Below are 56851 nucleotides of genomic sequence, written 5' to 3'. Positions count from 1 at the left end.
CGCATGCTGATCCTGGGCGGCGGCATCATCGGCCTGGAAATGGGCACGGTCTACAGCACCCTGGGCGCTCGCCTGGACGTGGTGGAGATGCTCGACGGCCTGATGCAGGGCGCCGACCGCGACCTGGTGAAGATCTGGCAGAAGATGAATGCGCCGCGCTTCGACAACATCATGCTCAAGACCAAGACGGTGTCGGCCAAGGCCACGCCGGCCGGCATCGAGGTGACGTTCGAGAGCGCTGAGCCGGGTGGCACGGCGCCCGCGCCGCAGACCTACGACCTGGTGCTGCAGGCCGTGGGCCGCACGCCCAACGGCAAGAAGATTGGCGCCGAGAAGGCCGGTGTGGCGGTGACGGATCGCGGCTTCATCAACGTCGACATCCAGATGCGCACCAACGTGCCCAACATCTTCGCCATTGGCGACATCGTGGGCCAGCCCATGCTGGCGCACAAGGCGGTGCATGAGGCGCACGTGGCGGCCGAGGTGATCGCGGGTGAACTGCAGGGCAACAAGGAACTGGCCAGCGCGGCGTTCAACGCGCGCGTCATTCCGAGCGTGGCCTACACCGACCCCGAGGTGGCCTGGGTGGGCCTGACCGAGGACCAGGCCAAGGCGCAGGGCATCAAGGTCAAGAAGGGCCTGTTCCCCTGGACGGCCTCGGGCCGCGCCATCGCCAATGGCCGCGACGAAGGCGTGACCAAGCTGTTGTTCGACGACTCGCCCGAGGCCCATGGCCACGGCAAGATCCTGGGCGGCGGCATGGTGGGCACGCATGCAGGCGACATGATCGGCGAGATCGCCCTCGCCATCGAGATGGGCGCGGACGCGGTGGACATCGGCAAGACCATCCACCCCCACCCCACGCTGGGTGAGAGCATCGGCATGGCGGCCGAGATCGCCCACGGCTCCTGCACGGACGTGCCGCCGCAGCGCAAGTAAGCGCCGGGACGCCGGCCAAAGAAGAAGCCGCCAGCCCTCACGGGTCGGCGGCTTTTTTCATGGGCCGCGTTCAGCGAGCCGGGACGCGGCTGGCCAGCGGCGCGCTCCGGTAGTCGGGCAGCAGCTTGCAGGTGTCGCCATACGCGGCCTCGTAGCCCTTGCAGAGTGCTGCGCACCGTCTGGGGCGTGGGCTTCTCGTTCTTGTCGATCCAGTTGAGCAGCGCGGTGAACAGCGCGGGGTACTGCGGATCGCTCAGGTAGCTGTGCTCGGACTCGTCGCTGAAGGTCTGCACCAGCAGGTTGCCCTTGCCCGCGCGATCCAGTGTCTCGCGGTAGGCGGAAGAGAGTTCGACGAACGCGGTCGGGTCGTTGACGGCGTGCAGCGAGAGCACGGGCATGTTGATCCGGCCTTCGGGGTCGCTGTCCTTCGCCAGCTCGGCCACGGCCGCCGGGTCGGCGGTGTAGCGCAGCACGCCCGCGTTCAGGGCCGCGTCGTCCGTGGAGCCGGTGTACCGCACGTTGGCGTTGTTGAACGGGTTGCGGTTGCCCAGGCGCAGCTGCGTCAGATCGCGGAACAGCCAGGTCGCCCAGTTGAGGTGGGCGATCAGCGAGCGCTCGGGGATCTTGATGACGTTGACGATGTTGGCGAGGTTGGTCTTCTGCTGTTCGGTGCGTTGCGCGGCGGGCTTGCGCACGCCGGTGCATTCGTCCACGCGGTTGGCCAGTTCGGCGCGCGTGAGCTTGGCGTCCATGGGCAGGCCCTGCCACAGCGCGTACTGGGGCTCGTCTGCCTTCGGGTGGTTCTTGCACACGTACTGGTAGACCACGCGCAAGTCGATCCGGAAGTCGTAAGCGCGGGTGCCGCCGCCCAGCATGCCGCTGGTGAGCAGCATGCCGTCGTAAGGGCCTTTGACGGGTCCGTTGGGGCCGTCCACCATGGCGTACAGCTCGGCGCCCTTGGCGGCGACCGAGCCGCCGTAGCTTTGCCCGTGCAGGATGGTGCGGCGGGGCGGGCCGAAATGCTTCACGAAGACGCGGCGCACGCGCTCGGTGTCCTCGGCCGCCATGCTCACGCCAAAGCCGCCCCGGCGGTAGGTGGCGCCCGCCCAGGCGTGGCCGGCCTTGACGGTCACGGCCCAGCGTTTGAGGTCTTCCTCGCCGCGCGCCAGCGTGGCCGGGCCGGTGTCGGCGGGGCCGCCATGGGCATGCACCACGAGCACGCCGGTCTCAGGTTTCCACCCGGCGGGCAGGGCGATCCAGTAGAAGCCGCCCAGCCCGTCCTCGCCGGTGTGGCAGGTGGCACCGGCCGGCACTTCGGCGGGGCAGGCGCGGGGCTGAGGGTCGGTGGGCACCTGGGCGATGGCGCCGCCGCTGTGGCCGGCGAGGGCCGCCAGCGCCAGCAGCGCGATGGGGCGAAGGGGCATGAAAGGTCTCCTGTGGTTGTTCGAATCCACGCGGACGATAGGTGCGCCGCCACCCCATGTCAAATATACTGAAACCCGAATTTCAATACCTTTCAGATATGGAAATCAGGCACCTGCGCTACTTCCTGGCCGTCGCCGAGGCCGGCCACATGACCCGCGCGGCCGAGCGCCTGGGCATCCAGCAGCCGCCACTGAGCCTGCAGATCAAGGCACTGGAAAAGGAGCTGGGCGTTGCCTTGTTCCACCGCCATCCCAAGGGCGTGGCGTTGTCGGACGCCGGGCGCCTGTTCGAGCGGGAAGCGCGCCAGCTGGTGGACGACATGGCGGCCATGGAGCAGCGCATGGCGCGCGTGGCGCGCGGCGAACTCGGTGTGCTCCATGTCGGCTTCACCAGCTCCGCCGCCGCGCATGCTTTCACCCCCGAGGCCTTGCGCGCCTGCCGGCGGGCCTGGCCCGGCATCGCACTGTCGATCCGCGAAGACCACGCGGCCGGCATCACCGAGGCGGTGGAGGCGGGGCGGCTGCATTGCGGCCTGATCCGCGTGCCGGTGTCGCAGCCCGAGAGCCTGACCTTCGAGGTGCTGCTGCGCGAGCCGGTGCTGGTGGCGCTGCCCGGCGACCACGCCTTGGCGCGACGCCGGTCGGGCGCGCTGGCGTTGGCGGACCTGCGCGAGGAGGGCTTCATCCTGGTGCGGCAACCCGGTGCCCCGGGGCTGTACGCCAACCTGCTGGCGCTGTGCGAAGCCCATGGTTTTCGTCCGCGCATCGCCGCCGAGGTCGAGCGCATGGTGACCAGCCTGAACCTGGTGGCCGCGGGCGCGGGCATCGCGGTCGTGCCGACCTCCATGAGCGGGCTGCATCCCCACGCGGTGGTCTATCTGCCCTTGCGCGAAGGCACGCCGCTGGATGCGCCGTTGACCCTGGTGTACCGCTCGGCCGAAGCCTCCGGCCCGGCCTCGCATTTCCTCAAGATCGCCCGGGACACGGCGCGCAAGGCCCAGGCGCGCGCGCGACGGGGGCGCACCGTGGCATGAGAGAAGGGCTGTCGCGTCGGCAAGCGATCCCGGCGCTGCTGGCGCTGGCGGGCGTCGTCGGTCCACGGGCCAGCCATGCGCAGCCCGCGTGGCCTTCTCAGCCCTTGCGCATCATCGTCGTGTACCCACCGGGCGGGCTCAGCGATGGCGTCGCGCGTGCGCTGGCCGAGCGCCTGTCGTGGCAACTCGGCGTGGCGGTGCGGGTGGAAAACCGGGGTGGTGGGGGCGGCAGCGTGGGGCTGCAGGCGCTGGCGCGCGCGCCGGCCGACGGACACACGCTGGCCTTCTCGGCGGTCAGCCCCTTGACCCTGCGCCCGCACCTCGGTGCGGTGGGCTACGACCCGTTTCGAGACATCGAGCCGGTGGCCAGCGTGATGTACACGCCCGTGCTGCTGGTGGGCACGCCGACCTTCACCGGCCGGGGCTTTGCGGACTTGCTCGCGCAAGCCAAAGCCCATCCAGGCGCGCTGCGCTGGGCCACCTCCGGCCTGGCCACCGCCGGCCATCTGGTGCTGGAACAGGTGCAGCTGGGCAGCAGCGTGGTGGTCACGCACATTCCGTACAAGGGCGGTGGCCAGCAGCTCACCGACGCGCTGGGCGGGCAGTTCGAGTTGCTGTCGACCAACGTGGCTCCGGCGCAGCTGGCCCACATCGAGGCCGGTCGTTTCAAGCCCCTGGCCGTGGGCGCGCCGCAGCGCCTGGGGGTCTTGCCGCAGGTGCCCACGTTTGCCGAGCTGGGGTTGCCCCAGGCCAATGTCACTTCGCTGTTCGGCCTGTTCGCGCCGGGTGGGACGCCGCCGCAGGTGCTGGACCGGCTGAATGCGGAAATCAACGCGGCGGTGCAGACGCCCCCCATTCGCGAGCGGCTGCTGGCGTCGGACAACCTGCCCGCGCTCGGCGACCGGCCTTCCTTCGCGCGCCGCATTGCCGAGGAATGGCGCAGCAATCGCCAGCTCAAGGGCGCGAACATCAAGATGGAGTGAGCGTCGGGGCGGCGACGCGGTGGCCGTGATGGCCAGGATGGCTCAGGGAGCCTTGTCGGCCACCGGCACGCGGCGCGCGCCATTGAAGCGCTTGTTCCAGTAGGCCATGCGCATGTCTTCCATGCGCACCTGGGCACCGCTGCGCGGGGAGTGGATGAACTTGCCGTCGCCCACATAGATGCCGACGTGGCTGAAGGCCCGGCGCATGGTGTTGAAGAACACCAGGTCGCCCGGCTTGAGTTCGCTGCGGTCGATGGTCTGTGTGGCCGCGGCCTGTTCGTCGGAACGGCGGGGCAGGATCTTGCCCAGCGATTGTTCGTACACCGCGCGCACGAAGCCGCTGCAATCGAAGCCCGTTTCGGCGCTGTTGCCGCCGTAGCGGTACGGCACGTCGAGGAAGGCCATGGCGTTGATCACGAGGCTGGAGGCCTGGTCGCTCACCGTCTCGCGGGCATGCTGCACTTGTTGGCCGATGCGGGCCATCAGGCCCTTGTCGTTGAGCAGCGAGTCCATGTCTTCATAGCCGTTGGTGGTGCCCGGCGCGGCGTGGGCCACGGCCGAACCGCACAGCAGAAGAATGGGGAGCCAACGCGACATAGGGCGTGAGGGTATCGGCGCTGCTGCTGGAAGTCAAGCGAGAATCGAGCGCCAACCCCTTGATTTACAACCACTTTCGTATTCACTTCCTGGCCAGCGGGGCGGCTCGCGACGGAAGGCTGCTGGTGACCGACGGAAGATTCACCATCACGGGCTGGCCGGGCGCGGTGCAGCCGGTGTCGCAGCACTTGCCGGGTTGGCGGTTTTTCGTGATGGCGCGTGCCGGGTCGTGAGGCGATGCGGCAGCGCTGCCGTCGGCCGCCACGCCGCGTTCCAGCAGGCGTTCGACCAGCTCGACCTTGTTGCCCACCGGGTAGTTGCGCCAGATTTCCTGCTTCATGGCGGCCGGTGAACCACCGCCGTGCAGGCTGATCACGCTGTACCAGCCGCCCTGGTAGCCGGCGGTCAGGTCTTCCAGGAAACGCGCCGTCTGGATCCGCTGCTCGTAAGGCACGTCGGGGTTGGCGCGCAGCACGTCCGAGAGTTTCGCGCCGGTTTCGGGGTTGTGGTCTTCGTCCGGGCCGGGCAGGGTGACGATCAGGCCGCCGCTCACGTAGTGGGCGATGCGGTGCATGTCGTAGATCTGCGTTGCGCAGCAGCAGCTTGCCGATGTTGGAGAACACGGGGTCGGGCATGAAGGTCTGGCTGTGCGGGTCGGCCTTGCCATAGACGCTGGCCGCCACACCGCAGGCGTAGAAGCCCTCGGTGATGGTGATCAGTTCCACCATTTGTTCGCGCAGGTGGGTTTCCCGGCCCGGGTCGAAGCCGTTGGCTTCGCACATGAGCGCCCCGGCGCCGATGAGCAGATCGCCAAAGCCGGCGCGCGCGCCGATGCAGGTGTGGCGGTGGTGGGTGGCGTAGCTGTAGGTGAGGTGGCTGGAGTGCTCCCACTCGCCGGCGTAGAACACGCTGTCCCAGGGCACGAACACCCGGTCGAAGATGCAGACGCCGGTGCTCTGCCCGTACTTGCGGCTGAACAGGGCCTCGCCATGTTCGACCTTTTCGCCGGGCCGGCCGGCGGGTCGGGCGACGATGGTCAGGCCCGGTGCGTCGATGGGCACGGCGCAGCAGACGGCGAAGTCGGCGTCCTCGCGGCCCATGTGGCGGCACGGCATCACCAGCAGCTCGTGCACATAGGGCGCGCCGGTGACGATGGCCTTGGTGCCGCTGATGACGATGCCGCGTGCGTTTCTCTCCACCACGTGCACGTAGCTGTCCACGTTGGCCTGCTCATGCGGACGGCGGCTGCGGTCGCCCTTGGCATCGGTCATGCGCACGCCCAGGGTCAGGTCCTGATCCTGCACGCGGTGCAGGTAGTTCAGGAAGCGCTGGGTGTGCTCGGTGGTCCCACGGGCATCGTCGATGCGGGCCGAGACCTGGCCGATGGCGTTGAGCGCGTCGTGGGTGAGGTAGCGCTGGGCGCAACCGGTCTCCTGGCACACCAGGCGCACGGCTTCCAGCTTGTTGAGCAGGTCGCCGCTGCTGGTGTTGATGTGGCTGAGGCGGTTCACCCGGCGGCCGCTGGTCTGCTGGACCGCCGTCATCAGCGGCGCGTACCGGGCTTGGAGGGCCAAGTCATAGGTGAGGGCAATGGCGTTGATCCCGGGTTGCAAACCCGGTTCATCGGCCACGCTGTCCACCGCGCGCCCGTCCACGAACACGCGCGGCTTGCGCTCGCGCAGGGATTCGCGGAAATCCTCGCCGCTCATGAGCGTGGGTGGGTGAGCCAGTGAGTTGTTCATGGGATGGATGCCTCGTGGATAGATTGACGGTCGACGTATTTTTTGCCTCTCGAGCATTGATTTAAACAATGTTCAATAATTTGTGCAAATGTTTAATTTCAGCGATCCATGTTCGTCAGGGCGATAAACTGCGCGCATGGACGTCCATTTGCATGAACTGATCCCCGTGCCCTCGGAGGCCGAGGCAGAGGCCGCGCGAGAACAACAACGCCAACGGCAGCTGCGCCAGGCGGCGCAGTCGGATTCCCGCCGCGCCCTGGTGTTGGAAGCGGCGCGCAGTGTCTTCGCCGAAAAGGGCGTGGAAGGCGCCAGCATCCGGGAAATCGCCAAGCGGGCGGCGTACACACCAGGGGCGATCTACAGCTACTTCGAGAGCAAGGAGGCGATCTACGCCGCGTTGCTGGCCGAATCGCTGGAGCGGCTGAACCAGGAGGTGGCTGCCGCCAAGCCGCCCAAACCCCAACCCCAGGCGGTGCTCGCGGCCAAGGCGCAGGCCTGGTTCGGCTTCTACGCCCGCAACCCTCGCGATCTGGATCTGGGCTTCTACCTGGTGCAGGGGCTGGCCCCACGGGGCCTGACCAGCGAACTGAACCAGCAGCTCAACAGCCGCCTGCACGACGCCCTGCATCCTTGCGAACAGGCCTTGCAGGCCATGGGGCTCTCGCCCGAAGCCGCGCTGCGCGAGAACACCGCGCTCTTCGCCCATGGGGTGGGTTTGCTGCTGTTGCAGCACACCGGCCGCATCCGCATGTTCGGGCAGTCCCCTGATGCGCTGTTCCAGGCCTATGTGGACCAGCTCGTGGCCCGGTTGAGCCCGGGCGATGGCGCTTCAGCTGGTGAACCGGGGCAGGCCGATCTGTTCGGGGGTTGAGGGCATTCGCGGCCACCCCGACCGGCCCTGCGAAAATCCCCGCTTCTCCCCGAAGCCTTAGACGTGAAAGACAAACCGATGCTGCTGGACGCCTCCGATTCCCAACTGGTGCTGGTGGACTACCAGGCCCGCCTGATGCCCGCCATCTTCGAAGGCCCTCAAGTGCTGGCCAATGCCCTGCGCCTGGCGCGCATGGCCCAGGCCCTGCGGGTGCCCACCTGGGGCACCGAGCAGAACCCCGAAAAACTGGGACCCAACCCGCCCGAGCTGCGCGAGCTGTGCCAGAAGACCCTGTCCAAGATGCACTTCGGCGCCGTCTCCGATGGCCTGGCCGACTGGTTGCGCCCTCCCGCGCGTCAGCAGGCGTCCGGCAATGCGCGCAGCCTGCCCAAGCACCTGCAGAAGCCGGCGGCGGCACCAGCCTCGGAGCGCCAGACTGTCGTCGTGGCGGGCTGCGAGGCCCATGTGTGCCTGCTGCAGACCGCGCTGGAGCTGATCGAGCAGGAGTTCGACGTCTGGGTGGTGACGGATGCCTGCAGCTCGCGCACCGAGCGCAACCGAGACGCCGCCTTCGACCGCCTGGCCGGCGCGGGCGCCGAGCTGGTGACCACGGAGATGGTGGCCTTCGAGTGGCTGCGCACGGCCGAGCACCCCGCGTTCCGCGAGATCCAGGCCTTGATCAAATAAGAGAAGCGTGCAGCGGCGCAGGGCGGCGGCCTTGCGCCGTGTCAGCCTCGCGCAAGCGGGCTCAGCATAATTATGAATTCACTTTAGTGCGCGACTTTAGGTCCATCAGCTGCAGGAGACATTCATATGAGTCAGGGCTACGCCGAGTTCTACCGCCGCTCCATCGAGGACCGCGATGCCTTCTGGACCGAACAGGCCGCGCTGGTGGACTGGCACAAGCCCTTCGACCGGGTCTGCAACCACGACCACCCGCCGTTCGCGCACTGGTTCGAGGGCGGGCTGACCAACCTGTGCCACAACGCGGTGGACCGCCACCTTCGGGATCGCGCCGATCAGAACGCGCTGATCTACGTGTCGACCGAGACCGACACCGAGCGCACCTACAGCTTTCGCGAATTGCACGCCGAGGTGCAGCGCATGGCGGCGGTGCTGCTGGGGCAGGGCGTGAAGAAGGGCGATCGGGTGTTGATCTACATGCCCATGATTCCCGAAGCCACCTTCGCCATGCTGGCCTGCGCGCGCATCGGCGCCATTCACTCGGTAGTGTTCGGCGGTTTCGCGAGCCATTCGCTGGCGAACCGCATTGACGATGCATCCCCCGTGGCCATCGTGAGCGCCGATGCAGGGTCGCGCGGTGGCAAGGTGGTCGAGTACAAGCCGCTGCTGGACGAAGCCCTTCGCCTGTCCAGCCACAAGCCGGCGTCGGTGGTCCTGGTCAATCGGGGCCTGGCGCCGATGTCCCTGGTGCCCGGGCGCGACCACGACTACACCGCTCTGCGCGAGCAGCACCTGAACGCGCAGGTGTCCTGCGAATGGATGGAGTCGACCGCCATCAGCTACACGATCTACACCAGCGGCACCACCGGCAAGCCCAAGGGCGTGCAGCGCGATACCGGGGGCTACCTGGTGGCGCTGGCGGCGAGCATGAAGCACATCTTCATGGGCGAACCCGGTGAGACCTATTTCTCCACCAGCGACATTGGCTGGGTGGTGGGCCACAGCTACATCGTCTACGGTCCGCTGATCGCCGGCATGGCGACCATCCTGTACGAAGGCCTGCCGATCCGGCCCGATGGCGGCATCTGGTGGCGGCTGGTCGAGAAGTACAAGGTGACGGTGATGTTCAGCGCGCCCACCGCGGTGCGCGTGCTCAAGAAGCAGGACCCGGCCTACCTGAAGCAGTACGACCTCTCCAGCCTCAAGGCGCTGTTCCTCGCCGGCGAACCGCTGGACGAGCCCACGGCGCGCTGGATCAGCGACGGTCTGGGCGTGCCCATCATCGACAACTACTGGCAGACCGAGAGCGGCTGGCCCATTCTCACCATCGCCAACGGGGTCGAGAAGAAGCCCAGCAAGTTCGGCAGCCCGGGGGTGCCGATGTACGGCTACAGCGTCAAGCTCCTGCACGAGTCCACCGGTGAAGAGCTCACCGGTGCCGATGAGAAGGGCGTGGTGGTGATCGAGGGGCCGACGCCGCCCGGCTTCATGCAGACTGTGTGGAAGGACGACGCGCGCTTCGTCAACACCTACTGGAAGAGCATCCCGGGCAAGCTGGTCTACAGCACCTTCGACTGGGGCATCCGCGACCAGGACGGGTACTTCTACATCCTGGGCCGCACCGACGACGTGATCAACGTGGCGGGCCACCGGCTGGGCACGCGGGAGATCGAGGAGAGCATCTCCAGCCACGCCAACGTGGCGGAGGTGGCGGTGGTGGGCGTGGCCGACCAGCTCAAGGGGCAGGTGGCGATGGCCTTCGTGGTCGCCAAGGACACCTCGGCGCTCGGTGACGAGGCCTCGAAGCTCAAGCTGGAGGGCGAGATCATGAAGCGGGTGGACGAGCAGCTCGGTGCCGTGGCCCGCCCGGCCCGGGTGCGTTTCGTGACCGTGCTGCCCAAGACGCGCAGCGGCAAGCTGCTGCGCCGGGCCATCCAGGCGGTCTGCGAAGGGCGCGATCCGGGCGACCTCACGACCATGGACGATCCCGCCGCGCTGCAGCAGATCAAGGATCTGCTGGCCTGAAACGCAGGGGAGGCCCTGCCGGCGTTCCGGTCGCGTTGGCAGGGCATGGTGGTTCGGGGTGTTTGTAAGTACAATTCATGCTTATATTTACACGAGCAACGACCGCCATGGAACAGATGATCGCGTCCGAAGGCCAAGTGGAAAAAGTCCGCGTGTTTGAACTCGCGGCCGAACTCTTCGGCGTGCTCGCCACCCCCATGCGGCTGCGCATCCTCAGTGCGCTTTGCGACAAGGAGAAGTCGGTTTCCCAGCTGTTGCAGGAAATCGACACCACCCAGCCCAATCTGTCGCAGCACCTGAACCTGCTCTACCGCGCAGGCGTGCTGGCCAAGCGCAAGGACGGCACGCAGGTGATCTACCGCGTGCAGAGCGAAAAGGCCGTTACCCTGTGCCGCACGGTGTGCACCCAGATCGCGATCGAGATGGACGAACCGAGCTCGGTGCCGGCCTCCGAGCGTCTCTCGCCCCGCGTCGCGTCCTGACGAACGGCCCCCGCATCGCATCTTTTTACACAGGGCTGTTCCCGCGGTGGCACAATCGCGGGCTGCAGTCAGGTCCTTCCACAGTCACTGTCGCATCCGCCTAACGGTTCAGCCGTGCCGCGGAAGGTTGTCTTAACCAGCTTATGTTTCCCGAAGGGAAACGGAGGTCAGCGGATTTATGAGCGATTCCCAATCGAACGGGGGCAACGTCTATGTTGCCTACAAAGGCAACTCGTACCTCTTCGGCGGCAACGCGCCGTACGTGGAAGAGATGTACGAAAACTACCTGGACAATCCCGGTAGCGTCCCCGACAACTGGCGCGGTTACTTCGACGCGCTGCAGAACGTCCCCGCCGGTGATGGCACCGACGCCCGCGACGTACCCCATCTGCCCGTCATCAACGCCTTCGCCGAGCGCGCCAAGCAGGGTGGCACCAAGGTCGTCGTGGCCGCTGGTGCCGACTCCGAGCTCGCCCGCAAGCGCACCGCCGTCCAGCAGCTGATTGCCGCCTACCGCAACGTCGGTGCCCGCTGGGCCGATCTGGATCCGCTCAAGCGCGCCGAGCGCGACCACATTCCCGAACTCGAACTCTCGTTCTACGGTTTCACCGACGCCGACCTCGAGACCGTGTTCAACACCAGCAACACGTTCTTCGGCAAGGAAACCATGTCCTTGCGCGAGTTGCTCAACGCCTTGCGCGAGACGTACTGCGGCTCCATCGGTGCCGAGTACATGTACATCACCGACCAGAGCCAGAAGCGCTGGTGGCAGGAGCGCCTGGAAGCCACGCGCACCAAGCCCGCCTTCAACGCCGAGAAGAAAAAGCACATCCTCGACCGCCTGACGGCCGCCGAAGGCCTGGAGCGTTTCCTGCACACCAAGTACGTGGGCCAGAAGCGCTTCTCGCTGGAAGGTGGCGAGAGCTTCATCGCTTCGATGGACGAGCTGATCAACCAGGCCGGCCAGATCGGCGTGCAGGAAATCGTGATCGGCATGGCCCACCGCGGTCGCCTGAACGTGCTGGTCAACACCCTGGGCAAGATGCCCAAGGACCTGTTTGCCGAGTTCGACCACACCGCGCCCGAAGAACTGCCCGCCGGTGACGTGAAGTACCACCAGGGCTTCAGCTCCGACGTGACCACCCCCGGGGGCCCGGTGCACCTGTCGCTGGCATTCAACCCCTCGCACCTGGAAATCGTGAACCCGGTCGTGGAAGGTTCGGTGCGCGCCCGCATGGACCGCCGTGGCGACCCGCTGGGCAAGCAGGTGCTGCCGGTGCTGGTGCACGGTGATGCCGCCTTTGCCGGCCAGGGCGTGGTGATGGAAACCCTGGCGCTGGCCGAAACCCGTGGCTATTCCACGGGCGGCACGGTGCACCTGGTGATCAACAACCAGATCGGCTTCACCACCTCCGACCCGCGCGACAGCCGCTCCACGCTGTACTGCTCCGACGTCGTGAAGATGATCGAGGCGCCGGTGCTGCACGTGAACGGCGACGATCCCGAAGCGGTGGTGTTCGCCACCCAGCTGGCGCTCGATTTCCGCATGACCTTCCAGAAGGACGTGGTGGTCGACATTGTTTGCTTCCGCAAGCTGGGCCACAACGAACAGGACACCCCGAGCCTGACGCAGCCGCTCATGTACAAGAAGATCGCGGCCCACCCCGGCACGCGCAAGCTGTACGCCGACAAGCTGGCCGCGCAGGGCCTGGGCGAGACGCTGGGCGACGACATGGTCAAGGCCTACCGTGCCGCGCTGGACGCCGGTCGCCACACGGTGGACCCGGTGCTGACCAACTTCAAGAGCAAGTTCGCGGTCGACTGGAGCCCGTACCTGGGCAAGAAGTGGACCGACAGCGCGGACTCCGCCATCCCCATGGCCGAGTGGAAGCGACTGTCGGATCGCCTGACCACGATTCCGGACAACGTCACCCCGCACCAACTGGTGAAGAAGGTGTACGCCGATCGCGCGGCCATGGGCCGTGGCGACATTCCGGTGGACTGGGGCATGGGCGAGCACATGGCTTTTGCCTCGCTGGTGGCCAGCGGTTTCCCCGTGCGCCTCTCGGGTGAGGATTGCGGCCGCGGCACGTTCACCCACCGCCACGCCGTCATCCACGACCAGAACCGTGAGAAGTACGACGAAGGCATCTACGTGCCGCTGCAGAACGTGGCCGACAACCAGGCCCCGTTCGTGGTGATCGACTCGATCCTGTCCGAAGAGGCCGTGCTCGGTTTCGAATACGGCTATGCCTCGAACGACCCGAACACGCTGGTGATCTGGGAAGCCCAGTTCGGCGACTTCGTCAACGGCGCGCAGGTCGTGATCGACCAGTTCATCGCCTCCGGCGAAGTGAAGTGGGGCCGCGTCAACGGCATCACGATGATGCTGCCGCACGGCTACGAAGGCCAGGGTCCGGAGCACAGCTCGGCGCGCCTGGAGCGCTTCATGCAGCTGGCCGCCGACACCAACATGCAGGTCGTGCAGCCCACCACCGCGAGCCAGATCTTCCACGTGCTGCGCCGCCAGATGATTCGCGGCCTGCGCAAGCCGCTGATCATCTTCACGCCCAAGTCGCTGCTGCGCAACAAGGACGCGACCTCGCCGCTGTCCGAGTTCACCAAGGGCGGTTTCCAGACCGTGATCCCGGAGCAGAACGCCGACGTCGTGAAGAAGGCCGAGAAGGTCAAGCGCGTCATCTGCTGCTCGGGCAAGGTGTACTACGACCTCGTCAAGAAGCGCGAAGAGCGCGGCTCGGACGACGTGGCGATCGTGCGCGTGGAGCAGCTGTACCCGTTCCCGCACAAAGTGTTCGGCGCGGAGCTGCGCAAGTACCCCAACGCGACCGACATCGTGTGGTGCCAGGACGAGCCGCAGAACCAGGGCGCCTGGTTCTTCGTGCAGCACTACATCCACGAGAACATGCTCGAGGGCCAGAAGCTGGGTTACGCCGGGCGTGCGGCCTCCGCATCGCCGGCCGTGGGTTATGCCCACCTCCACCAGGAGCAGCAGAAGACGTTGATCGAAGCCGCTTTCGGCAAGCTCAAAGGCTTCATCCTCACCAAGTGAACTGAACGGACCCGAGCCGGTCACCCGACGTTGACGTCCTGTGACTGGCCCGTCCGGCGCACCCCACAAAACCCCCAGGTAGAACACTCATGGCAATCGTAGAAGTCAAAGTTCCGCAACTGTCCGAATCCGTGGCCGAAGCCACCTTGCTGGCATGGAAGAAGAAGGCCGGCGAAGCCGTCGCGGCCGATGAAATCCTGATCGAGATCGAAACCGACAAGGTCGTGCTCGAAGTGCCCGCGCCCGCCGCCGGCGTGCTGGTGGAGCTGGTCCAGGGCGACGGCGCCACCGTGGCCGCCGACCAGCTGATCGCTCGCATCGACACCGCTGCCGTCGCCGGTGCCGTCGCCGGTGCCGCGGCGCCCGCACCCGCTGCTGCGGTGCCTGCCGCTGCCGCTCCCGCCGCCGCACCGGCTGCTGCCGCTGCTGCTGCAACATCCCAATCCAAGGCCGGTGTCGGCATGCCCGCCGCCGCCAAGCTGATGGCCGACAACAACCTGGCCGCTGGCTCGGTGGCCGGCACCGGCAAGGACGGCCGCGTGACCAAGGGCGACGTGCTGTCGGCCGTGGCCGCGCCCAAGGCCGCCGTGGCCGCCCCCGTGGCGATCCCCACCGGCGCGCCTTCCAAGGTGCTGCCGCAGGTGCCCGTGGTCGCGCCCGACCTGGGCGACCGCCCCGAAGAGCGCGTGGCGATGACCCGCCTGCGCGCGCGCGTGGCCGAGCGTCTGCTGCAATCGCAATCCACCAACGCCATCCTGACCACGTTCAACGAGGTGAACATGGCGCCGGTGATGGAGATGCGCAAGAAGTTCCAGGAAAAGTTCGAGAAGGAACACGGCGTCAAGCTGGGCTTCATGAGCTTCTTCGTGAAGGCCGCGGTGCATGCGCTCAAGAAGTACCCGATCATCAATGCCTCGGTGGACGGCAGCGACATCGTCTACCACGGCTACTTCGACATCGGCATCGCTGTCGGTTCGCCCCGCGGCCTGGTGGTGCCCATCCTGCGCAACGCCGACCAGATGAGCTTTGCCGACATCGAGAAGAAGATCGCCGAGTTCGGCCAGAAAGCCAAGGATGGCAAGCTGGGCCTGGACGACCTCACCGGTGGCACGTTCTCGATCTCCAACGGCGGCACCTTCGGCTCCATGCTGTCCACGCCCATCATCAACCCGCCGCAGTCGGCCATCCTGGGCGTGCACGCTACCAAGGACCGCGCGGTGGTGGAGAACGGCCAGATCGTGATCCGCCCGATCAACTACCTCGCCATGTCGTACGACCACCGCATCATCGACGGCCGCGAAGCCGTGCTGGGGCTGGTGGCGATGAAGGAAGCGCTGGAAGACCCGGCCCGCATCCTGTTCGACATCTGATCGATCCTCCTCTCGCCAACGCCCCGACAGGGGCGTTGGCCCTTTGACTTCAGGAAAACAACATGTCCCAATCCTTTGACGTCGTCGTGATCGGCGGCGGCCCCGGTGGCTACATCGCCGCCATCCGTGCGGCGCAGCTCGGCTTCAAGGTCGCCTGCATCGACGAGTGGAAGAACGCCGCTGGCGGCCCGGCACCGGGTGGCACCTGCACCAACGTCGGCTGCATTCCCAGCAAGGCGCTGCTGCAGTCGTCCGAACACTTCGATCACGCCAACCACCACTTCGCCGACCATGGCATCAGCGCCACCAACGTGAAGATCGACATCGCCAAGATGATCGGCCGCAAGGACACGGTGGTGAAGCAGAACAACGACGGCATCCTGTACCTGTTCAAGAAGAACAAGGTCACCTTCTTCCATGGCCGCGGCTCGTTCGTGAAGGCCGTCGAAGCCGGCTACGAGATCCAGGTGACCGGCGCGAAGGAAGAGCTCATCACGGGCCAGCAGATCATCCTGGCCACGGGCTCCAACGCCCGCGCGCTGCCGGGTGTGCCGTTCGACGAAGAGAGCGTGCTGTCCAACGACGGCGCGCTGCGCCTCGGCGCCGTGCCCAAGAAGCTGGTGCTGATCGGCTCCGGCGTGATCGGCCTGGAAATGGGCTCGGTCTGGCGCCGCCTGGGCTCGGACGTGATCATCCTCGAAGGTCTGCCGACCTTCCTGGGCGCGGTGGACGAGCAGATCGCCAAGGAAGCCAAGAAGGCCTTCGACAAGCAAGGCCTGAAGATCGAACTGGGCGTGAAGGTCGGCGAGGTCAAGACCGGCAAGAAGGGCGTGAGCGTGGCCTACACGAACGCCAAGGGCGAAGCGCAGAGCATTGACGCCGACAAGCTGATCGTCTCCATCGGCCGTGTGCCCAACACCATCGGCCTGAATGCCGAGGCCGTGGGCCTGCAGCTCGACGAGCGCGGCGCCATCGTGGTGGACGGCGAATGCCGCACCAGCCTCAAGGGTGTGTGGGCCGTGGGCGACGTGGTGCGTGGCCCCATGCTGGCGCACAAGGCGGAAGAAGAGGGCGTGGCCGTGGCCGAGCGCATCGCCGGCCAGCACGGACACGTCAACTTCAACACCATCCCCTGGGTGATCTACACCAGCCCCGAGATCGCCTGGGTGGGCCGCACCGAGCAGCAGCTCAAGGCCGACGGCGTGAAGTACAAGGCCGGCACCTTCCCGTTCCTGGCCAACGGCCGTGCGCGGGCGCTGGGCGACACCACCGGCATGGTGAAGTTCCTGGCCGACGCGACCACCGACGAGATCCTCGGCGTGCACATCGTGGGCCCCATGGCCAGCGAACTGATCGCCGAAGCCGTGGTGGCGATGGAGTTCAAGGCCAGTGCCGAGGACATCGCGCGCATCTGCCACGCCCACCCTTCGCTGTCGGAAGCGACGAAGGAAGCCGCGCTGGCGGTGGACAAGCGCACGCTGAACTTCTAAGCGCCGATCTTGAGCGTCCGCAGCACGTACGAGGCCGCGCTCAAGGAGCGCGGCTACACGACGGACCCCGCCCAACAGCGCGCCATCGACGCGCTGGAGCGGTGCGCGGCCGAGTGGGCGGTTTACAAGCAGAAGCGCTCGAACTCGCTGAAGAAGCTCTTCGTCAATCCCGAGATCCCGCGCGGCGTCTACATGTACGGCGGCGTGGGCCGGGGCAAGAGTTTCCTCATGGAGTGCTTTTTCGAGGCGGTGCCGCTGCGTCGCAAGACGCGGCTGCATTTCCACGAGTTCATGCGCGAGGTGCACCGCGAACTGCGCGAGTTGCAGGGCACGGTCAATCCGCTGGACGAGCTCGGCGCGCGCATCGCCAAGCGCTACAAGCTCATCTGCTTCGATGAGTTTCACGTGGCCGACGTGACCGACGCGATGATCCTGCACCGTTTGCTGGACGCGCTGTTCAAGGCGGGCGTGGGGTTCGTCACCACGTCCAACTTCCGCCCGGACGACCTGTACCCCGACGGGCTGCACCGCGATCGCATCCTGCCCGCGATCGAATTGCTCAAGCAGCGGCTGGAGGTGCTGAGCGTGGACAACGGCACCGACTACCGCCAGCGCACGCTCAACCACATCCAGCTCTACCACTGCCCGCTGGGGCCGCAGGCCGATGCCGCGATGGAGGCCACCTTCAATGAGTTGGCCGAGATGGGCGACCACGATGCGGTCATGCACATCGAAGCGCGGCAGATCCAGGCGCTGCGGCGCTCAGGCGGCGTGATCTGGTTCGACTTCCGCACCCTGTGCGGTGGACCCCGTTCGCAGAACGACTACCTCGAGATCGCTTCCCAGTTCCACACGCTCATGCTGTCGAACGTGCCGCAGATGTCGGTGCGCCAGGCGTCGGAAGCGCGGCGCTTCACCTGGCTGGTGGATGTGCTCTACGACCGGCGGGTCAAGCTGGTGATGTCCGCCGCCGTGCCTCCCGAGGATCTGTACGTGGAAGGGCCGATGTCGCACGAATTCCCGCGCACCGTCTCGCGCCTGACCGAGATGCAGTCGCAGGAATTCCTGTCGCTGGAGCACCGGTTGGTGGACACCGGGCTGACTTGAACCCCGCTTCAGCCGAGCGGGTCGAGTTTGACGATCGTCAGCGACAGGTTGTCGCCCATGCCCTTGGCGCGCGAGCGCGCCTTCTGGATCAGGAACTCGCAAGCCTCGCGGGGCGAGAGCATGGCGATCGTGCTGGAGAGTTCTTCCGGGGTGAAGTAGTGCCAGATGCCGTCGCTGCAGGCCATGATCGCGTCACCCGCGCTCAGCTGGGGCACCACATGCAGGTCCACTGGCGGATCGTTCTCCGTGCCCAGGCAGCCCATCAGGATGTTGGCATGCGGGTGGTCCAACGCCTCTTCCTCGCTGATCTCGCCCTGGTTGACCAGGGTCTGCACGTAGGAATGGTCCATCGTGCGAAAGACCATCCGGCCATTGCGGAAGTGGTAGATGCGCGAGTCGCCTGCGTGCACCCAGTGGCTGTCGCCACCCGGGTTGATGAGGAAGGCGGCGATGGTGCTGTGCGGCTCCTGTTCGGCCGAGACAGCCGTGAGCTTGATCACCAGGTGCGACTCTTCGACGATCTGGCGCAGCAGCGCGGCGGCATCGTCCGTCTCGGGGTCGTAGCGCTCGAACAGCTGCCGCGCCGTGAGCATCACCTGGTCGGAGGCTTTGCGTCCGCCGCTGCGACCCCCCATCCCGTCGGCCAGCACCGCGAGCAGGCAGGTGCCGTGGCGCGGATGGTGCAGCAGGCTGACCTGGTCTTGCTGGTAATCGCGGTCGCCCCGGTGGATGCCGGTGGAGGCCTGGATGCGGTAGCCTTTGGACATGAAGGTGCTGATCGGTCTGTGCGGGTGGGGAAATGGGTGCAATGGTATCCACATATGCGCTGCGCGAAGCCCGGCAAAGGCCGAAACCGTGAACCCTTGCGCGCCGGTCCGCCGTCCGGCGGCGTGGGCCTGCTCAACGGTGCCTGGCAGGGCCTGGAGGCGGCTTGAGCGCGCTTGAAAACGGCGTGGCAGCCGCGTTTGCCGCCGACGGACCCTTGGCGCGCGCGCACGGCAGTCTGCGCCCGCGTCAGGGGCAGCTCGACATGGCCGCCGCCGTGTCCCGCGCCATCGAAGACGGCCATGGCCTGGCCGTCGAAGCGGGCACCGGGGTGGGCAAGACCTTCGCCTACCTCGTGCCCTTGCTGCTCAGTGGCCGGCGTGCTCTGCTGTCCACCGCCACCCAGGCCTTGCAGGACCAGCTGTTCACGCGCGACATTCCCGCCGTGGTTCGCGCACTCGGTCTGCCGGTGCGCGTGGCCCTGCTCAAGGGGCGGTCGAGTTACGTCTGCCTGCATCGACTGGAGCAGGCCTTGCATGGGCCGGCGTCGGTCGGCCTGCGCGACCCTGCCATCACGGCCGTGTTGGCCCAGGTGCTGAGCTGGGCGAACCGCTCGCGCAGCGGCGACCTGGCCGAACTGGAGGCCCTGGACGAACGCTCGCCGCTGCGCCCGATGGTCACATCCACCCGGGACAACTGCCTGGGCGCGAGCTGCCCGCGCCACGGCGATTGCCATGTCAACCGCGCGCGCGGCGAGGCCTTGCAGGCCGAGTGGGTGGTGATCAACCACCACCTGTTCTTTTCGGATCAGCTGTTGCTGGAGTCGGGCGTGGCCTCGTTGCTGCCGGCCGCCGAGGTGGTGGTGTTCGACGAAGCGCATCAGCTGAACGACACCGGCATTCCGTTTCTGGGGCACACGCTCGGGACGGGGCAGTTGCGGGAACTGGCGCGCGATCTGCGCACCCAGGGGCCGCAGTGGGCGCGGGGCCAGCGGCCGTGGGCCCACCTGGCACTGGCGATCGAACAGGCCGCGCGCGCGATGGCCGCCTTGCCCCGCCAGGCCGGTGGCAGTGGTGGCCGCTACCGTTGGCAAGGCATGGCGCCCGAAGGTGTTGACGCGGCCGCCTGGCAGCGCTGCGCCATCGAACTGAGCCAGGCGTTGACGGCCAGCCAGGAGGCGCTGACCGCCACCGCGCAAGCCTCGGCGGAACTGGAGCGCCTGCAGGCGCGGGTGCAGGCTTTGCTGTCGGTGTGGCGAGGCATGCGCACCGACATGCCGGCGACCGACATGGTTCGGTGGGTGGAGTGGGGAGAGGCCCGGCATTGGCGCGCCGTGTGCGCGCCGTCCGACAGCGCCCGTCTGTTCCAGCCCTTGCTGGACGAATCGGCGGGCCGGCGCAGCTGGGTGTTCTCGTCGGCGACCTTGGGCAGCGACGACGGGCTGAGCTGGTTCACCCGGGGCCTCGGCCTGGATGCGCTGCCGGGTTTGCGCACCCTGCGCGTGCCCAGCCCGTTCGATCACGCGGCCCAGGCGGCGCTGTATGTGCCCCACGACCTGCCCGAGCCCGCCGACGCCTCTCACACGCCGGCGCTCGCCGACGCGGTGGCGCGCTGGGCATCCCGACTGGGTGGCCGCACCCTGGTGTTGACCACCACCTTGCGCGCCGCATCGCGCATGGCCGACCATCTGCAGGGCCTGGTGGCGCAAGGGCGTTGCGCGCCGCTTCAGGTGTTGGCGCAGGGGCGCTTGTCCAAGCGCGCGCTGTTGGCGCGGTTTCGCCAAGCGAGCGAACCGTCCGTGCTGGTGGCGTCGGCGTCGTTCTGGGAGGGCGTGGATCTGCCCGGCGACGCACTGCAGCTGTTGGTCATCGACAAGCTGCCTTTTCCACCACCGGACGATCCCTTGATGCAGGCGCGCGGCCAGCGCCTCGAGGCGCGGGGCTTGAGCGCTTTCAACGATGCCTTTCTGCCCGAAGCCGCCATGGCGCTCAAGCAGGGGGCAGGGCGTTTGATCCGCTCCGAGACCGACCAGGGGATTCTGGTGATCGGCGACCGGCGCCTGGTCACCCGGTCTTATGGCAACCGTCTACTGGGGGCGTTGCCAGCCATGAGCCGGCTGGTGGACGAGGCGGACATGGTCGCCCGCCTCGATGCGCTGGTGCTTACCAGATCTTCCACCAGGGATCGTCTTTGGACTTGAAACCCTGGCTCAGGTACTCGCTGTTCGGGTAGCTGGCCTGCATCACGCGGCGGGTGTCGTCGCGCAGCTGCGTCAGGCCCAGCGCCTCATAGGACTGCAGCATGATGAAGAGGGCTTCTTCGAGGGCCGGCGCGTTGACGTAGTCGGTCAAGGCCGTCTGGGCGCGGTTGATGGCCGCCACGTAGGCGCCTCGGCTGTGGTAGTAGCGCGCGACATGGACCTCGTACTGCGCCAGCGAGTTGACGATGTACGTCATGCGGTCCCGGGCATCGGGGCTGTAGCGGGAATCCGGGAACCGCGAGACGAGCTCGCGGAACGCTTCGAACGATTCCTTGGCGGCTTTCTGATCGCGTTCGGACAGATCCTGACGCGCCAGCGAGCCGAAGAGGCCGAGGTTGTCGTTGAAATTCACCAGCCCCTTGAGGTACAGGGCATAGTCCATCGCCGGGCTGGTGGGATGGAGCTTCTGAAAGCGGTCGAGGGTGCGCCAGCGCCTGGGCTTGTTCGCCGGCCTTGTACTGCGCGTAAGCCTTGTCGAGCTGGGCCTGCTGGGCCAGGGGGGTGCCGGCGGCACGGCCTTCGAGCTTTTCGTACAGCGTCACCGACTTCTCGTAGTTGCCGGCGGCACGCTCTTCGGTCGCTTCGCTGTAGATTCGGTTCGGGCTCCAGCCGGCCGTTTCATCCACGGGCGTGGTGCTGCATGCGCTGAGCACCAGCGCCGAGGCCATCGCGCACAGGGGCACAGCCGATAATCTGGACGTCAACTTCACGGGTGCACCTTTACAACGGAACAATGGACTTGGCTTCGCAAATTATATCGACGGGGGATGTGACAGGAGGTTCCATGCCGGGTCTCGAATCGGAGGCGGGCGCCGTGCTCGACGAACTCACGGCGGAAATGGAAACGCGGATCTGCGAAGTACCCGCTGCCATGCATGGCTGGCGCATCGATCGCGCGCTGGCGCAGCTGATTCCCGAATTCTCCCGTTCCTACCTGCAGCAACTGATGGCCGACGGCGCTGTCGTGATGCGCGGCACAGCCCTGCGCAAGCCGTCGGCCCGCATCGCCGTGGGCGACCGGTTGGCGGTGGAACTGCGCCCCACGCAGCAGGCGCAGGCCTTCGTGGCGCAGGCCATGGCGCTGGACGTGGTGTTCGAGGACGCCGACCTGCTGGTGATCCAGAAGCCCGCCGGCCTGGTGGTGCACCCGGCGGCGGGTCACTGGACCGGCACGTTGCTCAACGGTCTGCTGGCTCACCACGCCGGCGCCGCGGCGTTGCCGCGCGCCGGTATCGTGCACCGCCTGGACAAGGACACCTCGGGCCTCATGCTCGTGGGCAAATCGCGCCAGGCCGTGGAGGCGCTGGTGCGAGCCATCGCCGCGCGCGAGGTGAATCGCCAGTACCTTGCCCTGGCCCATGGCCGCTGGCAGGGCACGGCCGAGAAGGGCGTGGACCAGCCCATCGGGCGCGACGTGCACAACCGCCTGCGCATGGCCGTCGTGCGCGCCGACACCGGCATCGGGAAAACGGCGCAGACCACCATTCGCCTGCTCGATGGGTCTGACCAGGCCTGCCTGGTGGCCTGCAAGCTGCACACGGGGCGCACGCACCAGATTCGCGTGCACATGGCCTGGTTGGGCCATCCCCTGGTCGGGGATGCGCTCTACGGTGGTCGCCCGCTCTGGGGCATGGGCCGCCAGGCCCTGCATGCGGCGCGCCTGTCGCTGCGGCATCCGATCACCGGCGAGCCGCTGGCGTTTCAATCGGCCCCGCCGCCGGACCTGCTGGCCGCCATCGATGGCAGCGGCCTCCGGTACAATGAGCCGGGTCTGGGCAGCGGATTCCTCGAGTGAGCGCTACCGTGCGACCCCCGCTGCGCGGCGTGTCGAGGTCCTGACCTCACGATCCCCCAATTTTTGCCCTGCCAGGCAACAGGTTCTTCCCCGGCGTTCCGAGCCGACGGCCACCGCCGTCCTCGCCGGTTTGAGCAACGGGCCCCGTGCCCACCCCTGTACCGTCCCGGTCCATGCCGGTTTTTGACAGACTGACACCATGAACACCACGGATGCCAAGCGCGTCCTCGAGACGGCGTTGATCTGCGCGCCCCAGCCCCTGTCTGTGCGGGAACTGGGCACGCTGTTCGACGCCGAAGTCTCGGCGGACACGCTCAAGACCTTGCTGGCCGACCTTCAGCTGGAATGGACCGGCCGCGGCGTCGAACTGGTGCAAGTCGCGAGTGGCTGGCGTTTCCAGAGCCGGCCCGAACTGCGCCCCTACCTGGACCGTTTGCACCCCGAAAAGCCGCCTCGTTACAGCCGCGCCACCATGGAGACGCTGGCCATCATTGCCTACCGCCAGCCGGTGACGCGGGGCGACATGGAAGACATCCGCGGCGTGACCATCAACTCGCTCATCATCAAGCAGTTGGAGGACCGGGGTTGGGTCGAGGTCATCGGCCACCGCGAAACCGTGGGCCGTCCCGCGCTGTTCGCCACCACGCGCCAGTTTCTCGACGACCTGGGCCTGTCGTCGCTCGATCAGTTGCCCCCGCTCGAGGGCAATGAAATCCAGGAGTCGGCCCTGGACCGGCTGGACTTCGAAGCACTGTCGTCCAACCTGTCGCCCGAAGTGGCAGAGGTCGCGATCGATACCGAGATTGCCGTGGCGGATGCGCCCGAAGCAACGGCGACCGCCGACTTGCCGGCCGAAGCCGAGACCCCCACCCCCGATCTGCAGAGAGCCGATCCCTCCACCCAGGAACACCATGAACCCGGCGAACACCCCCCCAGCGACGCCTGAGTCGACCCCCGACGCGACGTTGCCGCCCGCCGAGAACACGGTGCCGCCTCAGGCCGCGGGCATGGAACCGGCCCCTGTCGCGGGCCCTCGAGAGGCCGCCGATGCAGAAGCCCTGCGTTTCGACGACGTGGTCAGCGGGGCCTTCGATGCAGAACAGGAGCAAGCCCTGCCGCTGCCGACCAAGCGCGTGCTCGCGCCGCAGGCCGAGTCGCCCAAGCTGCACAAGGTGCTGGCGCAGGCCGGCATGGGCTCGCGGCTGGAGATGGAGCAACTCATCCTGGAAGGCCGCATCTCGGTCAACGGCGAGCCAGCCCACATCGGGCAGCGCATCCAGTTCGGGGACGTCATCAAGGTCAACGGCAAGCCGGTGCGCGTGCGCATGACGCCGCCGCCGCCGCGCGTGCTGGCCTACCACAAGCCCGCCGGGGAGGTGGTCTCTCACGACGACCCGCAGAACCGCCCGACCGTGTTCCGCCGCCTGCCCAAGCTGATGCAGGGCAAGTGGCAGTCGGTGGGCCGACTCGACCTCAACACCGAAGGCCTGCTGTTGCTGACCAACTCGGGCGAACTGGCGGAATCGGCTGATGCACCCCCGTTTCGGTTTGCAGCGGGAATACGCCGTGCGCGTGCTGGGTGCCTTGTCCAACGAGGAGAAACAGCGGCTGCTGGACGGCGTGCGCCTGGACGACGGCGTGGCCCAGTTCGCCTCCATCGAGGATGGCGGCGGCGAGGGCGCCAACTGCTGGTACCGCGTGACGATCGGCGAGGGCCGCAACCGCGAGGTGCGCCGCATGTTCGAAGCCGTTGGCCATGCGGTCAGCCGGCTGATCCGCATCCGTTATGGCGCGGTGATGCTGCCGCGCGGGCTCAAGCGCGGCGTGTGGCTGGAACTCGACGACCGCGACATCGCCCGGTTGACCGCCGCGGCAGGGCTGGTGGAGGCCGACGAGCCGCGTGGCCCGCGCCCCGGCGGCCGGCACCCTGCCCAGCGGGGCAAACAAGGCGGCAAGGGAGGCCGCACCGAGGGCAAACCGCCAGGCAGCCGTGCGGACGGCCCCGGTTTCGGCGATCGCCGGACCAACAGCGGCTACGGCATGGGCGGGGCGCCGGGTGGCGCCAAGCCGCGCGGCGCCAAGGGCCCGGGCAAGGGGCAGGGGAGTGCGGGTTCGCAGCCGGACCCGATGAAAACCTCCTTCGGTTACATCGGTCAGGACGCCCTGCAGCGCCGGCGCGAGCAGGACGCCGGCCGCGGAGGCCCGCCGGGCGGTGGCCGGCGCCGGGGTGGCGGACGTTCGGGCGGGCGCTGAATGGCGCTTCCCACGCCCACGTTCCACGGCACGGACACCCGAGCAATGTAGAATCGTGGGCTTTGTGAGGCCTTGTGGCTTCGGCAAATTCAACCAAGAAACTTCAGGATTCCTATGGCGATCGAACGCACCCTCTCGATCATCAAGCCCGACGCCGTCGCCAAGAACGTCATCGGCCAGATTTACGCCCGCTTTGAAGCTGCTGGCCTGAAGGTCGTGGCCGCTCGCATGGCTCACCTCTCGCGCGGCGAAGCCGAAGCCTTTTACGCCGTGCACAAGGCCCGTCCCTTCTTCAAGGACCTGGTCGACTTCATGATCTCCGGCCCCGTGATGATCCAGGCGCTCGAAGGCGAAGGCGCCATTGCCAAGAACCGCGACCTGATGGGCGCCACCGATCCCAAGAAGGCCGCTGCCGGCACCATCCGCGCCGACTTCGCCGACAGCATCGACGCCAACGCCGTGCACGGCTCGGACGCGCCCGAGACGGCTGCCGCCGAAGTGGCATTCTTCTTTGCCGGCCTCAACGTCTACTCGCGTTGATCATGGTATGACGGCCAATCTGCTCGACTTCGATCTCGAGGGTTTGGCCGCCTTTTGCGAGCAGCTGGGCGAGAAGCGCTTTCGCGCCGTCCAGCTGTTTCGCTGGATCCATCAAAAGGGGCCTCGGACTTCGCCCAGATGACGGACTTGGCGCGCAGCCTGCGCGACAAGCTGCCCGGCGTCTGCACCATCACCGACCTGCCCGTGCTCTCGCGCCAGGATTCGGCCGACGGCACCATCAAATGGCTCTTCGATGTGGGCGATGGCAACGCGGTGGAAACCGTGTTCATCCCCGAGGAAGACCGCGGCACGCTGTGCATTTCCTCCCAGGCCGGTTGCGCCGTGGGCTGCCGCTTCTGCTCCACCGGCCACCAGGGCTTTTCGCGCAACCTCACCACCGGTGAGATCCTGGCCCAGCTGTGGCATGCCGAGCATTTTCTTCGCCGTCACCTGAAACGCGGGGAACGCGTGATCACGAACGTGGTCATGATGGGCATGGGCGAACCCTTGCAGAACTACCACGCGCTGGTGCCGGCGCTGCGCGCCATGCTCGATGACCATGGCTACGGCCTGTCGCGCCGCCGCGTGACGGTGTCCACCTCGGGCGTGGTGCCGATGATCGATCGCCTGGCGCAGGATTGTCCAGTGGCCCTGGCGGTGTCGCTGCACGCCCCCAACGACCCCCTGCGCGACGACCTCGTGCCCTTGAACCGCAAGTACCCCATCGCCGAACTGCTGGACGCCTGCCTGCGCTACCTGCCGGCGGCGCCACGCGACTTCATCACTTTCGAGTACTGCATGCTCGACGGGGTGAACGACCAGCCCGAGCACGCCCGCGAATTGCTGGCCCTGCTCAAGCAGCATGGCGAGCGCGGTGTGCCGTGCAAGATCAACCTGATTCCTTTCAACCCTTTCCCGGACTCGGGGCTGACCTGCTCTCCACGCGCGGTGGTGCAGCGCTTCGGGCAGATGCTCAATGAAGCCGGTGTGGTCACCACGGTGCGCAAGACGCGTGGGGACGACATCGATGCCGCCTGCGGTCAGCTCGCGGGCGATGTGCTGGACCGCACCAACGCGGCCAAGCGCCTGGCGCAACGGCGCAGCAATGCCAGCGAGCGCCCCATTCGTTTCGTTCAAAAGGAAAGGCAGGCATGACACATCCGACCCGCACCGGTTTTGGGGCGCATGGCACGCGCTCGCGTGGCATGGTGGCCAGCTTCTGGCTGGGTGTGCTGCTGGTGTTGCTGGCCGGCTGTGCGCAAACGCGCGGCCTGCCCGCCACCACGGCCGCTGCCGTGGCAGCCGGTGCCGAACCGGTCACCGAGTCGGACGAGCCCGAAGCGCGCAAGCGCGCGCGCATCCGGGTGGAGCTGGCTTCGGGCTACTTCGAGCAGGGCCAGACCACGGTGGCGCTCGACGAGATCAAGCTGGCGTTGGCCGCTGATCCGAACTATGCGCCGGCCTACACGCTGCGCGGCCTGGTGTACGCGCGGCTGAACGAACTGCGGCTCGCGGAAGACAGCTTCAAGCGCGCGCAACTGCTCAGCCCGCGCGATCCGGACGTGCTGCACCACTACGGCCTGTTCGCGTGCCAGCAAGGCCGCTACCCGCAGGCGATCGAGCTGTTCCAGCAGGCGCTGGCCAGCCCGGTGTACGGCGGCCAGGCCAAGACCCTGATGGTCAAGGGCATCTGCCAGGTGCGGGCGGCGCAGTTTGAAGAAGCAGAGGGCAGTCTGGCGCGCTCCTACGAGCTCGATCCTGGCAACCCCATCACGGCCTACAACCTGGCGGCCTTGCAGTTCCGCCGCGGCGAGAACGCGAAGGCGCAGTTCACCATTCGCCGGCTGAACAACAGCGAGCTGGCCAATGCCGAAACCCTGTGGCTGGGCATCAAGGTGGAGCACCGCATGGGCAACGCCGAAGCCATGGCCCAACTGGCCCAGCAACTGAGCCGGCGTTATCCGGACTCGCGTGAGTGGGCGTCGTATCAGCGGAGAGCATTTGATGAATGAGGTGTATGCCAACGAGGGCGCCACGGCGGCCGGGGAGGGTGCTTCGCGCCCGGTGCTGCTGCGCGCGGCGCGCGAGGCGGCGGGCTTGCACATTGCAGCGCTCGCTGCGGCCCTCAAGGTCCCGGTGAAAAAACTCGAAGCCCTGGAAGCAGGGCGCTACAGCGAACTGCCCGACCTGACCTTCGCGCGCGCGCTGGCGTCCAGCGCATGCCGCCACCTCAAGGTGGATCCGGCGCCGATCCTCGAACAGATTCCGCAGGGAGGCATCCCTGAACTGGGTGGTTCGCGCCATGCGATCAACGCCCCTTTCCAGCCCGCGCACGACCCGGCCCCCATCAACCCCTTGAGCTGGCTCTCGCGCCCCGCGCTGCTGGCTGCGATCGTGCTGCTGCTGGGCGCGCTGGTGATCGTGTTCCTGCCGCGCGCGGAAGAGTCCGCGCAGGAGCCTGCGCAGGCCGAGGCGGGCAACGTGGTCACGCCGCTGGAGCAACCGGCGGAACCGGTGGCGGCGGTGGAGCCCGAGCCTGTTCAGGAACCCGCTGCGGCGGGTGCGCCTGTGGCGCCCGCGCCAGGAGGCGCGACACCCGCGGCGCCTGTGGCGGCACCCGCACCGGTGTCCGCGTCGCCTGCGGCTGCTCCGGCCGTGGCTGCGGTGCCGCCCGTGGCCCCGGCTGCCGCGGCGCCTGCCGCACCCGCATCGGGCAGCCTGCTCACCATTGCCGCCACCGGCGAATCCTGGGTGGAGGTCGTCAATGGCTCGGGCAGTGTCGTCATCCAGCGCGTGTTGCAAGCCGGTGACGCCGTCGATTTTTCCAGCGCGCCGCCTTACACCGTGGTGCTTGGCCGTGCCGAGGTCGCTCAGGTTACTGTGCGTGGCAAGCCGTTCGACGTGACGCGCTACGCGCGCAACAACGTCGCCCGATTCGAGGTGAAATGAACATGGACACCCTGGTGCGCCCCGCCGCGTCGTGTGAACCGATTCCGCTGTCGGCGGCGCGAACGCGCCGCACCCGCCAGGGGGTGGTGGCCTGGGGTGACCACCGCGTCACGGTGGGCGGCGATGCGCCGGTGCGCGTGCAGTCCATGACCAACACCGACACCGCCGATGCCGTGGGCACGGCGATCCAGGTCAAGGAACTGGCGCTGGCCGGCTCCGAGCTGGTGCGCATCACGGTCAACAACGACGAGGCCGCCAAGGCCGTGCCCTACATCCGCGAGCAGCTCGACCGCATGGGCGTGAACGTGCCGCTGATCGGGGACTTCCACTACAACGGCCACCGCCTGCTCACCGACCACCCGGCCTGTGCCGAGGCACTGTCCAAGTACCGCATCAACCCCGGCAACGTGGGCCGAGGCGACAAGGGCGACCGCCAGTTCGCGCAGATGGTGGAAATCGCGGCGCGCCACGACAAGGCCATCCGCATCGGTGTGAACTGGGGCAGCCTGGACCAGGACCTGCTCGCGCGCCTGATGGACGAAAACGCGAACCGCAGCGTGCCCTGGGAAGCGCGGCAGGTGATGTACGAGGCGCTGATCACCTCGGCGCTCGAATCCGCCCGCAAGGCCGAAGAGATCGGCCTGAATGGCAACAACATCGTGCTGTCCTGCAAGGTCAGTGGCGTGCAGGACCTCATTGCGGTCTACCAGGCCTTGGCGCAGCGCTGCGACTACGCGCTGCACCTGGGCCTGACCGAGGCTGGCATGGGCACCAAGGGCGCCGTGGCCTCGGCGGCGGCGCTGTCGGTGCTGCTGCAGCAAGGCATTGGCGACACGATCCGCGTCTCGCTCACGCCGCAGCCCGGCGAAGCGCGCACGCAGGAGGTGGTGATCGCGCTGGAGATCCTGCAGGCCCTGGGCATGCGCGCTTTCGTGCCGTCGGTCACCGCCTGCCCGGGCTGTGGCCGCACCACCAGCACCACCTTTCAGGAACTGGCGAAGCAGATCGACGACTACCTGCGCAGCTCCATGCCACTGTGGCGCGCGCGCTATCCCGGGGTGGAGAACCTCAAGGTGGCCGTGATGGGCTGCATCGTCAATGGCCCGGGTGAAAGCAAGCACGCCGACATCGGCATCAGCCTGCCCGGCACCGGCGAGGCGCCCGCTGCCCCGATCTTCATCGACGGGCAGAAGGCCATGACCCTGCGGGGCGAGGGCATCGCGCGCGAGTTCCAGCAGGTCGTTGAAAACTACATCGAGAAGAAATTCGGCGCAACGTCCTGAGCATCGGGACCACCCGATGCCTCTGGCGCATGGCTGAACGAGAGATTGCATGGCAGACAAACTGAGCGCCGTCAAAGGCATGAACGACATCGCGCCTCCCGCGTCCGCGCACTGGGAGTGGCTCGAAGACACCCTTCGCACGCTGATGCGCCGCTACGGCTATCGCAACCTGCGCACGCCCATCGTCGAGCCCACGGCGCTGTTCGTGCGGGGGCTGGGCGAAGTGACCGACATCGTCGAGAAGGAGATGTACTCCTTCGAAGACCGGCTCAACGGCGAGCAGCTCACGCTGCGGCCCGAGAACACCGCCGGTGTGGTGCGCGCCGCGCTGGAGCATTCGCTGCTGTACGACGGTGGCAAACGCCTGTACTACATGGGCCCGATGTTCCGGCACGAGCGGCCGCAGCGAGGGCGCTACCGGCAGTTCCATCAGTTCGGTGCCGAGGCTCTGGGCTTCGCGGGCCCGGACGTGGATGCCGAGCTCATCGTGCTGGCCTGCGACCTCTGGGCCGAACTCGGCCTCACGGGCATCGAGCTCGAGATCAACAGCCTGGGCCAGCCGCCCGAGCGCCTGGCCCATCGCCAGGCCCTGATTGCCTACCTGGAGGCGCACGCCGACCAGCTCGACGAAGAAGCCAAGCGCCGCCTGCACAGCAACCCCTTGCGCATCCTGGACACCAAGAACCCGGCCATGCAGGACCTGGTCAACGCCGCGCCGCGCCTCATGGACCACCTGGGTGCCGAGTCGCTCGACCACTTCAACCACCTGCGCGGCCTGCTCGATGCGCACGGCATCACCTACCGCATCAACCCGCGCCTGGTGCGCGGCATGGACTACTACAACCTTTCGGTGTTCGAGTTCGTCACCACCCAACTGGGCTCGCAGGGCACGGTGTGCGCGGGCGGCCGGTACGACGGCCTGTTCGAACAGATCGGTGGCAAGGCCGCCCCGGCGGTCGGCTGGGCCATGGGCATGGAACGCATCCTGGAATTGCTGAAAGAGCAGGGCCGCCTGCCCGAGCAGCCCGCGCCCGATGCCTACGCGATCGTGCCGGACGCGGCCCGCGTGCCCCAGGTGATGCCGGTGCTGCGGGCGCTGCGCCTGCAGGGCGTGAACGTGCAGATGCATGCCGCCGGTGCCGATGGCATGGGCAGCATGAAGTCGCAGTTCAAGAAGGCCGATGCCAGCGGCGCGCGCTTTGCGCTCATCTTTGGCGAACAGGAAATGCAGCAAGGCACGGTGGCGCTCAAGTCCCTGCGCGGCCCCCGCACCGACGCGCCCGCGGAAGCCGCGCAAAGCCTGCTGGCCCTCGACGCCGTCGCCGATTGGGCAGGCCGCCTGCGCGGCGACTGACGTTCGCGCATCCGCACGGGGTGGCCTGGGGCCACCCGCCTACAATCCCCCGTTGCGCAACCGGCGCACGAAATCCAGACCCGCATCCACCATCGCCAAACACCTCGACCTCGAAGAACAGGAACAGATCGATCAGATCAAGCACTTCTGGGCCCAGTACGGCAACCTCATCAGCTGGGTGTTGATCGTCGTCTTCGGTTCGTTCGCGGCCTGGAACGGCTGGAACTACTGGCAGCGCACGCAGGGCGTGAAAGCCGCCGCGCTGTACGACGAAGTCGACCGCGCGGTGCTGGCGCGCGACAACGAGCGCGTGGAGCGCGCCCTGGCCGACATGCAGGCGCAGTTTGGCGGCACCACCTTCGCCAGCCAGGCGGCGCTGCTGGCGGGCAAAACCCTGTTCGAAGCCGGTCAGGTCGACAAGGCCCGTGCCGCACTGACCTGGGTGGTCGAGAAATCCGGCGACGCTTCCTACCAGGCCGTGGCGCGCTTGCGCCTGGCCGCGCTGGACGTGGAAGGCAAGGCCTTCGACCAGGCCCTCAAGACGCTGGAAGCGTCCGTGCCCAAGTCTTTCGAACCCCTGGTGGCCGACCGCCGTGGCGATGTCTTCATGGCCCAGGGCAAGGCCGATGAAGCCAAGGCGCAATATCAGAGCGCCTGGCAGGCCCTGGGCGCGCGCACCGAGTACCGCCGGCTGGTCGAGGTGAAGCTCGCCGCCCTGGGCGTGGACACCGCCAGCCTGTCTTCCACCGCACGTTGAAATCCATGGTCACCTGCACACCCCGTTCATCCACGGCGCCCTGGCGCCGGGCCTTGCCCGTCATCGGGCTGGTCGCCGTCGCCTTGCTGTCGGCCTGTGGCTCGAGTTCGAAGAAGCCGCAGCCGGCCGAGTTGCCCGCTGTGGCCGCCCTGATGGGCACCCAGCTCGTGTGGTCGGCCCAGGTCGGCGAAGGCCATGCCTCGCTGGCGCCGCTCGTGGCGGGCGGACGCGTTTTCGTTGCCGGCGGTGCGGGCAACGTGGCCGCATTGGATGCCGCCACCGGCAAGGATGTCTGGCGCCTGAACCTGGGCACGCCGATCGCCGCCGGGGTGGGTGCCGATGGCCAGACCGCTGCCGTCGTGACCCGCAACAACCAGTTGGTGGCGCATCGCCGATGGGGCCGAGCGCTGGCGCGTGCGCCTGCCCGCGCGCTCGTTCACCGCCCCCCTTGTGGCGGGCGAGCGGGTGTTCGTTCTCACGGCCGATCGCGTGGTCACGGCTTTCGATGGCAAGACTGGCGCCCGGCTGTGGAGCCAGAGCCGTCCCGCAGAGCCGCTGGTGCTGAGCCAGACAGGCGCGCTGCTGGCGGTGGGCGATACCCTGGTGGTGGGCCTGGCGGGACGCCTCACGGGTCTCAACCCCGACAACGGATCCGTGCGCTGGGAGGCACCGGTGCGCAGCATCCCGGGGCACCAACGAAGTCGAGCGCCTGGTCGACATCGTGGGGCCGGTCAGCCGCATCCGCAACAGCGTCTGCGCGCGGGCCTATTCGGCCGCCGTGGGCTGCGTGGACGCGAGCCGAGGCGCCGTGGTGTGGACGCGCGCCGCGCAAGGCACGACCGGCGTGCACGGCGACGACCGCCTGGTCTTCGGCAGCGAGAGCGATGGCCGCTTCCAGGCCTGGCAGCGCGCCACCGGCGAGCCCGCCTGGAGCATCGACCGCCTGAAATACCGTGGCCTGACCGCACCGCTGGCCCTGGGCCGTGTGGTGGCGGTGGCCGACAGCCGTGGCCTCGTGCACCTGATCTCCCGCGAAGACGGCAGCGAAATGACTCGCCTGACCACCGACGGCTCGCCCATCCTGGCCCCGCCGGTGCTCGCTGGCGATGCGTTGGTGGTGCAGACACGCAACGGCGGCGTGTTCGCCTGGCGTCCCCAGTAATGCCCGCCACGAACACCGTGTTCGTGACCGCCTGAACGAAAGCTCTTTCCGTGAAACCCGTCATCGCCCTGGTGGGCCGGCCCAATGTGGGCAAGTCCACCCTGTTCAACCGCTTGACGAGTTCACGCGACGCCATCGTGGCCGACTTTGCCGGCCTCACCCGGGACCGCCACTACGGCAACGGCCGTCAGGGCCGGCGCGAGTACATCGTCATCGATACCGGCGGCTTCGAACCCGAGGCCAGCGAAGGCATCTACAAAGAGATGGCCAAGCAGACGCGGCAAGCTGTGGCCGAGTCCGATGTGGTGATCTTCGTGGTCGATGCCCGCGCTGGCATCAGCGCCCAGGACCACGAGATCGCAGGCTACCTGCGCCGCCTGGGCAAGCCCACGCTGCTGGTGGCAGACAAGGCCGAAGGCATGACGCAAGGCCTGCAACTGGTCGAGTTCTACGAACTCGGGTTGGGTGAGGTGATGGCGGTGTCCGGTGCGCACGGGCAGGGCGTTCGCTCCATGCTCGACGGCGCCCTGGGGCTCATCCCCGGCCTGCCGCCGGAGGACGAGGAGGATCCCGAGGTCGAGACCGGGGTGATCCGCCTGGCCGTGGCGGGCCGTCCCAATGTGGGCAAGTCCACCCTCATCAACGCCTGGCTGGGCGAGGAACGCCTGGTGGCCTTCGATCTGCCGGGCACCACGCGCGATGCCATTTCCGTGCCGTTCGAGCGCTCGGGCCAGAAGTTCGAGCTGATCGACACCGCCGGGATCCGCCGCAAGGGCCGCGTGTTCGAGGCGATCGAGAAGTTCTCGGTGGTCAAGACCCTTCAGGCGATCGAAAACGCCCACGTGGTTCTGCTGCTGCTGGACGCCACGCAGGGCGTGACCGACCAGGATGCCCACATCGCCGGCTACATCCTGGAGAGCGGCCGCGCCGTGGTGCTCGCGATCAATAAGTGGGACGCGGTGGACGCCTACCAGCGCGACCAGATCGAGCGCCAGGTTGAAACCCGGCTTGCTTTCCTGAAGTTCGCCTCGCTGCACCTGATTTCCGCCCAGAAGCGCCAGGGCCTGGGCCCGGTCTGGAAGTCCATCACCCAGGCCCACGCTTCCGCCATGCGGAAAATGTCAACCCCGGTGCTGACCCGCCTGCTGATGGAGGCGGTGGCCTTCCAGGCGCCGACCCGCAGCGGCATGTTCCGGCCCAAGATGCGTTACGCCCACCAAGGCGGCATGAACCCCCCGGTGATCGTGATCCACGGCAACTCCCTGGAAAACGTGCCGGACGCGTACAAGCGCTTCCTCGAAGGGCGCTTCCGCAAGGCCTTCGATCTGGTCGGCACCCCCCTGCGAATCGAGTTCAAGACCTCGGCCAATCCCTTCAAGGAGTAGGAATTTCGACTCAACCTCGGCCCGGCCGCACGGCTGTGGTATGGTCCATTCCTCATTAACTTTCATTGAACACGGAGCATATCGTGAGCAATAACAAAGGCCAGCTCTTGCAAGACCCTTTCCTGAACCAGCTTCGCCGGGAGCATGTGCCCGTGTCGATCTATCTGGTCAACGGCATCAAATTGCAGGGTCAGATCGAGTCGTTCGACCAATACGTCGTGTTGCTGCGCAACACGGTCACGCAGATGGTCTACAAACACGCCATTTCCACCATCGTGCCGGGTCGTCCGGTGCAGTTCTCGGCCGTCGGCACGGACGAGCCGGCAGCGTCCTGATTCAGCGCCTGAATCGCATCCGGCCCGTGCAGCCGACCTGCCGGGCCCGCAACGCCGTGCGCGTTGTCGCTCTACCGACTTGAATTCACCCGCTTCCACCCCATCCTCCACGCCCTCCGTCATCCTGGTTGGCGTGGACTTTGGTGTGCCTCATTTCGACGCTGGACTCGAGGAGCTGGGCCTGCTGGCCCAGACCGCGGGGTACACCGTGGCCGAGCGCGTCAGCTGCAAGCGCCGCGCACCCGATCCTGCCTTGTTCGTGGGCTCGGGCAAGGCCGACGAGATCAAGATGCTGGCGCAGTCCACCGGTGCTTCCGAGGTGCTGTTCGACCAGTCGCTCAGCCCGGCGCAGCAGCGCAACCTGGAGCGCCACCTGGGTCTGCCGGTCAATGACCGCACCCTGTTGATTCTGGAAATCTTTGCCCAGCGGGCGCGCAGCCACGAAGGCAAGCTGCAGGTCGAACTGGCTCGACTGCAGTACCTGTCGACGCGCCTGGTGCGGCGCTGGTCGCACCTGGAGCGGCAAAGCGGGGGCATCGGTATGCGCGGTGGCCCGGGTGAAACGCAGATCGAACTGGACCGGCGCATGATCGGCGAGGCCATCAAGCGCACCAAGGAGCGGCTCGAAAAGGTGAAGAAGCAGCGCTCCACCCAGCGCCGCCAACGCGAGCGCCGCGACACCTTCTCGATCTCGCTCGTGGGCTACACCAACGCCGGCAAGTCCTCGCTGTTCAACGGTCTGGTCAAGGCGCGCGCCTACGCGGCCGACCAGCTCTTCGCCACGCTGGACACCACCACGCGCCAGCTCTACCTCGGCGAAGCAGGGCGCTCGGTCTCGCTCTCGGACACCGTGGGTTTCATCCGCGACCTGCCGCACGGCCTGGTCGACGCCTTTGCCGCCACGCTGCAGGAGGCCGCCGACGCCGACCTGCTGCTGCACGTCGTCGATGCCTCCAACCCGTCCCACCCTGAGCAGATCGCCTCGGTGCTCGGCGTGCTCAAGGACATCGGCGCCGATCAGGTGCCGCAGATCCTGCTGTTCAACAAGCTCGATGCGATGGACCCAGCCACGGTGCCGAATGTTTTGAGCGATGCGATGGAACTGGAAGGCCAGTCGGTCCCTCGAATCTTCGTCAGTGCGCGCACCGGCGTGGGCCTGCCCGAGTTGCGGGCCTTGTTGGCGGCACACGTGATCGCGCAAAAGCCGGGGTCTGACCCCATGCTTCCCGGGGCGCTCCCGGAAATCGGCGAACCCGTGTCCTGATTGGGCACAATGTGATGGTTTTGAATCGACAAAAGAGTTGGCAACCCATGGATGTGAATCTGCAAACCCCTGCCCGCGGCGCTGATCGAGCGACCCGCCCTGTCCGCCGCCGTGGTTGGCAAGGGCTGTGGGGCATGTTCAATCTGAACGACCCCCGTTGGGGCCGGGGTGACGACGAGCCCCGCAACGACGGTGGGCAGGACCCGGGCCGCGACGAGGATCGCAACCCGCAGCGCCAACCCCCGCGCGGCCAAGGCCCGAACCAGGGCCCGCCGGACCTGGACGAACTCTGGCGCGATTTCAACCGCAAGCTCGGTGGCTTGCTCGGCAACAAGGGTCGGGGCGGTAATCATGGTGGTGGCAATGGTTCCGGCGGCAACGGCGGCATGCAGGGCTTCAACCCGAACCCCAAGGCCACCGGCATCGGCTTCGGCCTCATCGCCGGCGTGGCCTTGCTCATCTGGATGGGCACGGGCTTCTTCATCGTGCAAGAAGGTCAGCAGGCCGTGATCACCCAGTTCGGCAAGTACCACAGCTCCGTGGGCGCCGGCTTCAACTGGCGCCTCCCGTACCCGATCCAGCGCCACGAAACCGTGTTCGTCACGCAGATCCGCTCGGTGGACGTGGGTCGCGACAACGTCGTGCCCGCCACCGGCCTGCGCGAATCGGCCATGCTCACCGAAGACGAGAACATCGTGGAGATCAAGTTCGCGGTGCAGTACCGCCTGAACGACGCCCGCGCCTTCCTGTTCGAGAGCCGGGACCCTGACGCCGCCGTCGTGAAGGTCGCGGAAACCGCGGTGCGTGAGGTGGTCGGCAAGATGAAGATGGATGCCGCGCTCGCCGAAGAGCGCGATCAGATCGCCCCGCGCGTGCGCACGCTGATGCAGAGCATTCTCGACCGCTACAAGGTCGGCATCGAGGTCGTGGGCATCAACCTGCAGCAGGGCGGGGTGCGCCCGCCCGAGCAGGTGCAGGCATCGTTCGACGACGTGCTCAAGGCCGGCCAGGAGCGCGAACGCGCCAAGAACGAGGCCCAGGCCTACGCGAACGACGTGGTGCCGCGTGCCCGTGGTGCGGCCTCGCGCCTGACCGAAGAGGCCGAAGGCTACCGCGCCCGCATCGTGGCGCAGGCCGAGGGTGATTCGCAGCGCTTCCGCGCGGTGTTGACCGAGTACCAGAAGGCGCCGCAGGTGACCCGCGAACGCATGTACACCGACGCCATGCAGGAGATCTACAGCAACGTGACCAAGGTGCTGGTGGATTCCAAGTCGGGCTCCAACCTGCTGTACCTGCCGCTGGACAAGATCATGCAGATGACGGGACAGCCCGCGTCCACGCCCAGCAGCAGCACCCAGCCCAGCGCGCCCACGCAGAGCACGATCCCGGTGCCCACCAGCCGCAGCACGGACAACGCCGCGCGTTCGCGCGAGCGCGAGAGCCGCTGAACAGCGCCAGCGACCAGAGAAACAACATGAACAAACTCGGTTTCATCATCACATCCTTCATCGTGGTTCTGGCGATCGCCAGTTCCATGCTGTTCGTGGTGGACCAGCGCCAGTTCGGCGTGGTCTTCCAGCTGGGTCAGATCAAGCAGGTCGTCACCGAACCTGGCCTGAACTTCAAGCTGCCGCCGCCGTTCCAGAACGTGTCCTACATCGACAAGCGCCTGCTCACCCTGGAGAGCACCGACACCGAGCCGACGCTCACCGCCGAGAAGCAGCGTGTGGTGATCGACTGGTATGTGCGTTGGCGCATCAGCGAGCCGCAGGAGTACATCCGCAACGTCGGCGTGAACGAGCGCGCCGGCGCGCTGCAGCTCAACCGCGTGGTGCGCAACTCCTTCCAGCAGGAAGTCAACAAGCGCACGGTGAACGAACTGCTGTCGACCCGGCGCGAGCAGCTCATGGCCGACGTCAAGCGTGAAGTGCTGGCGGCCGTGCGCGGCGCCGACAAACCCTGGGGCATGGACGTGGTCGACGTGCGCATCACGCGCGTCGATTACGCCGAGAGCATCACCGCCTCGGTCTACCAGCGCATGGAAGCTGAACGCAAGCGTGTTGCGAACGAGCTGCGCTCCACCGGCTTTGCCGAAGGCGAAAAGATCCGTGCCGATGCCGACCGCCAGCGCGAGGTGATCGTCTCCGAGGCCTACCGCGACGCGCAGGCGATCAAGGGCGCGGGCGACGCCAAGGCCGCGGCCTCGTTCTCCGATGCCTTCGGCCGCGATCCGGCATTCGCCCAGTTCTACCGCAGCCTGGAAGCGTACAAGTCGAGCTTCGCCAGCAAGTCCGATGTGCTGGTGGTCGACCCTTCGTCCGACTTCTTCAAGGGCATGCGCAGCAGCAACGTGGCGCCGGCTCGATGAGCCTAGAGCGCTGACAGGCCGGGGCACGACATGTCCGACGCGATCTGGCCAGCGCTGGCCCTGGTGCTGATCTTCGAGGGGCTGCTGCCCCTGCTGGCGCCCAAACTGTGGCGCCGCGTCTTCACCGACATGCTGAGCCTGCGCGACGGGCAGTTGCGCTTCTTCGGCCTGATCTGCCTGGGCAGCGGCGTGCTGCTCTGGTGGTCGCTGACCTGACCCCGCGCTTCTTTTCCAGCGCCTCCCCGCGCTGAGCGATACCCGCCGGAGTAGCTCCCGGGGGGCCGGTAGAATCACGTTTTTAACAGCGCCTGAAAATATCCATGTCTGCCTGGGTCCTCCCGGATCACATTGCCGATGTCCTGCCTTCCGAGGCCCGTCACATCGAAGAACTTCGCAGGGGCTTGTTGGACACGGCCCGGGGCTACGGCTACGAGCTGGTCATGCCGCCGCTGCTGGAGCACCTGGAGTCCTTGCTCACCGGCACCGGTGAAGCCCTCGGTCTGCAGACCTTCAAGCTGGTCGATCAGCTCTCCGGCCGCACCTTGGGTTTGCGCGCGGACAGCACGCCGCAGGTCGCCCGCATCGACGCCCACCTGCTCAACCGCCAGGGCGTGGCCCGCCTGAGCTACTGCGGCCCGGTGGTGCACACCCGCATCGACCGCCCGCTGGCCAGCCGTGAGCCGCTGCAGTTCGGGGCCGAGATCTACGGCCACGCCGGCCAGGAGGCCGACCTGGAGATCATCGAACTCGCGCAGGCCTGCCTGCGAAATGCTGGCGTGAAAGGCCTGCAACTGGACATGGCCGACGTGCGCGTGATCGATGCCGTGCTCGCACCGGTGTCGCTCACTGCCGCGCAGGAAGCCCGCATCCACGCCGCGCTCAACGCCAAGGACGTGGCCGAACTCGAGGTGCTCGCGCGCGACCTGCCGGCCGCCGTGCGCCGCGATCTGGTCGCGCTGCCGCGCCTGTTCGGTGGTATGGCGGTGCTCGACGAGGCGCAGCGCATCCTGCAACCATCTGCGGCCCTGCACGCCGCGCTGGACAGCCTGCGCTGGCTGGCCTCGCACGCGCAGGGCATGGACGTGTCGATCGACCTGGCCGACCTCCGCGGTTACGCCTACTACACCGGCATGCGTTTCGCGCTCTTTGCCCACACGCCGGAAGGCCGGGCAGGGCAGACGCTCGAACTGGCACGGGGCGGCCGCTACGACGAGGTGGGCGCCGTGTTCGGCCGCAACCGCCCCGCGGTGGGCTTCAGCCTGGACCTCAAGGAACTGGTGGCGGCGGTGGCGCCGCGTCCTCTGGTGGCGGCCATCCGCGCACCCTGGGGCATGGACGCCGGCCTGCGCCAGGCCATTGCCGAACTGCGCGCGCAGGGCCACACCGTGGTGTGTGCCTTGCCAGGCCACGACCACCAGGTCGATGAATTTCACTGCGACCGCGAACTGGTGCCCGATGCGGCCCGTCGCGGCGCCTGGACAGTACAAACCCTTCAAACGGAAACCAGCAAATGAAGAACAGCAGCAGCGCCGTGACCCCCGGGCGCAACGTCGTGGTGGTGGGCACCCAGTGGGGTGACGAAGGCAAGGGCAAGCTGGTCGACTGGCTGACCGAGACCGCCACGGGCGTGGTGCGCTTCCAGGGTGGGCACAACGCGGGCCACACGCTGGTCATCAACGGCGTGAAGACGGCGCTGCACCTGATCCCCAGCGGCATCATGCGCGCCGGCGTGAAGTGCTACATCGGCAACGGCGTGGTGCTTTCGGTGGGCAAGCTGTTCGAGGAAATTGCCGGCCTGGAGAAAGCCGGTGTCGAGGTGCGCTCGCGCCTGCGCGTGAGCGAAGGCTGTCCGCTGATCCTGCCGTTCCACGCCGCGATCGACATCGCGCGCGAAGCCGCCAAGGTGAAGGCCGGCACCGAGAAGATCGGCACCACCGGCCGTGGCATCGGGCCGGCCTACGAAGACAAGATCGCGCGCCGTGCGCTGCGCGTGCAGGACCTGAAGTACCCCGATCGTTTCGCAGCCAAGCTGCGCGAGTTGCTGGACCTGCACAACCACGTGCTCACCACCTACCTGCATTCCGCCGACATGGCCTGGGACGACAAGATCGCCTCGTACATGAAGGACGGCGCGATCCAGTTCGACGCGGTGTACACCGAGGCCATGCAGCAGGCCGAACTGCTCAAGCCCATGATCGCCGACGTCTCGCGCGAACTCAACGAGGCGCATCAGGCCGGTGCCAACCTGCTGTTCGAAGGCGCGCAAGGCACGCTGCTCGACATCGACCACGGCACCTATCCCTTCGTCACCTCCAGCAACTGCGTGGCCGGCAACGCCGCCGCCGGTTCGGGCGTGGGTCCGGGCCTGTTGCACTACGTGCTGGGCATCACCAAGGCGTACTGCACCCGTGTGGGCGGTGGCCCGTTCCCCACCGAACTGGAATGGGAAAAGGAAGGCACACCCGGCTGGCACATGGCCACCGTGGGGGCCGAGAAGGGCGTGACCACGGGCCGCAGCCGCCGCTGTGGCTGGTTCGATGCCGCGCTGCTCAAGCGCTCGGCCCAGGTCAATGGCCTTTCGGGGCTGTGCATCACCAAGCTCGACGTGCTGGACGGGCTCAAGGAGCTTCAGCTGTGCACCGGCTACGAGCTGGATGGCCAGGTCATCGACATCCTGCCGATGAGCGCGGAAGACATCGCGCGCTGCAAGCCCATCTACGAAACGCTGCCCGGATGGAGCGAATCGTCGGTGGGTGCCACGCGGTATGAAGACCTGCCGGTCAACGCCCAGCGCTACCTCACGCGCATCGCGCAGACCACCGGGGTGCCGATCCACATCGTCTCCACCAGCCCGGACCGCGACCACACCATCCTGGTGCACAACCCCTACCATGGGTGAAACCACCGGGGGCCGGGTGCGGCCCTTCGTGCAAAATTCCCATCGACATCCCCATCCGGAGCCCGCATGCTGACCGAAGACGGCAAACACCTCTACGTCTCCTACGACGAGTACCACAACCTGATCGAGAAGCTCGCGCTCAAGGTCTACCAGTCGGGCTGGGAGTTCGACACCATCCTGTGCCTGGCACGGGGCGGCATGCGACCGGGCGACATCCTCTCGCGCATCTTCGACAAGCCGCTGGCAATCATGTCCACCAGCTCCTACCGCGCCGCCGCCGGCACCGAGCAGGGTAACCTGGACATCGCGCGCTACATCACCACGCCCAAGGGCGAGATCGCGGGCAAGGTGCTGCTGGTGGACGACCTCGCCGACTCGGGCCACACGCTCAAGGCGGTCATCGACCTGCTCAAGAACAACTACAAGCCGATCACCGAGATGCGCAGCGCCGTGATCTGGACCAAGCAGCTCTCGACCTTCACGGCCGACTACTCGGTGGAGTTCCTGCCCACGAACCCGTGGATCCACCAGCCTTTCGAAGGCTACGACAGCCTGCGTCCCGCGCAACTCCTCGAAAAGTGGAAGCTCTGACCTGAATGCGTGACGACCTGTCCACCCGCCTGATCCACCACCCCTACAAACCCCCCGAGGGCTTCGAGGGGGTGGCCCCGGGGGTGTACAAGGCGTCCACCGTGTTCTTTCCCAACGTCGAGGCCCTGCGCACGACCGACTGGAAAGACAAGAGCGGCTACACCTACGGCCTGCACGGCACGCCGACCACCTTCACGCTGGAAGAGCGCATCGCCACCATCGAAGGTGGTCTGCATTGCGTGCTCGCGCCCAGCGGCCTGGCGGCGGTGTCGCTGGTGGACATGGCCCTGCTGCGCCAGGGCGATGAGGTGCTGATTCCCGACAACGCCTACGGACCGGGCAAGTCCTTTGCTTCGGTCGAGCTCGCGGCCTGGGGCATCACGCACCGCTATTTCGATGCCATGGACCCGGCCGATCTCGCGCGCAAGATCGGCCCGGCCACGCGCCTGGTCTGGCTGGAGGCGCCCGGTTCGGTCACGCTGGAATTTCCCGATCTGCCGGCCCTGGTGGCCCGGGTGCGCGAGGTCAACGCCCAGCGCGGCGCCGACCAGCGCCCCGTCGTCACCGCGCTCGACAACACCTGGGGCGCCGGCATCGCCTTCGCGCCGTTTGATCTGGGCGTGGACATCTCGGTGCAGGCCCTCACCAAGTACCCCAGCGGCGGTGCCGACGTGCTCATGGGCTCGGTCGTCACGCGCGATCTGGCGCTGCACCGCCAGGTCTTGCTCACGCACATGCGCCTGGGGTTGAACATTGGCGTGAACGACGCCGAATTGGTCTTGCGCGGCCTGTCCAGCATGGCGCTGCGTTACCACGCCCAGGACGCCTGCACCCGCGAACTCGCCACCTGGATGCAGGGTCAGGCAGGCGTGGTGCAGGTGCTGCACCCGGCGCTGCCGGGCTCGCCCGGCCACGCCACCTGGCAACGCGATGCGACCGCCGCGGCCTGTCTGTTCAGCGCGGTGTTCGACGCCTCCATTTCCCAGGCGCGCATCGACGCGTTCTGCGACAGCCTGCGCCTGTTCAAGCTGGGCTGGAGCTGGGCCGGCCCGATCAGCCTGTGCGCGCCTTATGACATCGGCTCCAGCCGCAGCCAGGGCTGGCCCCACGCGGGCGGTCTGGTACGCTTTGCCGTGGGCCTGGAATCCGTGCACGACCTCCGCGCCGACCTGGCGCAGGCCTTGACCGCATTGAACCCCTGACCCTCCCCCTTTTCCACCGACCTGAAAGACTGACTTCGCACTCCCAATTACGGATACGAAAAGCGCCAGCGCGAGCTCGCCAAGAAGAAAAAGAAAGAGGAAAAGCTCAAAGCCAAGGCCGCTGGTCGCCAGCACCAGGACACCGATGCGCCCGAAGAGCCGGGTGCCGGATCGCCTGACGCGCCCGGTGACGCACCGGCGGGCGGCGACAGCGCGGCCGACTGAGCCCGCTGGTTCCCACGTCGGCCGGCGCTTGGGCGCTCAGGCCGGGTGGGTGGCTGTGGCCTCGTCGGCCATCAGCGTCCGCGCCGCCTGCGCCAGGGCGTCGGGCGACCGGTCCCGCAGCACCAGCGGCCGGGCCTGCGCAAACCGCGTGAAATTGCGGGCGATCGACTGGGCGTACATCGGGTCGTAGTGGCCGGTGAGCAGTTCCAGCACCACCTCCGGTGTGTGGCCCGCACGCACCTTCCCCGTCCAGCCCGACACCACTTGCTTGCCCCGCAGTTCCGTGAGCGCCTCCAGGCGTTCGCAGAACGCCGCCGGGTCCTTCACGAAGAAGTCGTAGTCCTCCAGCAGCAGGGCCACCCGCTCCTCGTCGCCCAGGCGCAGGTCGATGCAGGGGCTGGCGCGCATGGCGTCGATCAGCGCTTCGTTCACGCGCACATTGCCCACCTTTTTGCTCTCGCTCTCGACGTACACCACCCGGCCCGGGTCGAAGCCCCGCAGGGCCGCCCAGACCAGGGAGTCGAAGCGCTTCTGGCTGGGTTGCGGCTGGCCGGGGATGTGGCCCAGCACCGAGCTGCGGTGGCTGGCCAGGGCCTCGAGGTCGAGCACCTGAGCGCCCTGGGCGGCCAGGGCATGCAGCAGGCGCGTCTTGCCGCTGCCGGTGGGGCCGCAGACCACGCGGTACGACAGGCCCTGGGCCAGGACAGGCAGCGCTTCCACCAGCGCGGCGCGCCAGGCCTTGTAGCCGCCTTCGATCAACGTCACGCGAAAGCCGATCGCGCCCAGGATGGTTGCGAGCGCGCCGCTGCGGTTGCCGCCGCGCCAGCAGTAGGCCAGCGGCTTCCAGCCCTTGGGCTTGTCGATCACCTCGCGTTCGATGTGGGCCGCGATGTTGCGCGCCGACAGCGCCGCGCCGCGCTTCTTGGCCTCGAAGGGGTTGACCTGCTTGTACATCGTGCCGATGTCGATGCGCTGCTGGTTGTTCAGCGTGGGCCAGTTCACCGCGCCGGGCACGTGGTCGAGCGCGTACTCGTCTTCGGTGCGCGCGTCGATGAGGGTGTCGAAATCGGCGAGGCGGGCCATCGCCTCGGCGGCGCTCAGGATGTGGACGGGCATGCCCGATTATCGGGCGGCGAGCAGCTTGCGCAGTTCGGGCCAGACGTTGTCGCGCATCGTGGCCTGGGCAGATTCGTTGGGGTGGATGCGGTCGGCCTGGAACAGCGCGGTGGGGTCTTTGGTGTCGGCCACGCCCTTGAGGAAGAAGGGCACGAGCGCGGTCTTTTCGGCCTTGGCGACGGTGGTGAACACCTCGCGGAATTCCTGCCCGTACTTCGCGCCGTAATTGGGCGGCATCTCCATGCCCAGCAGCAGCACCTTGGCACCGGCCTCGCGCGAGAGGCGGGCCATGGTCGCGATGTTGTCGCGCGTCATGTTCAGCGGCAGGCCGCGCAAGGCGTCGTTGCCGCCCAGTTCGATCACCACCAGGGCGGGCTGGTGCTGCTTGAGCAGGGGGGCGATGCGCGAGCGCCCGCCCGAGGTGGTGTCGCCGCTGATGCTGGCGTTGACCACACGGGCGCGAACTTTTTCCTGTTTCAGACGCTCATCCAGCAGGGCCACCCAGCCGGTACCGCGCTTGAGGCCGTATTCGGCGCTGAGCGAATCTCCCACCACGAGGATGAGCGGATCGGCGGAAGCGGTGGCCTGAGCATGGGTGAAGCCAGAAGACCCCGCGGCGGCCAGGGCGCACAGCGCGCTGGCCAGCACGTTAAAGTGACGGCGTTTCAACTTGAGAAGTCCTTCCATGTCCGATGTGATGATTGCGGTCCAGCATGTGTTCAAGTCCGTGACCGACTCCACCGGCTCCCTGACGATTCTGCGCGATATCGATTTCACCCTGAACAAAGGGGAAACCGCCGCCATCGTGGGCGCGTCCGGGTCGGGCAAGAGCACGCTGCTGTCGATCGTTGCGGGTTTGGACACGCCCAGCAGCGGCACAGTTCACATCGACGGCGTCGATTTGTTCGCCCTGGACGAAGACCAGCGTGCCGCGCTGCGCGCGCAGAAGGTCGGTTTCGTGTTCCAGAGCTTCCAGCTGCTGGGCAACCTCACCGCGCTGGAGAACGTGATGCTGCCGCTGGAACTGGCCGGCCAGCGCGATGCGCGTGCCACCGCCACCCAGATGCTGCAGCGGGTGGGCCTGGGCGAGCGCCTGTCGAGCTACCCCAAGGTGCTCTCGGGCGGTGAACAGCAGCGCGTGGCCCTGGCGCGCGCCTTCGTGGTGCAGCCCTCGGTGCTGCTGGCCGACGAGCCCACCGGCAGCCTGGATTTCGCCACCGGCGCCCGGATCATGGAACTCATGTTCGAGCTCAACCGCGAGCAGGGCACCACGCTGGTGCTCGTGACGCACGACCGCGCCATCGCCCAGCGCTGCGAGCGTCGCATCACCATCGAAGCCGGCCAGGTGGCCGCCGAGGCCGAAGCGGCCTGAGGCGCCTTCAGGGGGAGGCCGGGCGCAGCCGCTGCCAGAGTTCGGCGACTTCGTCGTCGACCTGTGCGGCCGGGTGTTCCGGCTCACTCAGGGTTTCCAGCAGGCGCGTCAGCAGCTCCACCCGGGGCAGCACCGGCCCGAAGAACAGCACCCGATCGCCCCGGCCCACCAGGACCGTGGGCAGGGTTTCCACGTCGAGGTCGCCCAGCAGCGCGGCCTCGTCCTCGATGTCCAGCCAGCGCCAGCGCAGGTGCGGGAGGCTGCTGGCCGTCTCGTCGATCACCGGTTTCCAGTCGCGGCAGGTGCCGCACCACTGGGCGCACAGGCTGACGACATGGAGGGGTTCAGCGACCAAGCGGTCCCCTGAGCTGCTGCACGTCCAGCGCGCTGACCGGCGGTGCCTGGTTGCCCCATTGGGTGCGCACATAGGTCAGCACGTCGGCCAGTTCCTGGTCGTTGAGCTGCAGCACGAACGGGGGCATGCCGAAGGGGCGCGGATGACCCTCGGTGGCCGGGCCGAAGCCGCCGTTGAGGACGATCTGCACCAGGTTGGCGGGGGAGGCCATGGTCACCGCGCGGTTGCCGGCCAGGGCCGGGTAGGCCGTGGTGCCCTGGCTGGTGATGCCTTCGCCCTGGTTGCCGTGGCATTGGGCGCAATGCTGCTCGTAGCGCTTGCCACCCACGCTGAGCGCGCGGCTGTCGGCGGCGGGCGGCTTCTCGCTGCGCGACGCGGGCGGCTTGGGCAACTGCTGGAGGTAGCTGGCCATGGCCCGCAGGTCGGCCGGTGCCCAGTGCTGCGTGCTGTGCTGCACCACCTCGGCCATGGGGCCGGAGACCAGCGCGTCGCGGGCGCGGCCGTCCTTGAACAGGGCGACGATCTCGTCGACGGACCAGTCCTGCAACCCGGCCTCCGCCGGATCGAGCAGCGAGGGGGCGTACCAGCGTTGCATGGGGATCAGCCCGCCGGAGAGGCCGAGCATGTCGCCCTGGCCGCCCAGCGCATCGCGCGGCACATGGCAGGCGCTGCAATGGCCCAGGCCGTTGACGAGGTAGGCGCCGCGCAGCATCTCGGGTGCGCGCGCGGCCGAGGTCGGCGGCTCCTCGGGGCCGGCCTCGAAGTACAGCGTGCGCCAGGCCTTGAGCGCGAGCTGCGTGTTGTAGGGCCAGCGGATGTCGTGCGGCGGCACCGGCGCGTCCACCGGGGGCAGGCTGCGGAAGTAGGCGTAGAGCGCGTCGCTGTCTTCGCGCGTGACCTGGGTGGTGTTGTTGTAAGGGAAGGCCGGGTTGAGCCAGCGGCCGTCCGGGACCCTGGCCATGGTGCATGGCGCGCCAGAAATCGTCGGCGCTCCAGGGGCCCAGGCCACTCTCGCTGGGGGTGAGGTTGCTGCCGTACACGGTGCCGAACGGCGTGGGCAGGGCATAACCGCCGGCGAACGGCTCGCCGCCGCGGGGGGTGTGGCAGGCCTGGCAGTTGCCCAGCACCGAGAGGTAGCGACCCCGCTCGATGGTGTTCGGATCGCGCAGGTCGGGGGCCGCCGCCGCGGGCGACACGGCGATGGGGCGTGCGGGCCAGGCCAGCCAGGCCAGCACGGCCCCGCCGATCAGCAGCAGCACGGCGAACGCGCGCAAGGCGATGCGGCTCATGGGCGGCCTCCCTTGGGCGGCATGGCACTGCCGCATTGCAGGGGCAGGGGCGCAGCACCGGGCGCCACGGCGTGGGTGTTCGCCGGCAGGCGCTGGGTGGAGAGCCAGGCGCTCACGGCCGCGATGTCGCGGATGTCCAGGCGCTGGGCGATGTCGGCCATGCAGTCGGGCGCGTGGGCCTTGCGCTGGCCGGTGCGCCAGGCGCCGAGCTGCGCGTTGAGGTAGTCGCGCGGCAGCCCCAGCAGGCCGGGCGTGGCGGGCTGCACGCCGGTGAGGGCCGCGCCGTGGCAGGCGACGCAGGCGGGCAGGCGGCGCGCGGCATCGCCATGCAGGGCCAGCTGTTCACCGCGCTGCAGTTCCTGCGGCGTGGCTTCCGCCTTGGCCGGCGCGGGGTAGGGCACGTCCATGGCGGCGAAGTGCTCGGCGATCTCCAGCAGGTAGGCGTCGCTCAGCGGGTCCACCATCTGTGTCATGAGGCGGTAGGTGCGCCGGCCATCGCGGAAATGCAGCAACTGGTTGTAGAGGTAGCCCGCCGGCTTGCCCGCCAGGCGCGGGTAGTAGCCATCGGGCGCGGCGCGGCCCTGGTTGCCGTGGCAGGCGGTGCAGGCCACCATGCGCTGGGCCATGGTGTCTTCGAAGGTGGGTGGCTGCGCGGCGGCCGGGAGCCCCACGCAGGCCAGGGCGAGCAGCAGGGAGGGGCGCCAGTGCGGTGGCAAGGTCAAGCGGGAGAACAGGGTCATGTCGTGGGGAACGTTGAGGGTGAGAGCGTGGACAGGGCGGTTCGGTTCCAGTCGGTCGGGCAGGGCAGGCCCGGGGCCAGCGCCGCCGCCACGGGGGCCAGGCGCTGGGGCAGGTCGGGGCCGAACAGCCATTCGTCTTCGCGGAAGAACACGTGTTCGAGGCGCAGCGTGCCAGCGAGGGCTTTCGCGGGCCAGTTTGCGCCAGTATCGGGCACGACCGACAGGCCGTCTTCCTCGCTGCGCAGCAGCACCCAGTGGTCCACCGGGCCGTTCAGGCGCACCGGCGCGATCAGGGAGAAGCCGGCCCACTGCAGGTTGGGCACCGGTTGGAGTTCACCGCGCAGCAGCCAGCCCCGGCCGGTGTCGTGCGCGTACAGCGCGTCGAACGAAGGGGCCACGGTGGCCGCCCGCTCGCCGCTCAGGAAGTCGGCCAGCCAGTGCTCGCGCAGGGCGACGTTGGGTGACTGGAGCAGCGCCTCGATGGCCAGGCGCTGGGCCCACAGCAGCCAGGCCGCGGCCGGGTCGTGCCGCGCCAGTTCGGCCGCGCCGGCCGCCAGCGCGGCCAGCCCTTCGCCCGCACCGCCCAGGTGGGCGGGCACGCCGCAGCGCAGCAGGCCGCTGTCCACCACCTCGCGCAGCGCGTCGAGGCCGGGTGGGGCCGGTGGTGGTTTCGTGGGTTCCAGGGACATGCCGCCATCGTGGCCCATGCTCATCTGATTCGCAAGATGCAGTTTTATTGAAAAAATACCAGATCAGAAGCGCCTGCTGATCTGTTCTGATCCGCTTGCATTGCGCCGCATCTGAGCCGTGGCAGATGCGGCGCACCGGGCGATACTGGCCCGATGATGTTCCCATTCCCTGATGATCTTGGGCCGCGCGCCAGGCGCGTGGCTGGGTGTGTGGCCGCCGCTGCGCTGCTGGCCGGCCTGCAGTGGCTGGGCGACGCCCTGGTGGCCTTGCTGGGTTGGCCCTTGCCCGGTTCGTTGCTGGGCTTGCTGATGCTGCTGGGCCTGCTGGCGCTGCGCGGTGGCGTGCCGCGCGGCCTGGACGAGGTCACCGCGCCGCTGCTGCGCCACCTGATGCTGTTCCTGATCCCCTCGGTCGCGGCCGTCGGGCTGTACGGCCACCTGCTGTGGCAGCACGCGGCGCTGTTCGCGCTGGCGGCCACGCTGGTGACGGCGTGCACCCTTGCTGTCACCGGCTGGACCCTGCACCGGCTGATGCGCCGGCGGCAACCGTGAGCGCGGCCGTGCTCTGGACGCTGGTGACGCTCGCGGCCTACGCGGCGGCGCTGTGGCTGTACCGGCGCAGCGGCCACCACCTGCTGTGTCTGCCGGTGCTCACTGGCACGGCCCTGGTGCTGGGCGCGCTGGCGCTGGCGGGCACGGGCTATCCCGTTTACGCCGAGGGCACCCGCCTGCTGCGCTGGCTCACCGGGCCGGCCATCATCGCGCTGGCCGTGCCGCTGTACCAGCAGGCTGCGCTGTTGCGGCGCATGGCGCTGCCGCTGCTGGGCGCCTTGCTGGCCGGGTGCCTGGCCTCGGTGCTGGGCACGCTGCTGCTGGCCCAGGGCCTGGGCTCGCCGATGCCTTTTGCGCTGTCGATCGCTCCCAAGGCCGCGACCATGCCGATCGCCATGCAGGCGGCGGAGCGGGCCGGCGGTCTGCCCGCGGTCGCGGCCCTGGCCGTGGTGCGCAGCCGGCGTGTTGGGCACCCTGTTCGCGGGCCCGGTGCTGCGGTTGCTGCGGCTGGACGATGCGACCACGCGCAGCTTCGCGCTGGGCCTGGTGGCGCACGCCATCGGCACCGCGCGCGCCCTGCAGACGCACCCCGGCAGCGTGGCCTTCGCCGCGCTGGCGATGGGCCTGAACGGCGTGTGCACCGCACTGGTGATCGCGCTGCTGGCGCGCTGGTTGTGACAGACCCGACGATGCGGCCGCTAAGATCGGCCGACCCCCTTCACGATGCCGATCCGATGAGTGGCGCCCGCCTCACCCGCTACCAGCAACTGGCCGAAGAAATCGCCGATGGCATCCGCGCCGGCCTGCTGCGCCCCGGCGAGCGCCTGCCCTCGGTGCGCCAGACCTGCGAGCAGCGCGGCGTGAGCCCGTCCACCGTGTTCCAGGCCTATGGGCAGCTGGAGTCGCAGGGGCTGGTGGAGGCGCGGGCCCGGTCGGGCTTCTTCGTGCGCGCGACGCGCCGCCCCGCGCGCTCCGCACCGCAGGCCGCACGGCCCAGTGGCGAGGCCACGCCGGTGGCCATCAGCGAACTGGTGTTCGAGCTGCTGGGCTCCACGCGCGACGCCGACGTGGTGCCGCTGGGCTCGGCCTTTCCGGCGCCGCACCTGTTCCCCTTCGACGCGCTGGCGCGCAGCGGCGCGCGCGCCATGCGCCGGCTGCCGGCGGCCCGCATCACCGGCGCGCTGACCGCGGGCGACGTGGGCCTGCGCCAGGCGGTGCGGCGGCGCTACGCGCTGCACGGCGTGCCGCTGGCCGAGGACGAACTGGTCATCACCAATGGCGCCATGGAAGCGCTCAACCTGTGCCTGCAGGCGGTGACCCAGCCCGGCGACGTGGTGGTGGTGGAGTCACCCACCTTCTACGCCGCGCTGCAGGCGCTCGAGCGCCTGCACCTCAAGGCGGTGGAGGTCGCCACCGATCCGCGCGAAGGCGTGGACCTGGACGCCCTGGCCGCGCTGCTGGAGCGCCAGTCGGTGGCGGCATGCTGGTTCATGCCCAGCTTCCAGAATCCGCTGGGCGCGCTGATGCCCCCCGAGCGCAAGCAGGCGCTGGTGGCCCTGCTGGCGCGCCACCGCGTGCCGCTGATCGAGGACGACGTGTACGGCGAGCTGCACGCCGGGGCGCGCCGCCCGCCGCCGGCCAAGGCCTTCGACCGCGAAGGCGGTGTGCTGCACTGCTCGTCGTTTTCCAAGTGCCTCGCGCCGGGCTACCGCGTGGGCTGGGCCGCGGCCGGGCGCTACGCCGGGGCGGTGGAGCGACTGAAGATGTCGAGCTCGCTGCGCCACCGCCATCCCGCCCCAGCTCGCGCTGGTGGACTACCTCGCGCAGGGCGGCTACGACCGCCACCTGCGCCGCTTGCGCGAGGCGCTCGCGGGCCAGCAGCAGCACGCGCTGCGCCTGGTGGAGCGCCACTTTCCGGCCGGCACGCGCGTCACGCGCCCGCTGGGCGGCTACTTTCTCTGGCTGGAGCTGCCGCCCACGGTGGACGCGCTCGCGCTGCACCACCGCGCGCGAGAACGCAACATCAGCACCGCGCCGGGTGTGCTGTTTTCGGCCGACCGGCGCTTCACGCACCACCTGCGGCTCAACGTCGGCCACCCCGGCGATCCCCGTTTCGATGCGGCGCTGCGCCTGCTGGGCGAGCTGGCGCAAACCGCCTGAGGACGGCCAGCGTCGATAATCCCCGGATGTCTTCCCCCAAAGTGCTGTTCGGCTTTCACGCCGTGGGTGTGCGCCTGAAAACCGCGCCGCAATCCATCATCGAGATCTACTACGAGCCGACCCGGCGCGACGCGCGCATGCGCCAGTTCCTGGACAAGGCGCGCGAAGCCAACGCCCGGCTGATCGAGGCCGACGGCCTGCGCATCGCCAAGCTGGCCGGCAGCCATGGGCACCAGGGCGTGGCCGCGCGCGTGGAAGCCGTGGCCCAGGTGCGTTCGCTCGACGACCTGCTCGAACAGCTCGAGCCCACCGGCATCCCGCCGCTGCTGCTGGTGCTCGACGGCATCACCGACCCGCACAACCTGGGTGCCTGCCTTCGCGTGGCCGACGGGGCCGGCGCGCACGCCGTGATCGCGCCCAAGGACCACGCGGCCGGCATCAACGCCACCGTGGCCAAGGTCGGCCAGCGGCGCGGCCGAGACCATGCCGTACTTCATGGTCACCAACCTCGCGCGCACGCTGGGTGAGCTCAAGGAACGCAACATCTGGGTCATCGGCACCAGCGACGACGCACCCAAGACGCTCTACCAAGTCGACCTCAAGGGCCCGGTGGCGCTCGTGCTCGGCGCCGAAGGCGCGGGCATGCGCCAGCTCACGCGCAAGACCTGCGACGAGCTGGTGAGCATCCCCATGGCCGGCGCCGTCGAGAGCCTGAACGTCTCGGTGCGCCAGCGGCGTGTGCCTCTACGAAGCCCTGCGCCAGCGCAGCTGAACACCATGCGGGACACGGTGCGCGGCTGGGTTCGGGACGCGCGCCACATCGCCGTGCTCACCGGCGCGGGCATGAGCGCCGAATCCGGTGTGCCCACCTTTCGCGACGCGCAGACCGGCCTGTGGGCGCATTTCGATCCGCAGGAACTCGCCACCGAGTCGGCCTTCCGGACCCACCCGCAGCGCGTGTGGGACTGGTACGCGCACCGCCGCGAGATGATCCGCGCCGTGTCGCCCAACGCAGGCCATGCGGCGCTGGCGGCTTTCGCGCGGCAGCACCCGGGGCGCCTGACCCTGATCACCCAGAACGTGGACGGACTGCACCAGCGCGCCGGGAACACCGACGCCCTGGCCCTGCACGGCAGCATCGCCGAAGACCGCTGGCTCGATGCGCCGCGCGCCTGCTGCCAGCCCGACGCCATCCAGGCCGGCCATCCGCCGCGCTGCCCGGTGTGCGGCAACCTGCGGCGCCCGGCCGTGGTCTGGTTCGGTGAAAACCTGCCGGCCGATGCGCTCGAAGCCGCCGAACACGCCGCGCGCCACTGCGACCTGATGCTGGTCGTGGGCACCTCCGGCGAGGTCTACCCGGCGGCGGGCCTGGCCTTCACGGCCCACCAGAGCGGCGCGCGGGTGGTCATCGTCAACCCCGAGCCGACCCCGCTGGACGTGGTGGCCGAGACCTGTCTGCGGGAGACGGCGGCGGCGTGCCTGCCGGCCTTGCTGGCCTGAACCGGGTTACGCTGTCGTTCACCCCTCCCACCTCACCCGCACAGGAGACGACCCATGACCCACCCCGTCCTCGACACATGGCACAACCTGGTGCAGACCCGCAACGCCAGAGGCCTGCGCGAGCTGCTGGCCGATGAGGTGGTGTTCCATTCGCCGGTCGTGCACACGCCGCAGGCCGGCAAGGCGGTGACGACGCAGTACCTCGCGGCGGCGTTCCAGGTTTTCTTCAATGCCTCGTTCCGCTACGTGCGCGAGGTCGTCGGGCCGCGCGACGCGGTGCTGGAGTTCCAGGTGGAGATCGACGGCATCACCGTCAACGGCGTGGACATGATCCGCTGGAACGACGAGGGCCGCATCACCGATTTCAAGGTCATGATCCGCCCGCTCAAGGCCATCAACCTGATCCACCAGAAGATGGCGGCGATGCTGCAGGCGAACCAGTAGGCCGGGCCTCAAGGGGCGAGCTCGGCGAGGTCTCCCGTTGCCAGCCAGCGCAGCACCTGATCTCTGTGGCCGTCGAGCACCGGTGCCGGGCCGCTGTGCGGCGCAATGCCGCCGGAGAATTTCACAGGGAAGTCCACGACGCGGCTGCCACCATCGTCGCAGGGGCGCGACACGCCGCGCGCCACGACGTGCGGATCGTCCAGCAGCTCGTCGTATGCCAGCACCGGTGACCAGGGGATGTCGCGGGTGCCGAACTGTTCCGCCCACTGCCCCAGGGTCTTCGTGGCGAAGAGCGCTTTCAACAGGCCGTTGAGTCGGCGTTTGTGGCGAAGCCTGTCGGGCCTCGAGGCAAAGTCCGCGGCGCCCAGGGCAGGGCAGTCCGGCGCCAGGGCGTCGCGCAGGTTGTCCCAGAACTTCTCCTCCAGGATGCCGAGCGCGATGAAGCGGCCGTCCGCGGTGGCGAAGAGGTCGTTGTCGGGCATCACATGGCCCATCTTCTCGATGTCCTTGCCGGTTTTGCGCACCATGCTGTCGATGCCTGGGATGGTCCAGGCGGTCATGGCGTCGTGCAGCGACACGTCCAGGTGCTGGCCCTGGCCGCTCAGGCGCGCCGTCATCATCGCCACCACCAGCGACAAGGCCGCGTACATCGAACCGCAGTAGTCCGACAGGCGCACGTTGGGCCGCCCGGTGTGGTTGTCCACCTGCGAGGGCACGGCCCAGTAGCCGGCCAGCGCCAGGTAGTTCAGGTCGTGCCCCGCGCGCTGCGCATAGGGGCCGGTCTGGCCGAAGCCCGAGATCGAGCACAGCACCAGGGCCGGGTTCATTTCGCGCAAGGCCTCATAGCCCACGCCCAGGCGGTCCATCACGCCGGGGCGAAACCCTTCGATCAAGGCTTGGCTGCGCCGCGCCAGGCCCTTGAGCACGGCCTGGTCATCCGCATTTTTCAGGTCCAGCGCGATGGAGAGCTTGCCCCGGTTGTACTTGGCGAAGGTGTCGGCACCCAGCGCGCGGCCCGAATCGCCGCCCTGCGGGCGCTCGACCTTGATGACGGTGGCGCCCAGTTGCTGCAGCAACATGGCGGTGTGAGGGCCCGGGTGGAGCTGGCCGAGGTCGAGCACGACCTGGCCCGTCAGGCAGGTGGGAGGGACAGCGGTGTTCATGCCAGGATCGCTTTCGCGATGGTGTTGCGCTGGATCTCGCTGGTGCCGGTGAGGATGCGGTACAGCCGCAGCCGGCGAAAGGCGAACTCCACCGGGTGGTTCTTGGTGACGCCCACGTTGCCGTGGATCTGCACCGCCTTGTCGGCGATCTCGAAACACTTCTCCGACACGAAGAGCTTGCACATCGCGCCCTCCATGCGCACGTCGCCGCCTTCGTCGGCCTTCTGTGCCGCGGCCAGCACCATGCCTTCGCAGGCGTACAGCCCGGTCGCCATGTCGGCGAGCATGTGCTGGATGGCCTGGAAGCGGCTGATGGGGCCGCCGAACTGGCGGCGTTGCTGGGCGTATTCGAGCGAGAGGCGCAGGCACAGGCGCGCCAGGCCGATCATGTTGGGGCAGTGCAGCAGGCGGTTGACGTTGACGCGCGCCATCGCGATCTTGAAACCACCGCCTTCTTCACCGATCAGGTTGGCGCGCGGCACCCGCACCTGGTCGAAATGGATGTCGGCATCGACATGCTGGCCCGTCATCGGCAGGTAGTCGTAGGTGAGCGAGACGCCGAGTGCGTCGAGGTCGACCAGGATGGCCGAGATGCCCTGGGCGCCGGCGTCCGGGTCGGTCACGCACATCACCACGGCGAAGTCGGCGAACGCGGACGCGGTGATGTAGTGCTTGTGCCCCGTGATGATGTAGTCGTCGCCGTCGCGCACGGCGCGGGTCTGGATGCTGGCGGCGTCGGAGCCGGACTGGGTTTCCGTCATCGCGAAACAGGCGCCTTTTTCGCCGCGCGCCACCGGCAGCATGTAGTGCTCCAGCTGGTAGGGCGAGGCGTACTTCACGAGGTTGCCGATGCGCGAGGGGCCGCCCCAGTCACCCAGGACGTGAGGGAAGAGCACGGCGCCCGAGGCCGCCACGTCGGCCTTGAGGATGGCCAGATCGCGCACGCTCAGACCCAGGCCGCCCAGCTCCGGCGGCAACTGCAGCCCATAAAATCCGAGTTCGCGCGAGCGCTTCCAGATGGTCTTGGCGAAGTCTCTCGAGAGCTTGTCCTCGTAGGCGATGCCGGCCGATTTTTCGAAGGGGATCAGCTCTTCGTTCAGGTAGGCGTTGAGCCGTTCGCGAAGGCTGGCGAGGTCGGGATAGGTCGCTGTCGTCATGGTGGTGTGCCCGTGAAAAGTGGGTGTCGGGTGGATCATGTCGCGCGGATCGGGCGCGGCGATCCGCAAGTGCCTGGGTTCGATAACCTTCGGGAATAACGTGCGAATCGAAGATCTCAACTACTTCATTGCGGTCGCGGAAACCGGCCATGTGGGGCGCGCTTCGCAGCGGCTGGGCCAGAGCCAGCCGGCGCTGACCAAGGGCATCCAGCGGCTGGAGCGCGAACTCAAGCTGCAGCTGTTCGAGCGCACCGCGCGCGGCATGGAGCTCACCACGGCGGGCACGGCGTTTTTCCAGCGCGCGCGCCATGTGCGGGTGAGCCTGGACGACGCCATCAAGGAGGCCAACGACCTCCACCTGGGCAAGAAGGGCCTGGTGCGCGTGGGCGTGGCACCGACCTACTCGGAGATGTTCTTCGGCCAGGCCTGTGCCGAGCTGCTGCGGCAGCGGCCGGCGGCGCGGGTGCAGGTCATGATCGGCCTGAACGATCAGCTGCTCGCGGCCCTGCAGTTCGGTGACCTGGACATCGCCATCAGCGCGCTGCCCGCGCACGAGACACCGGAGTTCACGCAGCTGCCGCTGTTCCGCGACGACATCCACGTGGTCGCGCGCGCCGATCACCCGATGCTGGAGTCGACCTCCCTCCGGTTGAAGGACCTGGCGGACGCCTCGTGGGTCCTGCCCGGCCGCAACGTCGCGGCCCGGCGGTCCCTGGAAGCGCGCTTCGCCGAGCACGGCCTGCCGGAGCCCAACGTGGTGGTGGAGTCCAACTCGTCGGTCACCGCGCTGGCCAGCGTGGTGCGCACCACCGACCTGTTGAGCGTGATCCCGGCGTCGGTCCTGTCACGGCCCCAGGGGACGGGCCTCAAGCCCCTGGCCTTGGCGCAGGCGGTGTGGCCCCGCACGATCGGCATCTCGATGCGCAAGGCCGCCTACCTTTCTCCGCTGGCCGAGCGCCTGGTCGAGCTGTTGAAGGCGCACGGCCCCGTCTGAGTGGCGCCTCAGTCGGCGGTGATCTTGTTGTCGCGCACGATCTTGCCGTAGGCCTCGACTTCGGACGCGATGAACTTCTGGAACTGTTCGGCGGTGGTGGATTCGATCCGGAACC

At 68.0% G+C, this 56851-nt stretch carries 47 protein-coding genes and 11 pseudogenes (2 of these 58 only partly in view); 44 read left to right on the top strand and 14 right to left on the bottom strand.

Features of this window, described 5'->3' with window-relative positions; genetic code table 11:
• On the top strand, positions 1-939 hold the 3' portion of the coding sequence (lpdA, locus tag ACFJGX_RS19190) for a dihydrolipoyl dehydrogenase (protein ID WP_382324409.1). Its footprint begins 903 nt before the window's first position; only the last 939 of its 1842 coding nucleotides appear in the window; its start codon lies off the left edge, out of view; it ends in the stop codon at positions 937-939.
• 70 nt (positions 940-1009) lie between these two features.
• Here the strand turns inward: lpdA (ACFJGX_RS19190) and ACFJGX_RS19185 are convergent.
• Positions 1010-2363: pseudogene (locus ACFJGX_RS19185) on the bottom strand (hypothetical protein).
• Positions 2364-2461: 98 nt separating this feature from the next.
• Between ACFJGX_RS19185 and ACFJGX_RS19180 the strand changes: the two are divergent.
• Together ACFJGX_RS19180 and ACFJGX_RS19175 are read left to right on the top strand one after the other, a co-directional pair.
• Positions 2462-3397: a LysR family transcriptional regulator gene (locus ACFJGX_RS19180; RefSeq protein ID WP_382324411.1), complete on the top strand. Its 936-nt coding sequence runs from the start codon at positions 2462-2464 to the stop codon at positions 3395-3397.
• Positions 3394-4380 carry a Bug family tripartite tricarboxylate transporter substrate binding protein gene (locus tag ACFJGX_RS19175; protein WP_382324413.1) on the top strand — a complete coding sequence of 329 codons (987 nt, stop codon included), beginning with the start codon at positions 3394-3396 and terminating at the stop codon, positions 4378-4380. Before ACFJGX_RS19180 ends, ACFJGX_RS19175 begins: the two co-directional genes overlap by 4 nt.
• 42 nt (positions 4381-4422) lie before the next feature.
• Here the strand turns inward: ACFJGX_RS19175 and ACFJGX_RS19170 are convergent, their stop codons facing one another.
• Both ACFJGX_RS19170 and ACFJGX_RS19165 read right to left on the bottom strand, forming a co-directional pair.
• Positions 4423-4977, bottom strand: coding sequence for a C40 family peptidase (locus ACFJGX_RS19170; RefSeq protein WP_382158445.1), 555 nt, complete (start codon positions 4975-4977; stop codon positions 4423-4425).
• Between the two features lie 82 nt (positions 4978-5059).
• Positions 5060-6719: pseudogene (locus tag ACFJGX_RS19165) on the bottom strand (4-hydroxyphenylacetate 3-hydroxylase family protein).
• A gap of 136 nt (positions 6720-6855) precedes the next feature.
• Here ACFJGX_RS19165 and ACFJGX_RS19160 point away from each other — a divergent pair.
• The 8 genes from ACFJGX_RS19160 to zapE all read left to right on the top strand — a co-directional run bounded on the left by ACFJGX_RS19160 (position 6856) and on the right by zapE (position 17818).
• On the top strand, positions 6856-7590 hold the full coding sequence (locus ACFJGX_RS19160) for a TetR/AcrR family transcriptional regulator (RefSeq protein ID WP_382326805.1): 735 nt from the start codon (positions 6856-6858) through the stop codon (positions 7588-7590).
• A 78-nt stretch (positions 7591-7668) separates the two neighbouring features.
• Positions 7669-8277, top strand: a complete 609-nt coding sequence (locus ACFJGX_RS19155; protein WP_382325588.1) for an isochorismatase family protein — start codon at positions 7669-7671, stop codon at positions 8275-8277.
• A gap of 126 nt (positions 8278-8403) precedes the next feature.
• Complete coding sequence (locus ACFJGX_RS19150; RefSeq protein ID WP_382326803.1) at positions 8404-10299, top strand: propionate--CoA ligase; 1896 nt, start codon at positions 8404-8406, stop codon at positions 10297-10299.
• Between the two features lie 107 nt (positions 10300-10406).
• The gene (locus tag ACFJGX_RS19145; protein WP_204731485.1) at positions 10407-10781 is read left to right on the top strand and encodes a helix-turn-helix transcriptional regulator; all 375 of its coding nucleotides are present in this window, start codon (positions 10407-10409) and stop codon (positions 10779-10781) included.
• 178 nt (positions 10782-10959) lie between these two features.
• A complete protein-coding gene (locus ACFJGX_RS19140; protein WP_382158437.1) occupies positions 10960-13851 on the top strand; it encodes a 2-oxoglutarate dehydrogenase E1 component in 2892 nt (963 codons plus the stop codon).
• 89 nt (positions 13852-13940) lie between these two features.
• The gene (gene odhB, locus ACFJGX_RS19135) at positions 13941-15221 is read left to right on the top strand and encodes a 2-oxoglutarate dehydrogenase complex dihydrolipoyllysine-residue succinyltransferase (protein WP_382326801.1); all 1281 of its coding nucleotides are present in this window, start codon (positions 13941-13943) and stop codon (positions 15219-15221) included.
• Between the two features lie 62 nt (positions 15222-15283).
• Complete coding sequence (gene lpdA, locus ACFJGX_RS19130) at positions 15284-16711, top strand: dihydrolipoyl dehydrogenase (RefSeq protein ID WP_382326799.1); 1428 nt, start codon at positions 15284-15286, stop codon at positions 16709-16711.
• A 9-nt stretch (positions 16712-16720) separates the two neighbouring features.
• Complete coding sequence (zapE, locus tag ACFJGX_RS19125) at positions 16721-17818, top strand: cell division protein ZapE (protein ID WP_291119574.1); 1098 nt, start codon at positions 16721-16723, stop codon at positions 17816-17818.
• Between the two features lie 8 nt (positions 17819-17826).
• Here the strand turns inward: zapE and ACFJGX_RS19120 are convergent, their stop codons facing one another.
• Positions 17827-18585, bottom strand: coding sequence for a PP2C family serine/threonine-protein phosphatase (locus ACFJGX_RS19120; RefSeq protein ID WP_291119577.1), 759 nt, complete (start codon positions 18583-18585; stop codon positions 17827-17829).
• A gap of 164 nt (positions 18586-18749) precedes the next feature.
• On the opposite strand from ACFJGX_RS19120, the gene ACFJGX_RS19115 reads away from it, so the two are divergent.
• The gene (locus tag ACFJGX_RS19115; protein ID WP_382326797.1) at positions 18750-20783 is read left to right on the top strand and encodes an ATP-dependent DNA helicase; all 2034 of its coding nucleotides are present in this window, start codon (positions 18750-18752) and stop codon (positions 20781-20783) included.
• On the opposite strand, the pseudogene ACFJGX_RS19110 reads toward ACFJGX_RS19115, so the two are convergent.
• Positions 20746-21511, bottom strand: a pseudogene (locus ACFJGX_RS19110) (outer membrane protein assembly factor BamD). The gene ACFJGX_RS19115 and the pseudogene ACFJGX_RS19110 sit on opposite strands and share 38 nt — an antisense overlap.
• A gap of 116 nt (positions 21512-21627) precedes the next feature.
• Between ACFJGX_RS19110 and ACFJGX_RS19105 the strand changes: the two are divergent.
• The 23 genes and pseudogenes from ACFJGX_RS19105 to ACFJGX_RS18995 all read left to right on the top strand — a co-directional run.
• The gene (locus ACFJGX_RS19105; protein WP_382324425.1) at positions 21628-22638 is read left to right on the top strand and encodes an RluA family pseudouridine synthase; all 1011 of its coding nucleotides are present in this window, start codon (positions 21628-21630) and stop codon (positions 22636-22638) included.
• Between the two features lie 199 nt (positions 22639-22837).
• Positions 22838-23584 carry an SMC-Scp complex subunit ScpB gene (gene scpB, locus ACFJGX_RS19100; RefSeq protein WP_382324427.1) on the top strand — a complete coding sequence of 249 codons (747 nt, stop codon included), beginning with the start codon at positions 22838-22840 and terminating at the stop codon, positions 23582-23584.
• Positions 23550-24891 (top strand): annotated as a pseudogene (locus tag ACFJGX_RS19095) (pseudouridine synthase). The gene scpB and the pseudogene ACFJGX_RS19095 overlap by 35 nt, the downstream one beginning before the upstream one ends.
• 114 nt (positions 24892-25005) lie before the next feature.
• Complete coding sequence (gene ndk / locus ACFJGX_RS19090) at positions 25006-25431, top strand: nucleoside-diphosphate kinase (protein WP_086123506.1); 426 nt, start codon at positions 25006-25008, stop codon at positions 25429-25431.
• Between the two features lie 7 nt (positions 25432-25438).
• A pseudogene (gene rlmN / locus ACFJGX_RS19085) lies at positions 25439-26586 on the top strand (23S rRNA (adenine(2503)-C(2))-methyltransferase RlmN).
• On the top strand, positions 26583-27443 hold the full coding sequence (pilW, locus tag ACFJGX_RS19080; protein ID WP_382324431.1) for a type IV pilus biogenesis/stability protein PilW: 861 nt from the start codon (positions 26583-26585) through the stop codon (positions 27441-27443). Before rlmN ends, pilW begins: the two are co-directional and overlap by 4 nt.
• On the top strand, positions 27436-28380 hold the full coding sequence (locus ACFJGX_RS19075; RefSeq protein ID WP_382324433.1) for a helix-turn-helix domain-containing protein: 945 nt from the start codon (positions 27436-27438) through the stop codon (positions 28378-28380). The genes pilW and ACFJGX_RS19075 overlap by 8 nt, the downstream gene beginning before the upstream one ends.
• Before the next feature lie 2 nt (positions 28381-28382).
• Entirely contained in the window at positions 28383-29663 is a 1281-nt protein-coding gene (gene ispG / locus ACFJGX_RS19070; protein WP_382163996.1) for a flavodoxin-dependent (E)-4-hydroxy-3-methylbut-2-enyl-diphosphate synthase, read from the top strand.
• Positions 29664-29712: 49 nt separating this feature from the next.
• Positions 29713-31017, top strand: a complete 1305-nt coding sequence (gene hisS, locus ACFJGX_RS19065) for a histidine--tRNA ligase (protein ID WP_382324435.1) — start codon at positions 29713-29715, stop codon at positions 31015-31017.
• A 91-nt stretch (positions 31018-31108) separates the two neighbouring features.
• Positions 31109-31774 (top strand): tetratricopeptide repeat protein, encoded by a 666-nt coding sequence (locus ACFJGX_RS19060; protein ID WP_291113297.1) that lies wholly within the window; start codon positions 31109-31111, stop codon positions 31772-31774.
• A 5-nt stretch (positions 31775-31779) separates the two neighbouring features.
• Positions 31780-32395 (top strand): annotated as a pseudogene (locus ACFJGX_RS19055) (PQQ-binding-like beta-propeller repeat protein); the annotation flags it as partial.
• Between the two features lie 100 nt (positions 32396-32495).
• Positions 32496-32936: a PQQ-binding-like beta-propeller repeat protein gene (locus tag ACFJGX_RS19050; protein WP_382326795.1), complete on the top strand. Its 441-nt coding sequence runs from the start codon at positions 32496-32498 to the stop codon at positions 32934-32936.
• Positions 32937-32986: 50 nt separating this feature from the next.
• Positions 32987-34321, top strand: coding sequence for a ribosome biogenesis GTPase Der (der, locus tag ACFJGX_RS19045; protein ID WP_382326793.1), 1335 nt, complete (start codon positions 32987-32989; stop codon positions 34319-34321).
• Between the two features lie 65 nt (positions 34322-34386).
• Positions 34387-34656 carry an RNA chaperone Hfq gene (gene hfq, locus ACFJGX_RS19040; RefSeq protein ID WP_084360358.1) on the top strand — a complete coding sequence of 90 codons (270 nt, stop codon included), beginning with the start codon at positions 34387-34389 and terminating at the stop codon, positions 34654-34656.
• A gap of 79 nt (positions 34657-34735) precedes the next feature.
• Positions 34736-35920, top strand: coding sequence for a GTPase HflX (gene hflX, locus ACFJGX_RS19035; protein WP_382158417.1), 1185 nt, complete (start codon positions 34736-34738; stop codon positions 35918-35920).
• 134 nt (positions 35921-36054) lie between these two features.
• Positions 36055-37368 (top strand): FtsH protease activity modulator HflK, encoded by a 1314-nt coding sequence (hflK, locus tag ACFJGX_RS19030; protein WP_382324439.1) that lies wholly within the window; start codon positions 36055-36057, stop codon positions 37366-37368.
• Positions 37369-37394: 26 nt separating this feature from the next.
• Complete coding sequence (hflC, locus tag ACFJGX_RS19025; RefSeq protein ID WP_291113308.1) at positions 37395-38288, top strand: protease modulator HflC; 894 nt, start codon at positions 37395-37397, stop codon at positions 38286-38288.
• A gap of 30 nt (positions 38289-38318) precedes the next feature.
• The gene (locus ACFJGX_RS19020; RefSeq protein WP_382158413.1) at positions 38319-38504 is read left to right on the top strand and encodes a DUF2065 domain-containing protein; all 186 of its coding nucleotides are present in this window, start codon (positions 38319-38321) and stop codon (positions 38502-38504) included.
• Positions 38505-38608: 104 nt separating this feature from the next.
• Positions 38609-39802, top strand: coding sequence for an ATP phosphoribosyltransferase regulatory subunit (locus ACFJGX_RS19015; protein ID WP_382324441.1), 1194 nt, complete (start codon positions 38609-38611; stop codon positions 39800-39802).
• Positions 39799-41187, top strand: a complete 1389-nt coding sequence (locus ACFJGX_RS19010) for an adenylosuccinate synthase (protein ID WP_382158409.1) — start codon at positions 39799-39801, stop codon at positions 41185-41187. The genes ACFJGX_RS19015 and ACFJGX_RS19010 overlap by 4 nt, the downstream gene beginning before the upstream one ends.
• A gap of 66 nt (positions 41188-41253) precedes the next feature.
• A complete protein-coding gene (locus tag ACFJGX_RS19005) occupies positions 41254-41778 on the top strand; it encodes a phosphoribosyltransferase (RefSeq protein WP_291113316.1) in 525 nt (174 codons plus the stop codon).
• Between the two features lie 5 nt (positions 41779-41783).
• Positions 41784-42980, top strand: a complete 1197-nt coding sequence (locus ACFJGX_RS19000; RefSeq protein WP_382324443.1) for a PLP-dependent transferase — start codon at positions 41784-41786, stop codon at positions 42978-42980.
• 33 nt (positions 42981-43013) lie between these two features.
• Positions 43014-43205: pseudogene (locus tag ACFJGX_RS18995) on the top strand (hypothetical protein); the annotation flags it as partial.
• 36 nt (positions 43206-43241) lie between these two features.
• On the opposite strand, the gene mnmH reads toward ACFJGX_RS18995, so the two are convergent.
• Both mnmH and ACFJGX_RS18985 read right to left on the bottom strand, forming a co-directional pair.
• A complete protein-coding gene (gene mnmH, locus ACFJGX_RS18990; protein WP_382324444.1) occupies positions 43242-44321 on the bottom strand; it encodes a tRNA 2-selenouridine(34) synthase MnmH in 1080 nt (359 codons plus the stop codon).
• A gap of 6 nt (positions 44322-44327) precedes the next feature.
• Positions 44328-45008, bottom strand: coding sequence for an arylesterase (locus tag ACFJGX_RS18985; RefSeq protein ID WP_382324445.1), 681 nt, complete (start codon positions 45006-45008; stop codon positions 44328-44330).
• Between ACFJGX_RS18985 and ACFJGX_RS18980 the strand changes: the two genes are divergently transcribed.
• Positions 45007-45693: an ABC transporter ATP-binding protein gene (locus ACFJGX_RS18980; RefSeq protein WP_291113326.1), complete on the top strand. Its 687-nt coding sequence runs from the start codon at positions 45007-45009 to the stop codon at positions 45691-45693. The two genes, ACFJGX_RS18985 and ACFJGX_RS18980, sit on opposite strands and share 2 nt — an antisense overlap.
• A gap of 7 nt (positions 45694-45700) precedes the next feature.
• Here ACFJGX_RS18980 and ACFJGX_RS18975 read toward each other — a convergent pair whose 3' ends face one another.
• From ACFJGX_RS18975 to ACFJGX_RS18960, 4 genes and pseudogenes are all read right to left on the bottom strand, one after another.
• Complete coding sequence (locus ACFJGX_RS18975; RefSeq protein WP_382324447.1) at positions 45701-46048, bottom strand: thioredoxin family protein; 348 nt, start codon at positions 46046-46048, stop codon at positions 45701-45703.
• A pseudogene (locus tag ACFJGX_RS18970) lies at positions 46038-47337 on the bottom strand (c-type cytochrome). Before ACFJGX_RS18970 ends, ACFJGX_RS18975 begins: the two are co-directional and overlap by 11 nt.
• Positions 47334-48077, bottom strand: a complete 744-nt coding sequence (locus ACFJGX_RS18965) for a c-type cytochrome (RefSeq protein ID WP_382324451.1) — start codon at positions 48075-48077, stop codon at positions 47334-47336. Before ACFJGX_RS18965 ends, ACFJGX_RS18970 begins: the two are co-directional and overlap by 4 nt.
• The gene (locus ACFJGX_RS18960; protein WP_382324453.1) at positions 48074-48766 is read right to left on the bottom strand and encodes an acyl-CoA dehydrogenase family protein; all 693 of its coding nucleotides are present in this window, start codon (positions 48764-48766) and stop codon (positions 48074-48076) included. The genes ACFJGX_RS18965 and ACFJGX_RS18960 overlap by 4 nt, the downstream gene beginning before the upstream one ends.
• 210 nt (positions 48767-48976) lie before the next feature.
• Between ACFJGX_RS18960 and ACFJGX_RS18955 the strand changes: the two genes are divergently transcribed.
• The 7 genes and pseudogenes from ACFJGX_RS18955 to ACFJGX_RS18925 all read left to right on the top strand — a co-directional run bounded on the left by ACFJGX_RS18955 (position 48977) and on the right by ACFJGX_RS18925 (position 53422).
• Positions 48977-49318, top strand: a complete 342-nt coding sequence (locus ACFJGX_RS18955; protein ID WP_382324455.1) for a CidA/LrgA family protein — start codon at positions 48977-48979, stop codon at positions 49316-49318.
• A pseudogene (locus ACFJGX_RS18950) lies at positions 49210-49713 on the top strand (LrgB family protein); the annotation flags it as partial. The gene ACFJGX_RS18955 and the pseudogene ACFJGX_RS18950, both read left to right, overlap by 109 nt.
• A gap of 67 nt (positions 49714-49780) precedes the next feature.
• The gene (locus ACFJGX_RS18945) at positions 49781-49996 is read left to right on the top strand and encodes an LrgB family protein (RefSeq protein WP_382328745.1); all 216 of its coding nucleotides are present in this window, start codon (positions 49781-49783) and stop codon (positions 49994-49996) included.
• Between the two features lie 56 nt (positions 49997-50052).
• Positions 50053-51478: pseudogene (locus ACFJGX_RS18940) on the top strand (PLP-dependent aminotransferase family protein).
• 26 nt (positions 51479-51504) lie between these two features.
• Positions 51505-52250 (top strand): annotated as a pseudogene (gene rlmB, locus ACFJGX_RS18935) (23S rRNA (guanosine(2251)-2'-O)-methyltransferase RlmB).
• 5 nt (positions 52251-52255) lie between these two features.
• A complete protein-coding gene (locus tag ACFJGX_RS18930) occupies positions 52256-52978 on the top strand; it encodes an NAD-dependent deacetylase (RefSeq protein ID WP_382326791.1) in 723 nt (240 codons plus the stop codon).
• A gap of 54 nt (positions 52979-53032) precedes the next feature.
• Entirely contained in the window at positions 53033-53422 is a 390-nt protein-coding gene (locus ACFJGX_RS18925; protein WP_382324457.1) for a nuclear transport factor 2 family protein, read from the top strand.
• 8 nt (positions 53423-53430) lie between these two features.
• Here ACFJGX_RS18925 and ACFJGX_RS18920 read toward each other — a convergent pair whose 3' ends face one another.
• Together ACFJGX_RS18920 and ACFJGX_RS18915 are read right to left on the bottom strand one after the other, a co-directional pair.
• A complete protein-coding gene (locus ACFJGX_RS18920) occupies positions 53431-54585 on the bottom strand; it encodes a CaiB/BaiF CoA transferase family protein (RefSeq protein ID WP_382324459.1) in 1155 nt (384 codons plus the stop codon).
• Entirely contained in the window at positions 54582-55742 is a 1161-nt protein-coding gene (locus tag ACFJGX_RS18915; protein WP_382324461.1) for an acyl-CoA dehydrogenase family protein, read from the bottom strand. The genes ACFJGX_RS18920 and ACFJGX_RS18915 overlap by 4 nt, the downstream gene beginning before the upstream one ends.
• A 100-nt stretch (positions 55743-55842) precedes the next feature.
• Between ACFJGX_RS18915 and ACFJGX_RS18910 the strand changes: the two genes are divergently transcribed.
• Positions 55843-56736, top strand: coding sequence for a LysR family transcriptional regulator (locus ACFJGX_RS18910; protein ID WP_382326789.1), 894 nt, complete (start codon positions 55843-55845; stop codon positions 56734-56736).
• 8 nt (positions 56737-56744) lie between these two features.
• On the opposite strand, the gene ACFJGX_RS18905 is transcribed toward ACFJGX_RS18910, so the two are convergent.
• Positions 56745-56851, bottom strand: partial view of a Bug family tripartite tricarboxylate transporter substrate binding protein gene (locus tag ACFJGX_RS18905; protein WP_382324465.1) — the final stretch only. Its footprint extends 871 nt past the window's final position; the window shows 107 of its 978 coding nt (coding positions 872-978); its start codon lies off the right edge, out of view; its stop codon occupies positions 56745-56747.

The sequence above is a fragment of the Hydrogenophaga sp. UC242_50 genome, assembly GCF_042697355.1.
GTDB lineage: Bacteria > Pseudomonadota > Gammaproteobacteria > Burkholderiales > Burkholderiaceae_C > Hydrogenophaga.
Note: the sequence above shows the minus strand (reverse complement) of the source record. Positions and strands in the feature narration are given on the sequence as shown.

Bases quoted from the DNA above. Each gene is read 5' to 3' on its own strand.
- ACFJGX_RS19005 (WP_291113316.1), top strand. From the start codon at position 41,254: ATGCTGACCGAAGACGGCAAACACCTCTACGTCTCCTACGACGAGTAC.
- hflC (WP_291113308.1), top strand. From the start codon at position 37,395: ATGAACAAACTCGGTTTCATCATCACATCCTTCATCGTGGTTCTGGCG.
- ACFJGX_RS19150 (WP_382326803.1), top strand. From the start codon at position 8,404: ATGAGTCAGGGCTACGCCGAGTTCTACCGCCGCTCCATCGAGGACCGC.
- ACFJGX_RS18960 (WP_382324453.1), bottom strand. From the start codon at position 48,766: ATGTCCCTGGAACCCACGAAACCACCACCGGCCCCACCCGGCCTCGAC.
- ACFJGX_RS18930 (WP_382326791.1), top strand. From the start codon at position 52,256: ATGCGGGACACGGTGCGCGGCTGGGTTCGGGACGCGCGCCACATCGCC.
- ACFJGX_RS19010 (WP_382158409.1), top strand. From the start codon at position 39,799: ATGAAGAACAGCAGCAGCGCCGTGACCCCCGGGCGCAACGTCGTGGTG.
- ACFJGX_RS18920 (WP_382324459.1), bottom strand. From the start codon at position 54,585: ATGAACACCGCTGTCCCTCCCACCTGCCTGACGGGCCAGGTCGTGCTC.
- ndk (WP_086123506.1), top strand. From the start codon at position 25,006: ATGGCGATCGAACGCACCCTCTCGATCATCAAGCCCGACGCCGTCGCC.
- ACFJGX_RS18915 (WP_382324461.1), bottom strand. From the start codon at position 55,742: ATGACGACAGCGACCTATCCCGACCTCGCCAGCCTTCGCGAACGGCTC.
- ACFJGX_RS19000 (WP_382324443.1), top strand. From the start codon at position 41,784: ATGCGTGACGACCTGTCCACCCGCCTGATCCACCACCCCTACAAACCC.
- ACFJGX_RS18965 (WP_382324451.1), bottom strand. From the start codon at position 48,077: ATGACCCTGTTCTCCCGCTTGACCTTGCCACCGCACTGGCGCCCCTCC.
- scpB (WP_382324427.1), top strand. From the start codon at position 22,838: ATGAACACCACGGATGCCAAGCGCGTCCTCGAGACGGCGTTGATCTGC.
- ACFJGX_RS19175 (WP_382324413.1), top strand. From the start codon at position 3,394: ATGAGAGAAGGGCTGTCGCGTCGGCAAGCGATCCCGGCGCTGCTGGCG.
- ACFJGX_RS18985 (WP_382324445.1), bottom strand. From the start codon at position 45,008: ATGGAAGGACTTCTCAAGTTGAAACGCCGTCACTTTAACGTGCTGGCC.
- ACFJGX_RS19075 (WP_382324433.1), top strand. From the start codon at position 27,436: ATGAATGAGGTGTATGCCAACGAGGGCGCCACGGCGGCCGGGGAGGGT.
- ACFJGX_RS19180 (WP_382324411.1), top strand. From the start codon at position 2,462: ATGGAAATCAGGCACCTGCGCTACTTCCTGGCCGTCGCCGAGGCCGGC.
- ACFJGX_RS19120 (WP_291119577.1), bottom strand. From the start codon at position 18,585: ATGTCCAAAGGCTACCGCATCCAGGCCTCCACCGGCATCCACCGGGGC.
- ACFJGX_RS19160 (WP_382326805.1), top strand. From the start codon at position 6,856: ATGGACGTCCATTTGCATGAACTGATCCCCGTGCCCTCGGAGGCCGAG.
- pilW (WP_382324431.1), top strand. From the start codon at position 26,583: ATGACACATCCGACCCGCACCGGTTTTGGGGCGCATGGCACGCGCTCG.
- ispG (WP_382163996.1), top strand. From the start codon at position 28,383: ATGGACACCCTGGTGCGCCCCGCCGCGTCGTGTGAACCGATTCCGCTG.
- ACFJGX_RS19105 (WP_382324425.1), top strand. From the start codon at position 21,628: ATGCCGGGTCTCGAATCGGAGGCGGGCGCCGTGCTCGACGAACTCACG.
- hisS (WP_382324435.1), top strand. From the start codon at position 29,713: ATGGCAGACAAACTGAGCGCCGTCAAAGGCATGAACGACATCGCGCCT.
- ACFJGX_RS18980 (WP_291113326.1), top strand. From the start codon at position 45,007: ATGTCCGATGTGATGATTGCGGTCCAGCATGTGTTCAAGTCCGTGACC.
- hflK (WP_382324439.1), top strand. From the start codon at position 36,055: ATGTTCAATCTGAACGACCCCCGTTGGGGCCGGGGTGACGACGAGCCC.
- ACFJGX_RS19015 (WP_382324441.1), top strand. From the start codon at position 38,609: ATGTCTGCCTGGGTCCTCCCGGATCACATTGCCGATGTCCTGCCTTCC.
- ACFJGX_RS19155 (WP_382325588.1), top strand. From the start codon at position 7,669: ATGCTGCTGGACGCCTCCGATTCCCAACTGGTGCTGGTGGACTACCAG.
- lpdA (WP_382326799.1), top strand. From the start codon at position 15,284: ATGTCCCAATCCTTTGACGTCGTCGTGATCGGCGGCGGCCCCGGTGGC.
- odhB (WP_382326801.1), top strand. From the start codon at position 13,941: ATGGCAATCGTAGAAGTCAAAGTTCCGCAACTGTCCGAATCCGTGGCC.
- ACFJGX_RS19140 (WP_382158437.1), top strand. From the start codon at position 10,960: ATGAGCGATTCCCAATCGAACGGGGGCAACGTCTATGTTGCCTACAAA.
- ACFJGX_RS19170 (WP_382158445.1), bottom strand. From the start codon at position 4,977: ATGTCGCGTTGGCTCCCCATTCTTCTGCTGTGCGGTTCGGCCGTGGCC.
- ACFJGX_RS19145 (WP_204731485.1), top strand. From the start codon at position 10,407: ATGGAACAGATGATCGCGTCCGAAGGCCAAGTGGAAAAAGTCCGCGTG.
- ACFJGX_RS18925 (WP_382324457.1), top strand. From the start codon at position 53,033: ATGACCCACCCCGTCCTCGACACATGGCACAACCTGGTGCAGACCCGC.
- mnmH (WP_382324444.1), bottom strand. From the start codon at position 44,321: ATGCCCGTCCACATCCTGAGCGCCGCCGAGGCGATGGCCCGCCTCGCC.
- ACFJGX_RS19020 (WP_382158413.1), top strand. From the start codon at position 38,319: ATGTCCGACGCGATCTGGCCAGCGCTGGCCCTGGTGCTGATCTTCGAG.